Source organism: Nocardia wallacei (assembly GCF_029869545.1).
Lineage (GTDB): Bacteria > Actinomycetota > Actinomycetes > Mycobacteriales > Mycobacteriaceae > Nocardia > Nocardia wallacei_A.
The window spans coordinates 1-49160 of sequence record NZ_JARWQD010000311.1 but is presented as its reverse complement, the minus strand read 5'-3'; the positions used below and the strand labels follow the sequence as shown (position 1 = coordinate 49160).

Below are 49160 nucleotides of genomic sequence, written 5' to 3'. Positions count from 1 at the left end.
CCCCCCCCCGCGGCCCCCCTTGTTCCGCGCCCCCCCCCCCCCCCCGTCGCTCCACCGGCACCCCCCCCAACGTTTTTCCGCCCTCTCCTCCCCCCCGGCCCCGGGTGTCCTCCCCCCCGGGGCCACGCTCAGCGCCGAGCGGGGAACTCCACCCGCTACGCTCGCGGTCATGCCCTGCTCATCGATCGGACTCGACCGGCTCGCCCGCTCGGCCTAGGGCGTCGCCTTGCTGAACCGATCCGATGAGATCGCGCGGGCAGCTCTGCAGGCCGCCCGCAGGTTGAGCAGCCGCATCGCGCGACTGACCAGAGCCGACGCCGAACACGGCATCAGGCCCTTCGCTCGCCTGACCGAGAATGCGGTCGAAGAGTTCCGCAACGCCGACAAGGGGTTTCGTGGCCCCACCTTCGACACCGGTGACCCGTCGTTCCCGCGCCCGCTGCCGGAATCCGGGTTCGCGCAACCGGATCGGTTCTACAACGGAGCACGCCTGTGGCAGGTCGATCAGGTGTTTCCCAAGGCCTATCGCGGAGAGGAAGCCGCCGCGGAAGGCTACATCCGCACGGCGTCGCACAGTTCCGCGGGAGAGGTCGTCTACCTGACCGACGGCGAGGACATCGCGGGCGTGTACGGAACGATCACGAGCTGGACCGATGTCCGCGACGCCACGATGCGGTTCCATCCCGCGGGCATGGTCCTGGGTATCGACGCCAGCCGTATCCGCGTGCACCCCATGGCCGCCGACGGGCACTCGGCGGCCGCCTTCGTCGAAGGGGTCAGCGACCGTGTCTACACCACCCCGGGCCGCGTCGACACCTCCAAGATCCTCAGCGTGGAATTCCAGACCTACGACAACATCATCGCCAACCCGGACGCGATATTGGTGGCCGACGGCTTCCCCGGCTTCCAGGGCTTGGGGCAGCAGTCGCTGCGCGACCCCGCCGTCGTGGCCGACCGGCTCTCCGATATCGCCGACGCCGTCCGCAGAAACTACCCGGCGATCGACGTCAGCGTCGGCACCAATCACCTCACCTGCGACGACGCCATCCAGACCTTCCTGGCGACCTGAGCGACGCGGTGCCTAGCGCAGCTTGCGGAAGAACTCGCGCAGGTCGGTGACGAGCAGGTCCGGGGCCTCCATCGCGGCGAAGTGGCCGCCGCGGTCGAATTCGGACCAGTGCACGACGGTGTGCTGCTTCTCGGCGACGCCGCGGATGGTGTCGCCGCCGGGGAATATCGCGACCCCGGTGGGCACGCCGGAGTTCGGCAGGTCGGCGCCCCACTGCCGAGATTCCTTGTACAGCAACATCGATGAGCCGATCGTGCCGGTGAACCACAGCACGCTCAGGTCGGTGAGCAGCATGTCGCGGTCGATCGCGTCGTCGGGCAGTTCCTTGTCCGGGTTCATGTAGGTGTGCACGACGTCGAGCACCCATGCCAGCAGGCCCGCGGGGGAATCGTTCACCGCGGGCGCCAGTGTCTGGGGCCGGGTGGCGTGGATGCCCGCATATCCCGAGGTGTCCTGGCTGCTCCAGTCCTGCAGCCGCGCCAGCTTGTCCTGGTCGGCCGCGCTGTATCCGGAGCCGTCGTCGTCCCAGGCCGGGATCGTGATCGGGTCGTTGAGATGGACGCCCGCGACGTGGTCGCCGTCGATGCGGCCGAGCTGGGGCGCGACGAACGATCCCGCGTCGCCGCCCTGCGCCCCGTAGCGCTCGTAGCCCAGCCGCGCCATGAGCTTGGCGATCAGCTCGGCCGACCGCTCGGTGGCGGCCTGGCCCGGCGCGCGGGTCGGACCGGAGAATCCGAATCCGGCAGGGTCGGTATCACGAGATCGAACGCGTCGGCCGCCTCGCCGCCGTGCGCGACCGGGTCGGTCAGCGGGCCGATCACCTCCCGGAAGTCCTCGAACGGCCAGCCGTGCACCAGCACCAGCGGCAGGGCGCCGGACTCGGCCGAGCGCACGTGGGTGAAGTGCAGCCGCTGCCCGTCGATGTCGGCGAGGTACTGCGGCAGCGCGTTCAGCGCCGCCTCGTGCCGCCGCCAGTCGTAGCCGGTGCGCCAGTAGTCGGCGAGTTCGCGCACGTAGGAGGTCGGGATGCCGTAGTCCCAGCCGACGCCCGGCACTTCGGCGGGCCAGCGGGCGGCGGCCAGGCGCGCGGCGAGATCGTCGATATCGCGCTGCGCGATGTCGATCCGGAAGGGTTCGAAGTTCGTCATGCCCCGAACCTACGAACCGGTTAGGTCAGCTCCGGTCCTAATCGGATGGCATGCTGGCGGACATGTTGGAAACCTCCGCTCGCCTGCTGCGCATCCTGTCGCTGCTGCAGGAACATCGCGACTGGCCGGGCGCCGACCTCGCCGACCGGCTGGGCGTGACCGTCCGCACGGTGCGGCGCGATATCGATCGGCTGCGCGAACTCGGCTATCCGGTGCACGCCGTGCGCGGCGTCGCCGGATATCGGCTCGGCGCCGGATCGGCGTTGCCGCCGCTGCTGCTCGACGACGAGGAGGCGCTCGCGGTGGCCGTCGGGCTGCGCACGGTCGCGGGCGGCACGGTGGCCGGGATCGAACAGGCCTCGCTCCGATCGCTGGCGAAGCTCGAGCAGGTGCTGCCGTCGCGGCTGCGGCATCGGCTCACCACCCTGCAGCGATCGATGGTGCGGGTGGGCGGGACCGCCCCGCGCGTCGACCCCGAGGTGCTGATCGCCATCTCCGAGGCCTGCGACCGGCGCGAGCGGCTGCGGTTCGACTACACCGATCACGGTGGGCGGCAATCGGTTCGCGATACCGAGCCGATGGCGGTGGTGAACTTCAGCAGGCACTGGTATCTGGTCGCCTGGGATGTCGCCCGCGAGGATTGGCGGTCGTTCCGGGTCGACCGGCTCCGCCCGAAGATCCCGACCGGCCCGCGTTTCACCCCGCGCGAGCTCCCCGGCGGCGATGTCGTCGACTACCTGTCGAACCGGCTGTCGGACGAGGCATGGTCGTGGCGGGCGACGGTGACGCTGCACCGCCCCGCCGCGGAACTCGCCGAGACCATCTGGCCGGGCATGGGCGTCCTCGAGGCGGTCGACGACAGTCACTGCCTGCTGCACATCGGGGCGGATTCGCCGTGGGCGCTGAGCTGGATGATCACCTCGCTGGATGTCGATTTCACCGTCACCGGACCACCCGAGCTGGTCGAAGCCGTTCGCGCCCTGGGCAATCGGTGTCTCGCCGCGACCGAGTGACAGCTTGTGCACATGATCAACGGTGCGCGGACCATCTGACCATACTTCCGACGGCCCGCTTGACTCCTAACCAAGTTAGGTTTTAACCTAATCGGCATAGGAAGGAGGTGGGCATGTCGCCCCGTGCCGGATTGACCGCGGACCGGATCGCCCGGGCCGCCGCCGAACTCGCCGACGACATCGGATTCGACAACCTCACGCTGTCGGCCGTCGCCCGCAGATTCGGCGTGAAGGACCCCAGCCTGTACTCGCACGTGCGCAACCTGCACGATCTGCGGGTGCGCGTGGCCCTGCTGGCCGGTGCCGAACTCAACGAACGCATCGGTGCCGCCGTCGCGGGCCGCGCCGGCAAGGACGCGCTGATCGCCTTCGCCGACGCCTACCGCGCCTACGCGCTCGAACATCCGGGCCGCTACGCGGCGACCCAGATCCGGATGGATCCGGCCGAGGTCGGCGACGAGCCCGCGCTGCTGCGCAGTGTCGAACTCACCGGCGCCATGCTGCGGGCCTACGGCCTCGCCGAACCCGAGCTGACCGATGCGGGCCGCCTGCTGCGCAGCACCTTTCACGGTTTCGCCACCCTCGAGGGGTCCGGCGGATTCGCGCATTCGCGCCCGACCGACACCAGTTGGCGAAACATTCTCGACGCCCTGCACCTGACGCTGTCGCAGTGGCCGTCACACGCGACGAAGAAGGGCGGCTCCCGATGAGATCCGAGACGACTCCGCGATCGGCGACCCTGCGAGTGCCCGGGGCGCGGCTGTACTACGAAACGCGCGGCGCCGGACCGCTGCTGCTGCTGATTCCCGGCGGCGGTGGCGACGCCGGTGTCTTCGACGGCATGGCCGAGCCGCTCGCGCGGCATTTCACCGTGGTCGCCGTGGATCCGCGCGGCTACTCACGCAGCACACTCGACGGCGGCGTGCCCGAGGACCAGCACGTCGCGGTCCAGAGCGACGACGCCTACCGGCTGCTCACCCACCTCAGCGACGCACCGGCCGTCGTCGTCGGCAGCAGCAGCGGCGCCATCGTGGGCCTGGACCTGCTGGCGCGCCACCCCGACCGCGTGCGCACCCTGGTGGCGCACGAACCGCCCTGCTTCGCCGTGCTTCCCGATGCCGCCGAGCAGCGCGCCATGATCGAGGAGGTGTACGCGCTGTTCCGGACCGAGGGTGTGGCGGCGGCCTCGGCCCGGTTCCTGGCGGCGATCGGCGGCGCCATGAAGGCCGCACCCGAGCCCGCCGAACCGGCGCCGCGCACCGCCGAGATGTGGGCCCGGCTGGCCGCCAACGGGCCGATCATGATGGCGCACGAGCTGCGCGAGTTCACCTCGTACACACCGGATTACAGGGCACTGGAAGCGGTCCGGGATCGCCTGGTCCTCGCGGCGGGGATCGAATCACGGGGGCATCTGCCCTACCGCCCGGCGGCCGTGATCGCCGATCGGCTGGGGCTGCGGCTCACCGAATTCCCCGGCGCCCACAACGGAATGCGCACCGAGGCAGCCGAATTCGCACAGCAGCTGATCGATATGGTGCCGATCGGTGGCGCTTTTTCGGAAATGCCGAGGTAGCCCAGTACTGTCTGTGGGCATGGCACGGGACGAGCGCGGTGTGACCGCCCAGAGTGAGGACTTCGCTGCCTGGTACAACGAGGTGGTCTTCAAGGCCGGCCTCGTCGACCGAGGCCCGGCCAAGGGCACGATGGTCATCCGACCGTACGGGTACCGGCTGTGGGAGCAGTTGCAGTCCGAGCTCGACCGCCGCATCAAGGACACCGGCCACGAGAACGCCTACTTCCCGCTGCTGATCCCGGAGAGCTATCTGGGCCGTGAGGCCGAACACGTCGAGGGGTTCTCGCCGGAGCTGGCGGTCGTCACGCACGCCGGTGGTAAGGAACTCGAAGAGTCGCTGGTGGTGCGGCCGACGTCGGAGACGGTGATCGGCGAGATGATGAGCAAGTGGATCAGCTCGCACCGGGACCTGCCGCTGCTGCTCAATCAGTGGTCGAATGTGGTGCGGTGGGAGCTGCGGCCGCGAATGTTCCTGCGCACCACCGAATTCCTGTGGCAGGAGGGCCACACCGCGCACGCGGACGAGGCCGACGCCCGCCGCGAAACCATGCTCGGGCTCGAGATCTATCACGAGGTGGCGCGGGATCTGGCCGCGATGCCGGTGGTGCCGGGTGAGAAGACACCGGGCGAGCGCTTCGCCGGAGCGGTCGCCACCTTCACCATCGAGGGCATGATGCGCGACGGCCGCGCGCTGCAGGCGGGCACGTCGCACTATATGGGCACCAATTTCGCCGCCGCCTTCGGCATCCGCTACACCGGCGAGTCCGGCCGGGACGAGCTGTGCCACACCACATCCTGGGGCATGAGCACCCGGATGATCGGCGGCATCGTGATGACCCACGGCGACGACAAGGGGCTGGTGTTCCCGCCGCGCCTCGCGCCGTATCAGGTGGTGATCGTGTCGATCACGCGCGGCGGCAACGCGGCGGTCGAGCAGGCCGCCGACGACCTGGCGCGGCGGCTGCGGGCGGCCGGGGTGCGCACCCACGTCGACAACCGCCCCCAGCTCAGCCCCGGATTCAAATACAACGAGTGGGAGATGCGCGGTGTCCCGATCCGGCTCGAGCTCGGCCCCCGGGACCTCGAGGCGGGCACCGCGATGATGGTCAGGCGCCTGGGCGGCGACGGCAAGCAATCCGTGCCGCTGGACTCCCTGCCCGAGACGATGCAGGGCATCCTGGACGATTTCCAGTCCTTCCTGCTCGCGCGCGCCACCGAATTCCGCGATACCCACACCCGAACCGTCGACGACTGGCCGGATTTCGCCGACGCGGTCGCCACCGGCTGGGCCTCGGCCCTGCACTGCGGGCAACCGCCCTGCGAGGACGACATCAAATCCGTCACCGCCGCCACCCCGCGCTGCATCCCCCTGGCGGGCGCACCGGCGACCGGCACCTGCGTACGCTGCGGCGCCGCATCGGCCTACGGCAAACGCGTGATCTTCGGCCGGGCCTACTGACGCGGGATCGGCTGCCTCGCTTCACGCGCTGGGAATGGCGCCCGGACAGCCCGATACGCCGCGATCACTTAGGCTGCGTCGAGTCGTGTTTCGAAGATCAAGGGAGTTGTACGCGATGGCCCAACCGTTCCAGCCCGGACCGCCGAACCAGCCAGGACCGGGATGGGCGCCGGGCGCTCCCGTCGGGCAACCGGTTGCGGGCTATCAGGTGCCGCCGCGCACCGGCGGCGGCGCCGCCGGTCCGCTGGCGGCCGCCATGCTGGTGCTGTCGGCGGTGCTGTACCTCGCCCGCCGGATCTGGTTCTACGCCGAGTACAGCAAACTGTTCTGGGGCGACCTGGACATCGCGGTGACGGTCCTGCTCGCGGTCGTCGGCGCGATCCTGCTGCTCACCGGCGGCAAGCCCGTCGGCCGCCTGCTCGCCGCACTCGCCGCGGGCATGCTCCTGCTCGGCAATCTGAGCTACGTCCTCAACGCCATCGATCAGAGTTCCCGCAGCAGCAGCATCAGCCCCTGGGGCGACGGCGGCTGGCTGTCGATTCCCGCCCTGCTGTTCGTGCTGCTGGCCGTCGTCGCGCTGCTGATGACGGCATCGGGCCAGAGCGGGCAGCCGGGGGCCGCGGGCGGCAGGCCGCAGCCTCCGGCCGCCGGATGGCCGCAACCGCCGATGGCCCCCGGGCAGCCGCCCGCCGGATACCCGGGTCAGCAGCCGCCACCCCAGTGGCCGCAGCAGTAGCATCGCATCCGCCGGTTCACGGCAGCTCGACCGAAAGCCGGTGGTGGAAGACATCATTCGGGTCCCAGTCGGCCTTCACCCGCTGCAGCCTCGGATAGCTCGCACCGTAGTAGAAGGCGTGCCAGGGCAGCCCGGACGTATTCCATTGCGGGTCGGCGAGATCCGGATCCGGATAGTTGATGTAGCTGCCGCCGTTGCGTGCGTCGGGCACCGGCACGCCGCCGGTGGACGCGTACAGATCGCGGTACATCCGCCGGGCCCACGCCACGTGGCGGGCGTCGTCCTCGGGCGTGCGCCACGCCGCGTGAATGAGCATCTTCATGAACGAGTCGCGCGCGGGCATGGCGGTGGCGTCGGGGGCGACGGCGTTGACGGCGCCGCCGAACGGCAGGAATTCGAGCACCGATTCATCGTCGGGCCGCAATTCGGCCATGCGGCGGTAGCACAGGCGCAGTTGTTCGGGCGAGTACGGCTGGCGCAGGTACGCGGCCTTGATCTGTACGCGCGGCGGCATCGGCGCCTTCGCGTAATACACGTGTGCCACGGTGCCCGCGTACGAGTCGCGGCCGGGCGGCATCAGCAACGGCGCGGGAACGACACCGGCGCCGAGATGGGCGACGAATTCGTCGAGCCGCGCCTGCGCGCCGGGCTCGGTGGCATCGATCAGGATGAGCACCTCGGTGGACCCGTCGGCGATCGGGTGCACGCTCAGCGGGGCATACAGTCCGGCGAACCGGTTGCCCGGTTCCCGGTGGCGCGCAAAGAAATCCAGGTAGTTGCCGAGGAACCGCACGAAGGTTTCCTCGGTGGTGAGCGGGAGGATCAGCCGCGCCGACAGCATCTGTTCCGGCGGCCGCGGCCGCGCCGGGCCCGGGTCGCCCCCGGCGGCGGGGGCCCCCCCGGCCGGGGAGCCCCGCCGTCGGCGTCGGGTGAGCGCAGCAGAAAGCGCGTCACGACACCGAAATTGCCGCCGCCCCCGCCGGTGTGGGCCCACCACAGGTCCCGATGCGGGCCGTCTCTGGTCGCGACCACCACCGATGCCTCACCGCGCGCATCGACGGCGACCATCTCCACCCCGTACAGGTGGTCGGCGACGAGTCCGTGCCGCCGCGACAGCGGCCCGTAGCCGCCGCCGCTGATATGCCCGCCCGCGCCGACGCCCTTGCAGATGCCGCCCGGAATGGTCACTCCCCACCGGCCCAGCCGGTCGTACACGGTGCTCAGCTCGGCCCCGGCGGCCACGGAGAATGCGCGATACCGCTGGTCCCAGCCGACCTCGGTCAGCCGCTCCAGATCGATCAGGGCCCGGGTGTTCGCATTGTCGACGAAGTCGTCGAAGCAGTGCCCGCCCGAGCGCACCCCGACCGGCAGCCGCTCCCGCACGGCCCGCGCCACCGCCTCGCGCACCTCGGCGGTCGTGCCCGGCAGGTGAATCCGCCGGGGCTGCGCCACGAATCGCCGGTTGTATCCGCGCAGGGTCAGCCGCGCGTAGTCGGCCTCACCCGGCGCCACCACCGCCGGTTCGGCCGCTCGCGCCACCGGTCTGCCGAGCGCACCCGCGGCACCACCGGCGACCACGCAAGCCAGCAATCCTCGACGCGACAACGGCACCCTGCTGCACCCCCGACCGGACGGTTTCGGCACATGTACACCACCCTCGACGGTAGCTCTCGAGTAGCGAGATCTCGTGCAGCGCACGCCGCCGGGACGATCGCCTACTGCCCCACGTGTTCCCACCCGCGCGGCGGTTCGTGCGTGCCCAGCGACTCGTCGCGGCTGCGATACACGATGTAGGGCCGGGTCAGATATCCGACCGGCGCGGACCACACGTGCACGAGGCGGCTGAAGGGCCAGAAGGCGAACAGCGCGCACGCGGCGAGCGCGTGCAGCTGGAAGCCCAGCGGCGCGTGCACCATCAGCTCGGGCTCGGGGTGGAAGTAGAAGATCGAGCGGAACCACGGCGAGACGTCCTGCCGGTAGTCGTGCTCGCGCCCGGACAGCGTGTAGAACAGGGTGGTGCCGAGCCCCAGGGCGAGGGTGAGGCCGAGCAGCACGTACATGATCTTGTCGTTGCGGGTGGTCGCGGAGAACACCGGCCCGACCGTGCGCCGCCGATAGATCAGGATCGCCAACCCCGCGACGGCGGCGATCCCCGCGACGGTGCCGAGCGCGAACGACACCGCGTGATAGGTGCTTTCGCCGATCCCGATCGCCTCGGTCCACGACTCCGGGATCACCAGCCCCAGCACGTGCCCGAGGAAGACGAACACGATCCCGTAGTGGAACAGCGGACTTCCCAGCCGCAGCAGCCGGTTCTCATACAGCTGCGAGGAGCGAGTGGTCCAGCCGAACTTGTCGTAGCGGTAGCGCCAGACGTGCCCGACCAGGCAGATCCCCAGCGCCGCGTACGGCACGACGCTCCACAGCAGAATGTCCTTGGCGCTCAGCGTCATCGACGGCCTCCGATCGGTTCCCCCGGATAGGACGGCGGTGCGAACGGTTCCTGCCCGACCTCCTCGCCGGGCGGTCCCTCGGCGATCAGGCGGGCCAGCGCGTCGCGGTCGGTGCCGTGCAGCGGCGGCAGGGTGGCGCTCACCGAATCCAGGACGCCCGCCCAGGGTGAACCCGCCTCGCGCAGCCCGAGCCGCATGAGTTCCACGCCCACCCGATATTCGACCAGCAGCCGGTGTCCCGCTTCGGTATTCGCGGCGGCGAACTCCAGCGCGACGGCGAGGTGGTCGGGCAGTTCCGCGTCGTCGAGCACCAGCCCCGCCGCCTTGTAGACCTGCTTGAACCGCAGCAGCGCCATCCCGCGCTTGCGGGTGTCGCCGTAGAGGAAGTAGGTCAGGTAGGGGCTGAACCGTTTGCGGTGGTCGAAGGTGTCGACGTAGTCGGTGGCGAGCGTGAGCGGTTCGGTGCCGTCGAGGTAATCCAGCACCGGCCGCAGGGGTGTCCCGACCGCGGCGGGCAGGGCCGCGGCCGCCCGTCGCAGCAGCGGGCGCCTGCCGAGCAGGACCTCGTCCGGGTAGCCGAGCAGCAGCGACTGCACCTGCCACGCCGCCGCCCGCTCCCCGGCACTCGGGCTCATTTGCGGTGTCTCCCTTCGGTCTTGGGCGGCAGCAGTCCCTCGGGATGTCCGCGCCCATCCCAATTGAGCAGGTTGATACGCGACGATCTGCCCACGGGGGCGGCGGCGGTGTCGCTGGTCTGCCGATCGCGCAGCATCCGGAAGTTCTCCACCGCGACGGGTGTCACGTGACCGGAGCTCTCGCCGAACGGGCCCCAGCCGTCCATGCCCGGACCGCCGTCGTAGTCGAGGCTGCAGCCGGTGGCCGACTCCTCCAGTCCCCGAGCCTGTTCGGCGTGCGCGGCCGGAATGACGTAGCGCTGCTCGTATTTCGCGAGCGCCAGCAGCCGGTACATGTCGTAGAGCTGTTGCTCGGTCATGCCGACCTTCGCGGCGATCTCCGGGCGGGTGTCGCGCCCGAGGTTGATATCGCGCATATAGCTGCGCATTCCGGCGAGCTTGCGCAGCACCGCCCGCACCGGCTCCACGTCCCCGGCGGTGAACAGCTCCGCCAGATATTCGACGGGGATGCGCAGCGCCTCGATGGCGGCGAACAGGTTGCCGTGCTCCTCGGCGTCGTGGCCGGTCTCGCGCAGCACGTCGACCACCGGCGACAGCGGCGGGATGTACCAGACCATGGGCACCGTCCGGTATTCCGGATGCAGCGGCAGCGCCACGCGGTAGGTGTTGATCAGCGCGTAGACCGGGGAGCGCTGCGCGGCCTCGATCCAGTCGCGCGGAATACCGGCTCGTTCGCATGCGGCGACGACGCCGGGATCGTTCGGGTCGAGGAACGCATCGCGCTGCGCGGCATACAGATCCCGCTCATCGGGCGTCGCGGCGATATCGAGCACCCTGTCCGCGTCGTAGAGCATCAGCCCGATGTAGCGCAGCCGCCCCACGCACGTTTCCGCGCACACCGTCGGCAGCCCCACCTCGACACGCGGGAAGCAGAAGGTGCATTTCTCGGCCTTGCCGGTGCGGTGGTTGAAGAACACCTTCTTGTACGGGCACCCGGAGACGCACATCCGCCACCCGCGGCACCTGTCCTGATCGACGAGCACGATCCCGTCCTCGCTGCGCTTGTAGATCGCGCCGGACGGGCACGACGCCATGCACGACGGGTTGAGGCAGTGTTCGCAGATGCGCGGCAGGTAGAACATGAAGGTGTGCTCGAACTCGAAGCGCACCTTCTCGTTCAGGCTCGCCAGCAGCGGATCCTTGCGGGCGAGTTCCGGTGCGCCGCCGAGGTCGTCGTCCCAGTTGGCCGACCAGGTGACCTTGGTGTCGCGGCCGGTGATCAGCGACTTGGGCCGGGCCACCGGTGTGTGCTGCTGCACCGGCGCGCTGGTGAGGGTGTCGTAGTCGTAGGTCCACGGCTCGTAGTAGTCCGACAGCTCCGGCAGGATCGGATTGTCGAAGATCGTGAACAGCTTGCGCCAGCGCCCGCCGCCGCGCAGCGTCAACCGGCCGCGCCGATCCAGGGTCCATCCGCCGCGCCAGCGCTTCTGATCCTCGTAGGTGCGCGGATATCCTTGCCCCGGACGGGTTTCCACGTTGTTGAACCACACGTACTCGACCCCGGCGCGGTTGGTCCAGGTCTGCTTGCAGGTCACCGAGCAGGTGTGGCAGCCGATGCACTTGTCGAGGTTCATCACCATCGCCATCTGCGCCATGGGTTTCATCGGTACCGCACCTCCTGGCCGCGGCGGCGGATCACGGTGATCTCGTCGCGCTGGTTGCCGGTCGGGCCGAGATAGTTGAACGCGAACGACAATTGGGCGTATCCGCCGATCAGGTGGGTGGGCTTGATCAGCAGCCGGGTCAGCGAATTGTGGATGCCGCCGCGCTGCCCGGAGGTTTCGGCGATCGGCACGTCGATCACGCGGTCCTGCGCGTGATGCATGTAGACGGTGCCCTGCGGCATGCGGTGCGACACGATCGCCCGGGCCACCACGACACCGTTGCGGTTCACCGCCTCGATCCAATCATTGTCCGCGACACCGATTTTCGCGGCATCCAGGTTCGACATCCAGATCGTGGGGCCGCCGCGCGACAGGCTCAGCATGAACAGGTTGTCCTGGTACTCGGAGTGGATCGACCATTTCGAGTGCGGGGTCAGGTAGCGCAGCGTGAGCCCGTGCTCGCCGGTCGAACCGAGCGCGGGCTCGGCGAACAGCGCCGCCATGTTCAGCGGCGGCCGGAACACCGGAAGCTGTTCGCCCACTTCGGCCATCCAGTCGTGGTCGAGGTAGAAGTGCTGGCGCCCGGTGAGGGTGTGCCAGGGTTTGTGCCGCTCCACGTTCAGGGTGAACGGGGAGTATCGCCGCCCGCCCGATTCCGAGCCCGACCACTCGGGCGAGGTGATCACCGGAACCGGTGCGGCCTGGGTGTCGGTGAAGGCGATCTGCTTGCCCTCGTGTTCGGCGGCGAGGTCGGCCAGCCGGGTTCCGGTGCGCTCCTCCAGTTTCCGGAAGCCCTGCGTGGCGAGACGGCCGTTGGTGGTGCCCGACAGCGCCAGGATCGCCTCGCAGGCATCGATATCGCGCAGCAGCGACGGGCGGCCGTCGGCGGGTCCGCCGCGCACGGTGCCGTTCTTCTCGGCCAGGTACTCGATTTCGCGCCCTACGTCGAAGGTGACGCCCTTGGTGGTCGCGCCGAGGGTGTCCAGCAGCGGTCCCAGCGCCGCCATCTTCGCCGCCACCGCGGGATAGTCGCGGTCCACGGCGATCAGCTTCGGCATGGTCTTGCCCGGAATCGGTTCGCACTCACCGGCTTTCCAGTCCCGCACGACGCCGTGCGGGGTGGCCAGCTCGTCGGGGGTGTCGTGCAGCAGCGGCGCGGCAACCACGTCGGCGCGCTTACCGAGATGCTCGAATGCCAAGCGGCTGAACGCCTTCGCGATGCTGTGGAAGGCATCCCAGTCGGTGCGGGCCTGCCAGGGCGGGGCGATGGCGGGCGAGAACGAGTGCACGAACGGATGCATATCGGTGGTCGACAGGTCGTACTTCTCGTACCAGGTCGCCGCGGGCAGCACCACATCCGAGAACAGGGTGGTGCTGGTCATCCGGAAGTCCAGGGTCAGCAGCAGATCCAGCTTTCCGGACGGTGCCCGGTCGTGCCATCGCACGTCCCTGGGCCGCGCGTTGGGCGGCGCCTCCTCCGCGCGCAGCGCCGAGTTCGCGCCCAGTACGTGCTTCAGGAAGTACTCGTCGCCCTTCGCCGAGGACCCCAGCAGGTTCGATCGCCACACGCTGAGCACGCGCGGAAAGTTCTGCGGCGCATCGGGATCCTCGCAGGCGAACCGCAGCCGCCCCAGCTTCAGCTCCGACACCACGTAGTCGGCGACCGGCAGGCCCGCCTGCTCCGCCTCGTCGGCCAGGTCCAGCGGATTGCGGTCGAAGCTCGGATACGACGGCATCCAGCCCAGCCGCGCCGACAGCGCGATCAGATCCGCGGTGGTGCGGCCCGCGAGCTTCCCGCCCGCGCCCACACCGGCGAGCGTGTCGGCGGTGAACGGGTCGTAGCGGAACTGGTCGGAATGCAGGTACCAGTAGGCGGTCTGGATCATCTGCCGCGGCGGCCGCGACCAGTCCAGCGCGTTCGCGACCTGCGCCCACCCGGTGACCGGGCGGCATTTCTCCTGGCCGACGTAGTGCGCCCAGCCGCCGCCGTTCACGCCCTGGCAGCCGGTCAGCGTGGTCAGCGCGAGGAAGGTGCGGTAGATGGCGTCGGAGTGGAACCAGTGGTTGGTGCCCGCGCCCAGGATGATCATCGACCGGCCCCGGGATTCGGCCGCGTTGGCGGCGAATTCGCGGCCGATCCGGGCGGCGGCCGCGGCGGGTACCCCGGTGATCGTCTCCTGCCAGGCCGGTGTGCCGGGCTGGGCGGCATCGTCGTAGCCGGTGGGCCACTCGCCCGGCAGGCCCGGCCGGTGCACACCGTACTGGGCCAGCATCAGGTCGTAGACGGTGGTGACCAGGTGCCCGCCCACGGTGCGCACGGGCACCCCGCGCCACAGCGGGTGGGCGGCGCCGTCCGGGGCGTCGAACCGCGACAGCTGGACGGCGACCGCATCCCCGCCGTACACGGTCAGCAGCGGATTGGCCTGTCCGAGTTCGAGATTCCACTTGCCCGCGCCCTCGTCGCCGTAGCGGAAGCCGAGAGAACCGTTGGGCACCACCGGTTCTCCGTCGTCGTCGAGCACCACCGTCTTGAACTCCGCGTGCGGCTGCCCGGCATGATCGGCGAGATCGGCTGCGGTGAGGAACTTTCCGGGACGATAGCCCTCGCCCTCGGCGTCCAGCCGCACCAGGAAGGGCAGGTCGGTGCAGCGCTTGACGTAGTCGCGGAAGTACGGCTCGGCGCGGTCGACGAAGAACTCCCGCAGGATCACGTGCCCCATCGCCAGCGCCAGCGCACCGTCGGTGCCCGGATGCGGCGCCAGCCACTCGTCGGCGAACTTCACGTTGTCGGCGTAGTCGGGCGCGACCGCCACCACCTTCTGGCCGCGGTAGCGCGCCTCCGCCATCCAGTGCGCGTCGGGCGTGCGGGTGACCGGCACGTTGGACCCCCACATGACGAGATAGCCTGCGTCCCACCAGTCCCCGGACTCCGGTACGTCGGTCTGGTCGCCGAACACCTGCGGCGACGCCACAGGCAGATCGGCGTACCAGTCGTAGAACGACAGCATCACCCCGCCCAGCAGCGACACGAACCGGGATCCGGCCGCGAACGACACCATCGACATCGCCGGGATCGGTGAGAAGCCCGCGATCCGGTCCGGACCGTAGGTCTTGATCGTGTGCACGTGCGCGGCGGCGATCAGCTCCACCGCCTCGTCCCAGGTCGCGCGGACCAGTCCGCCGCGGCCGCGCAGGCTCTTGTAGCGCCTCGCCGTGTCCGGATCCTCGACGATCGACGCCCACGCCGCCACCGGATCCCCGGTGCGCGCCTTGGCGTGCCGGTACAGCTCGAGCAGCATGCCGCGGATGTAGGGATAGCGCACCCGGGTCGGCGAATACGTGTACCAGGAGAACGCCGCGCCGCGCGGGCAGCCGCGCGGCTCGTATTCGGGACGGTCGGGGCCGACCGAGGGGTAGTCGGTCTGCTGGGTCTCCCAGGTGATGATGCCGTCCTTGACATACACCTTCCACGAACACGATCCGGTGCAGTTCACGCCGTGGGTCGAGCGCACCACCTTGTCGTGTGACCAGCGGTCCCGGTAGAACTCGTCGGCCTGGCGCCCGCCGATCCGGTACAGCGTCCGCATATCCGGTGAGACATCCGCGTGGGTGAAGTACCGCCGCGTGCGGATCAGCGCATCGGTCAGTTCGCCATCCAGTTGCACCATGCGCATGCCTCCCTCGACAACAGCCAACCGGCGTCCCCGGGAGGGCGCGCGATCGACTCGCCAATCGCACGAACCCCCAGCACGTTACCCGCGATCAGCCGCGCGGGACGGTATTTGTCGGACGAATCCGCGGCGGATGCCGCACGTTAGCCGATTCTCGGTTCAGAGCGCAGCAGCCCGTGCACACCGACCGTTTCCCCCTGCGCCGCGGACCGCGCCACACGCACCGAGCCGTGAATCTCGATGGCGCCCAACCCGATCAGGCCCACACCCACCAGCCCCGACAGCGCGCTCACCGTCTCGATCGGCCAGACCACCACGACGGCGCCCGCCAACAGCGTGAGCACCCCGTACAGTTCCCGGCGCCCGCCGTGCGGCAGGTCGTCGCACCACACCGCCACGATGGCCTGCACGATGCCGTGGATCGCCCACCCCATGCCCACCCACAGCGCCAGCATGGCCGCCCAGTCGCCGCTCTGCAGGCACCAGACCGCCAGCAGCAGCGTCAGCAGCGCGGTGACGAATTCCAGGATCCGCAGCCCGGTGGTGATGCGGGCCCGCAACGCCATCGTCAGCTGCCACAGCGCCGTCAGCAGCAGGCACAGACCGAACAGCAGACCCGCCACCCGCACCGATTTATCGGGCCACAGCAGGATCACGATCCCCAAAGTCACCGACGCACACCCGATCGCCAGCGCCGCCAGCCACGCGTCACCGGCGAAAACGTCGGTGCGCCCCGCTACTCGGAGAGTAGGCATAGCGCAATGATATGGCCCGTGCCCGCGATTAACCATGGATTTGCGACAGAACGGCCGAGTCGGGCGGAAATCGGGCATTCGAATCCGGGGCGAATTGGGGGTTCTGCCGGATGTGGCGGCGCGGTGGTCGGCCTAGGGTCGGCCCATGCGCTCGCCCCTGCTGCTGATCGGATGTGTCGTGCTGGCCGTCGCCGCCTGCTCGGGAGATACCGGCGATCCCGCGCCCGCGCCCGCCACCCGGGCCGAGATCGTGCGCGGCGACCTCGACGACCTGCTGGGGATCGGGGCGGTCGGGGCGCTGGCGACCCTCACCGAGGACGGGCGGACCACGACCCTGGCCGCCGGAACCGCCGATCTCCGTACCGGACAGCCCGTTTCGGCCGATCGACCCCAGCACGTCCGCGTCGGCAGCGTGGCCAAGACCTTCGTCGCGGCGATCGTGCTGCAGGTGGTCGACGAGGGCAGGATCCGGCTCGACGAGCCGATCGATACCTACCTGCCCGGGCTGCTCACCGGCGACGGCGTGGACGGGCGCGCGATCACGGTGCGCCAGCTGCTGCAGCATCGCAGCGGACTGCCGGAGGTGTCCGAGGATCCGGAGATCGAGGAATACCGGGCCGGAAGATCGGGGCGCACCTTCACCCCGGACGAAGAGGTTGCCATCGCATTGCGGCGGCCCGTGAAATTCGCTCCGGGCAGCCGGTACGAGTACACCAATACCAATTTCATCGTCGCCGCGATCCTCGTCGAGCGAATAACCGGGCGCCCCTATGCCGAGGAACTACGCACCCGGATTCTCACGCCGCTCGAGCTCACCGGCACCTACCTGCCCGCCACCGGCGAACTCGACCTCCGCGATCCGCACCCGAGGGGATATTCCGATATCGACGGCTACCGCACCGACGTCACCCGGATCGAGCCGTCGGTGCCCTGGGCGGCCGGTGCCCTGGTGTCCACCGGCGCGGACCTCAATCGGTTCTATACCGCGCTGGATCGCGGCGAGGTGGTGCCCGCCGACCGGCTGCGCGAGATGCTGGACGGGGTGCCGATGGGCTCGGACCTGTTCGCTCGCGGACGGTACTACGGGCTCGGCCTCATGTACGGCCAACTTCCTTGCGGAATAAGGTATCTCGGCCACGACGGCGGGATCGACGGCTTCATCGCGATCTCCGGGGCGACCTCCGGCGGCCGCGCGGTGACCATCTCGGCGACCGGCAGCGTGGCCGAGCAGCGGATCGATCCCCTGCGCATGCTCGGGCACGCGCTGTGCCCATGACCGCGACTGCGGGTTACCGTGGTAGGCACAGCGTTTCGCGCGCTGTGCCGCACGGCTGGAAGGATCTCCTCGTGACCAGTGTCTATCCGCCCGGACCACGGTTGCCCAGAGCCGTCCAGACGGTGCTGTTCGCCCGTCGGCGCGGCCCCTTCCTCACCGCGCTCGCCCGCCGCTACGGCGATGTGTTCACCTTGCGGATGGTGCCACCCTACGCCGAGCACCAGGTGGTGTTCTCCCGGCCGGAGCACATTCGCGAGATCTTCGCCGGTGATCCCGCGGACATGCATGCGGGAGAAGGCAACCGGGTGCTCGGGGCGATCCTGGGCGAGCATTCGCTGCTGCTCACCGACGAGGCCGAGCACGCCCGCGCCCGGCGCCTGCTCATGCCCGCCTTCACCGGCTCCGCGCTGCGCGGCTATCGCGCACTGGTCGAGGCGATCGCCAAGGCGCAGGTGGACGGCTGGGTCTCCGGATCCACGCTCACCGCCCTGGACCGGATGAACGATCTCACCCTCGAGGTCATCATGCAGGTGGTGTTCGGGGTGACCGACCAGCGCCGCCGCGACGAACTCGCGCCCCGGCTGCGCGGCGTCCTCGAGATCAGCCCGATCGTGTTCTTCGCCTGGCGGTATCCGCGGCTGCAGCGGATCGGCCCGTGGAAACGGTTCCGCGACAACCAGATCGCCATCGACGAACTGCTCTACGACGAAATCGCCCGCCGCCGTGCGCATCCCGACCTGGACCGGCGATCCGATGTGCTGTCGCGGCTGCTGGCGGTCGGCTCCGGCGAGGATCCGGCCGACACCCCGCTCACCGATGCGGAGCTGCGCGATCAACTGGTCACGCTGCTGCTCGCCGGGCACGAGACCACCGCCTCGGCCCTGTCGTGGGCATGCCACGAACTCGCCGCCAACCCCGCGGTGCAGGATACGGCCCGCCGAGCGGCCACCGACGGCGACGACAAGTACCTGGAGGCGGTGCTGAAGGAGGCGATGCGGCGGCGCCCGGTGATCGGTGGCGCGGTCCGCCGCCTCACCCGCGACCGCACCGTCTGCGGCCTCGACCTGCCCGCCGGCACCGTCGTGGCGACCTCGATCGTGCTGGCCCACCAGCGCCCCGACAGCTACCCCGACGCCGACCGCTTCCGCCCCGAGCGCTTCCTCGACGGCAGCGTCGCCGCCCACACCTGGCTCCCCTTCGGCGGCGGCGTCCGCCGCTGCATCGGCGCCGGATTCTCCCTCATGGAAGGCACCGTCGTCCTGCGCGAGATCCTCACCCGCTACACCCTCTCGCTCCCACCGGGCGTCACCACCGAACGCGGCCGCATCCGCAACATCACCAACGTCCCCGCCGAAGGCGCCCGAGTAACCCTGACCGCCAACACCCTCCACCCCTGACCCGCGACTGACGAGTTGCGGTCCGCCACGGTCGAATCGGCTCGCCGAGCAGCGGACAGCCGACCGAACCGCCGGTCTCGACCGGGGTTCGGGTCAGGGGACGGGGGGTGGGGCGACGGAGCGGATCGCCTCGGTGACCGCGGCCAGGGCCATCAGGCGGACCACGTCGACGTGGGTGTCGATCCGGCCCGTGGCGGCGGCGATGAATCCGTCGCCGTCGAAGCGCGTATGCGGCGGGGTGAGGGCCCGCGACAGGCCGTCGTGGGCGCCCTGCGCGACGATCCGGCAGGACGCCTTGTCGAGACGGGCGTTGGTGACGACCGCGCCGATCGTCGTGTGCGTGCGCGATTCGGCGAAGTCGAAGGGCTGATTCAGCATGGCGACCGCATCCAGGGATACCGCGCCGGTGCCGTCGTCGATATCGCCGAAGGCGTTCACGACGCAGACCGCGCCGACCACCAGATCGCCCAGGCGCCGCTGCGCGTACGCCAGCCCGCCCGGCCGCCGCGCGTCCGGGCCGCGCCAATGCGAGACGAACGCGCCCGTGCCCGCCCCGATCCGGCCCCGCACCACCTGCTCCCCCGAAATCGCCTGCGCCGCGGCGTATCCCGCGTCGGCGGTGGGCCGCGCGGCACGATCCCCCGCGCTCAGGTCGAACAGGGCCAGGGTCGGCACGATCGGCACCTTCCCCGCCGGTGTCGGGACGCCGCGATCGTGTTCCTCGAGATAGCGCAGCACACCGTCGGCGGCGGCCAGACCGAACGCCGAACCACCCGTCAGCAGGATGGCGTCGACGGCGACGACGGACTTGTCCGGGGCCAGCGCGTCCAGCTCGCGCGACGCCGGTGCGCCGCCACGCACCTCACACGACGCCGTCGTCCCCTCGGGCAGCACCAGAACCGTACAGCCGGTCTGCCCCGCGGTATCGGTCCAATGCCCGATCCGCACACCCTCTACTTCGATACCCACTCGAACTCCGTTCCCGCCCTTGATGATCCGGGCACCGTCCCGGCAGGTGACAGCTCGCCGGTCCCATGCCGGTATCAGGCGTCCGCACCGCTGCTCCGCCCGATCATCCCACCGGCCACCGACAGCCCCGGCCCCGGCTCAGCGACCACCGAACACCAGCGCCCGTGCCCGATCCAGCAGCCGGACCAGTTCGTCCCCGGACTTGTCGTCCAGCACCGCGAAGGCGGGCGCGATCAGCCTGTCGGTCAACGCCTCCGCCGCCTCCCACCGCTGCCGGTGCCCGGGCGTGATCTCCTCGAACGGCTCCGGCCAGCCGAACAACCGCGCCTGATCGGGACCACTGTTGCGCGGCGAACCACTGATGAGCACGGCCTGCCGCGGGGTCAGGTCACCGGCCCGCACGGCCAGCAGATGCAGCCCGCCCCGCAACTCCCGCAGCACGTGCACCAGCTGCAGCGCCCGCGCCGGCGCGTCATCGGCCAGCGGCAGCGCGCGCCAGCCCGCGAACAGCGGCACCCCGGCCACATCCGCCGCGTCGGCCACCGCCCGCAGCAACTCGGCCAGGCGCCCCGCCTCCTCGAACTCCCCCAGCTTGCGGCGGCCGAAATCCTGGCAGGCCGCGAGATACCCCGCTGCCGCCTCGGCCGCGGGCATCGTGACCGAATCCCATGCGGCACGGACGGTTTCGGGATGGAAGAAGCCGAACGCGGCGGTCACCACATCGGCGTCCACATCCCCCAGCACACCGCCGCGGCCCCGCGTATAAGGCCCGAGGAATCCGTCCGTCCCGGTCGCGGCCCCGAACTTCTTCGTCTCCCGCGAGAACATGAACCCCGCGCCGACCTGCTGAATCTGATCCTTCACCGCGGCAGCCACCGTCACGGGCCAACCCCTTTCGCCGAGAACCGAACTCGCCGGAGCATATCTCGCTATCGTCGGCTAAGGCCAGCAGAACAAACGGCTTGCACCGCGCCCACGATTCGCCGGATGATGGCGGTGAATATGACGACCTCGAGTAACGGTATCGGCGAAGTGTCGATTACTCGCACGAGGGATCGAATATTCTCGGGGCCGGGCCCGGGAACAACCAAGTTCGAAGCGAGCGACGATGGATGACGACCTCGGCGCGACCGCACCCGACCCCGGTGCCGACCGCGCGACCGCGACGCAGACCGCGTTGACGAGCCTTGTCGCGCACTTCGCCGAGCAATGGCACTCCGACGACAAACCCCCCGACCTGTCCGCGCACCTACCCGCCGAACCCACCCTGCGCCGAACCGCCCTCATCGAACTGATCAAGGTCGACCTGCACGAACGCTGGCAACGCAGCGACGACGCCCTGCGCCTGGCCGACTACAGCGCCCAATTCCCCGAACTCGGCGCCGCACCACTGCCCCCCGACCTCATCTACGAGGAGATCAGCGCCCGCTCCCGCCGCAGCGACATCGACCTGAGCGAATACGAGCAGGACTTCCCCACCCAGATGGCCCGCATCACCGAGGGCTTCGACGTCGACGGCCTGCGCACCACCATGCTCGCCGACCCCACCGCCCTCGACGCCCTCGACACCATCAACCCCGGCGCCACCATCGACGACTTCGACCTGCTGCTCCCCCTCGGCCAGGGCGCCTTCGCCCGGGTATTCCTCGCCCGGCAGCGATCCATGGGACGACTCGTCGCGGTCAAGATCTCCCACGACCGCGGCACCGAACCACAGACCCTCGCCCAACTCGACCACGACCACATCGTCCGCGTCTTCGACCAGCGCCAGATCACCGACCAGCACCTCAAGCTGATGTACATGCAGTACATCCCCGGCGGCACCCTGCTGGGCGTGCTGCGCATGCTGCGCCGCACCCCACCCGAACGCCGCAGCGGCCGCCTGCTGCTCGAGGCCATCGACGCCGCGGCCACCACCGGCGGCATGCTCGAACCGCAACCGTCGGCCACCCGCGCCGAACTCCAGCGCCTGTCGTGGCCGGAGACCGTCGCCTGGCTCGGCGCCCGCCTCGCCACCGCCCTCGATTACGCCAACCACCGCGGCGTCCTGCACCGAGACATCAAGCCCGCCAACGTCCTGCTCACCGCCGACGGCCAACCCAAACTGGCCGATTTCAACATCAGCTTCAGCCGCCACCTACCCGGCGCCAACCCCGTCGCCTACTTCGGCGGCTCACTGCCCTACATGGCACCCGAACAACTCGAGGCCTGCCATCCGCAACGCGCCACCACAGCCGCCGACCTCGACACCCGCAGCGACCTGTACGCGCTGGCGGTGGTGCTGTGGGAACTACTCACCGGCCGCATCCCGTTCGACGACGGACCCGGCGCCGGAGAATCCGAACAATCCCTGCACGCCATGATCGAGCGCCGCCGCCGGCCCGTCGACCCCGCCGCCGCGGCCGCCCTGCCACCCGACTGCCCCGCCGTGCTGCGCCACGCACTGCTCACCTGCCTGGCCCCCGATCCCGCCGACCGCTACCCCAGCGGCCGCGACCTCGCCCACCAGCTCGAACTCAGCCAGGACCGCGCCGCCCGCGACCTCGTCGACCCGCCCGAGCACAGCCTGCGCGCCCGGATGAAGATGCGCCCGATGCCGGTGGTCACCCTGTCCAGCCTGCTCGGACAGCTGCTGGCCGGGCTGTACCTGGCCGTGCACAACATCCGCCTGATCCGCGACGAACTCGGCGCCGACGCCGCCACGCAGCTCATCCAGCTCGGCTTCCTCGTCATCCTCGTCGCCTACCCGCTCGCCATCGCGGTCCTGCTGTACTGGTGCCGCCTGGTCCTGCTGGTACCCAACGGGTTACGCCGCGGCCACCACTTCGACGAGCAGACCCTCGCCAAGGCCCGCAACGACACCCTCGCCTGCGGCGACCGCATCGCCGTGGTGACCTTCGCGGGCTGGATCTCCGCCGGCGCCCTCTTCCTCGCGAAGCTGTACTCCCTGGGCACCCTCCCACCCGGGCTCACCGCACACCTCGTCGCCTCCAACCTCGTCGCCGCCGCGGTCGCCGTGGTCTACACCTACTTCCCCGTCACCTTCTTCATGCTGCGCTGGTACTACCCCGGCCTGGTCGCCGCCGGGCACACCACCGACGCCGACGTCACACACCTGCACCGGCTCATCCGGCGCAGCCGCGTGTATCTCGGTGTGGCGGCATCGGTTCCGCTCATCGGCGTCCCCGCCGGACTGGTATTCCTCACACCGCCACAGCAGCAGATGGTGATCGGCACCATCGTAGCCCTGTGTGTCGGTGGGCTTTTCGCGTTCGTCATCGCACTGCGCACCTTCTACGCACTCGAATCCGACCTCAACGCCCTGGACCGCATCGTCGACCCACACCCGCACACCTGAGGGTTTGCGGGAGCGACGACCAAGATCAGCTAGTCTTCCCCCGGTGCTAGGACATTCACATGCGACCAGCGGCGCCCTCGCCTGGGCGGGAGCCGCTGCCGTACTACCACTTTCGGTTCTGACCTACCCCGTGCTCCAATACGGTGATCTCGACACCGTCGACCTGCTGATGGGCACCTTCCTCACCGCGGGCGCGGCACTGCTGCCCGACGCCGATCACCCCAACGGAACCATTTCGCATGTGCTGGGACCGATCACGCACACCGCCTGCCGCATCATCTCCGCCGTCTCCGGCGGGCACCGCCACGCCACCCACTCCCTGGCCTTCGTCGTCGCGGCCGCCGTCGGCACCTGGGCCGGCGAACACTGGATCGGCCGCTGGTTCACCCTCGGCCTCGTCTTCTTCCTGCTCGCCCTCGCCCTGCGCGCCCTGAACCTGTGCCCGCCCGGCGAGGGATTCCGCTCCTACTTCAGCGTCACCGTGCTCGCGGTCGCGGGCACCTTCGCCATGGACCACTGGATCTCCGACAAACCCTCCTGGCTGCCCTTCTCCGTCGGACTCGGCGCCCTCGCCCACCTGATCGGCGACTGCCTCACCGACCGCGGCTGCCGCCTGCTGTGGCCACTGAAACTGCGCACCAGCGTCCCCATCATCGACCGCACCGGCAACCGATTCGAAACCTGGGTCCTGTCACCGCTTTTCGTGCTCGGCACCCTCGCCGTCCTGTGGTACATCGTCACCCACAAGCCCTAACAGGGTGACCGCGTCGCGATCCGGGCCGTGCGCATCGGCCTGGAACGCGACGAACCGCTGACCGTCCGGCGCCGTCAGAATCTCCGACGTCAGCTCGAACCTGCCGACCGCGGGGTGCCGGAACACCCGCCGCGATCCCCGCTTGGTACGCACATCGTAGTGCGCCCACAGATCCTCGAATTCGGCACTGGCCGAGCACAATTCCGCCGTCAGCGCCGCCAGCTCCGCAGCATCGGGATCAGCACCCTGCACGGTCCGCAGATGCGCGACACAATCCCGCGCCATCCCCCACCAGTCCTCGAACACCGACCGCGCCACCGGATGCGTGAACACGTAGCGAATCAGGTTGCGCCGCTCCGGCTCCCAGCCACCGATCCCCGACAACAGCCGCAACCCTTCGGGATTGGCCGCCAGCAGGTTACTCACCTGATCCAGCACGAACGCCGGTGTGGGACGCACCGATTCCAGCAGCAGCACCATCCCCGGCCGCGCCCCCGCGGGTGCCGCACGAGCCACCGTGCTCCGCCGAGCGACCGCCCGCGCCAGGTTGTACAGATGGGTGCGCTCATCGTCGCCCAGCCGCAGCGCCGCCGCCAGCGCATCCAGCACCGCCAGACTCGGATTCGTATCCCGGCCCTGCTCCAGGCGCACGTAATAATCGACGCTCAACCCCGCCAACGTCGCGACCTCCTCGCGCCGCAGACCCGGCGTCTGCCGCCGCCCGGCACCCGGCGGCAGGCCCACCTGCTGCGGCCGGAGGCGGGCCCGGCGGGCCCGCAGGAAGTCTCCCAGCACACGGCGCTCACTCACCCGTCCAGTCTGCCTCGCCGCACATCCCGCGGGGTGGTCCCGCCAGGACCAGGCCACGCACGGCCTCCCCCGCCGCCCGCGCAAGACCGACAGTCGTCACCATGACCGAAACCTCGACACTCGTCATCGGCGGCAGCTCCGGCATGGGACTCGCACTCGCCGCCCGCCTGCTCGCCCACGGCCACCGGGTCATCATCGCGGGGCGCTCCGCCGACCGGCTCGACGCCGCGGCAGCGGCGCTGGCCGCCGGGGACCGCCTGCACCGGCGCCGCGTCGACATCGCCGACGAAACCTCCGTCGAGCGGCTCTTCGGCGAATTCCCCACGCTCGACCACGTCGTCGTCACCGCCGCCGACATGCGTGCCGGATACGGGCCGCTCGGCGAGTTCCCGCTCGCCGACGCGCGCACCGTCGTCGACACCAAGATCCTCGGGCCGTGGCTCGTGGCCAAACACGCCGCACCCCGGCTCACCGGCTCGCTGACCGTCACCTCCGGCATCGCCGCCTACCGCCCCGCCACCGGCGCATCGATGGTCGCCACCGCCAACGCCGCCCTCGAAGGGCTCGTGCGCGCCCTCGCCCTCGAACTCGCACCGATCCGCGTCAACGCCGTCTCCCCCGGCTGGGTCGACACCCCCATCTGGGACCAATTCGCCGGTGCGGCGAAACAGGAACGCCTGTCCGCCATGTCCGCCAGGCTCCCCGTCGCGCGAATCGGCGGACCCGACGACATCGCCGCCGCGTTCCACGCCGTGCTGTCCAACGAATTCATGACCGGCAGCGTCATTCACGTCGACGGCGGCCACCGACTGGTCTAAGGCCCGGCCTGCCGTCGATGGCAAGGGGCCGCGACGGCCCGGACCCGCGGTGGTCTAGGTTCTTTCCATCCACGTCGGAAGGGGCCGCGCATGTCGGATCGCGAAGAACTCACCTGGGAACTGTTCGGCACGGCGAGCCGGGAACTGGCCGAACAGGTCGCGGGCGACGGATTCGAGCCCGACCTGATCCTGTCCATCGCGCGCGGCGGCCTGTTCGTCGCGGGTGCCCTCGGCTACGCGCTCGACGTCAAGAACCTGCACGTGATGAACGTCGAGTTCTACACCGGCGTCGACCAGCGACTCGACATGCCCGTCATGCTGCCGCCCGTCCCCCAGGCCGTCGACCTCGCCGGGGCGCGCGTCCTCGTCGCCGACGACGTCGCCGACACCGGCGCCACCCTCAAACTCGTCCGCGACTTCTGCGCGCACAAGGTAGCCGAGGTGCGCTGCGCGGTCATCTACCAGAAGCCGCGCTCGGAGGTCGACTGCGAATACGTCTGGAAGCCCACCGACCGCTGGATCAACTTCCCGTGGTCGGTGCTGCCGCCCGTGGTCTCCCGTGAACCCCACGTACTCGACGCCTAGGGCCGCGGCCCGACATGCGACGAAGGCGGCGGTCCCATCCTATGGGTCCGCCGCCTCCCGGCAACCGCTCAGGCCAGCTGCGCGGACAGAATCGTGATCGGCTCCACCGGCACGTCCTGGTGGCCCGCACGCGAACCGGTGCGCACACCGTCCATCGCATCCACGACGGCCGTACCGTCGACGACCTTCCCGAACACCGCGTACCCCCAGCCGTCCTGGCCGGGGTAGTTCAGGAAGTCGTTGTCCGAGGTGTTGATGAAGAACTGGGCGCTGGCCGAATGCGGATCCGAGGTGCGGGCCATGGCCACCGTGTACTTGTCGTTGCGCAGGCCGTTGTTCGCCTCGTTCTCCACCCGGTTCGGCGCCGGCTTCTGCTGCATGTCCGCGGTCATACCGCCGCCCTGCACCATGAAGCGCGAGATCACCCGGTGGAAGATGGTCCCGTCGTAATGACCGGCCTTGACGTAGTCCACGAAGTTCGCGACCGTCTTCGGCGCCTTGGTCTCGTCCAGCTCGAGCGTGATGTCCCCGGCTGAGGTGTTCAGCAGCACTTTGGTCATCCGGCCATCGTATGGGAGCCGTCACAGCCGCGTGCGACCGCACCGGACTCGGAAAACCGGTTGCGGTCACACGCCACCGACCGGGCACGATCGAGGCATGTCACGCACCTTCGACGACCTCGTTGCCGAGGCCGCGGCCGCGCCGGTCGACGGCTGGGACTTCTCGTGGCTCGACGGCCGCGCCACCGAGGAGCGCCCCACCTGGGGCTATCAGCGCCTGATCAGCCGCCGGCTCACGACGGTGGCCTCCGGGCTCGACATCCAGACCGGCGGCGGCGAGGTCCTCGCCGGCGCCGAGACCTTCCCGCCGACCATGGCCGCCACCGAATCCTGGCCACCCAACCTCGCCAAGGCGACCGCCCTGCTGCACCCGCGCGGCGTGGTCGTCGTCGCCGACCCCGACGAACCACCGCTGCCCTTCGCCGACAACGCCTTCGAGCTCGTCACCAGCCGCCACCCGGCGACCGTCTGGTGGAGCGAGATCCACCGCGTCCTCGCGCCCGGCGGCACCTACCTCGCCCAGCACGTCGGCCCGGCAAGCGTATTCGAGCTGGTCGAATACTTCCTCGGCCCACAGCCCGACGCGCGCCGCCGCCGCGCCCCCGAGGCCGAACGGGCCGACGCCGAAGCCGCCGGTCTACACATCACGGACCTGCGAACCGAACGACTCCCCATGCGGTTCAACGACATCGGTGCCGTCGTCTACTTCCTCCGCAAGGTCATCTGGATGGTTCCCGGATTCACCGTCGACCGCTACCGCGCCCGCCTGCGCGACCTGCACGACCGGATCCAGACCGACGGACCCTTCCTCGCCCACTCCACCCGCACCCTCATCGAGGCCCGCAAACCCCCGCTGTAGCTGCGATGCCCGCCCTCACCTCGTGGCCGATGGTGAGGCGTGGTCAACGTGAGTTACGAGTGGAAGTCTCGGCTCGGCACGGGCAACCGGGATTTGAATGCATAGATACGCATGTCCACATTTTTCTATCTTTTTCCGGGGCCGATCACGCTTCGTACAGCTCCAGCGGCAGATCATCGGGATCGAAGAAGAAGGCGAACCGCCGCCCCGTGTATTCGTCGACGCGCACCTCCTCCGTCCGCACTCCCCTACCCCGCAGCTCCGCGAGCGTCGCCGCCACATCCCCCACCGCGAAGGCCAGGTGCCGCAGCCCGCACGCCTCCGGCCGCGACGGACGCGCGGGCGGGTCCGGGAACGAGAACAACTCCAGTTGCGCCCCGTCCGGCAACGCGAGATCCAGTTTGTACGAGCGTCGTTCGGCCCGATAGTTCTCCGCCACCACTCGCAGCCCCAGCACGTCCGTATAGAACGCCTTCGACCTTTCGTAATCCGACGCGATGATCGCCGCGTGGTGGATCCGCCGCAGTTCCATTGCCCAGACGTTAGACCACCGCGGTCGGCACGCCCGTGCGCTCCCCTCCCCCGATCTGGGCTTTTCGGTAGTGACGAGCGCCTTCCGGCGGCCGCTGCGACATGACTGCGCATACATGTTTAGATGCGCATATTTCAGTATCGGTATCGTAATAACGATCACAGAGCCGCCCCGCGATGTCCAGCTATCCGCGCAGTGCCGATTCGGCCGCGTCGATCGTCATCGACCGGTACGAGCCGCCGAACAGTACTACATGCACGAGCAGCGGATACAACTGGTGCAGCGGAATGCGGTGCCGCCAACCGGAACTCAACGGATACGCCTCGCGGTAGGCCGCCGTCACGCGATCGAGGTGGGGCGCTCCGAACAGCGCCAGCATGGCCAGATCGGATTCGCGATGGCCACCGTGCGCGGCCGGGTCGATGACCTTCACCCCCGCCGCGGTCCACACCAGATTGCCCGACCACAGGTCGCCGTGAATGCGGCTCGGCGGCTCGGAAGGGCCTGCGAGGGAATCGATCTCGCTCATCACCCGCTCGACCAGGCCGACGCCCCGGGTGCCGAGCCGCGGTGCCGCGGCGGGCAGCAGGGGCGCCAGGCGCCGCTGGGCGTACCACGGCCCCCACTCCCCTGCCGTCGGCGAATTGTCCTGCGGCAGTGTGGCTATGAAGCCCGGCCAGGGCGCGCCGTACTCGGCGGGGCCGGTCGCGTGCAGCGCCGCCAGCGCGCGACCGAACTCCTCGGCCGCCGCTGCCGTGGGCGCGGTCGGCCGCAGCCACGGCAGGACGAGCGTCCGTTCGTCGGACCCCAGGACCGCGGGCACCAGCCCGGCCCGATCCCCCTCCCCCAGCCAGCGCAACCCGGCGGCCTCCGCGTGCAGGGCCGATCCGGACCCCGAATCGAGCTCGCCGTCGGCCGCTTTCACGAAGACGTCCCGTCCGTCGGCCAGGCGGGCACGGTGCAGCGTCCACGCGTGGCTGCGCCCGAGGTCCGACATCGTCGAGACCGGGATACCGAGCAGATCGCTGACGGATGCGGCGGCTTCGCTCATGATCTCGATTCGGCACGGCGAGCCCGGCACGCCGTTACGTTCCGTGTGGTCCGCTGCGGAGGAATTCCGCCGTGGCGGGGTCGGCGGGGAAGAACGATTCGATGGCCAGTTCGGCGACGGTGACGTTCATCGGTGTCCCGAAGACCGTCATGGCGCTGATGAACGCGAGTTCGGTTCCGTTGTGGCGCAGGCGAAGTGGGACCACGGCCTGTTCGGGTTCCGGCAGGCCGGGCGCGTGTTCGCCGCCGGGATAGTCGCGCAGCTCGGCCAGCAGCGCCCCCAGCGGCGCGGAGCCTGTGATCTCGATCTGGCGTTGCAGTCGTTCGAACAGGTGCCCGCGCCATTCGGCGAGGTTGACGATGCGGGGCGCCAGGCCCTGCGGATGCAGGCTCAGCCGCAGCGCGTTCACGGGCGGGGTCAGGAGGTCGGCCGGAATGCCCTGCAGGAACAGCCCGGCGCTGGCGTTGGCGTCGACCATGGTCCAGTGCATGTCGACCGCGAGGGCCGGAAACGGTTCGTGCCCGGCCAGGATCTGGCGCATGGCGGTGCGGACGGGTTGCATCTGCGGGCTGTCCAATCCGGGTTCGGCGTAGACGGGTGCGTATCCCGCGGCCAGCAGCACCCGATTGCGTTCGCGGAGCGGGATTTCCAGCTCCTCGGACAGGTGCAGGATCATCTGGCGGCTCGGGGTGGCGCGGCCGGTCTCGATGAAGCTGAGGTGGCGGGCGGAGGTCTCGGCGCGCCCGGCCAGTTCCAGCTGGCTGAGGCGGCGGGTGACCCGCCAGTGCCGGAGCAGATCACCTGCGGTCTGGGTTTGCACGTGCTCGATCGTACGAACCGGCGTGCGGCGAGACGATTACCCGGCGGGTAATGTGCGCGGGTCCGGGCCGAGCAGGTCCCAGCGATTGCCGGAGATATCGGCGAAGACGGCGACGCGGCCGTAGGGTTCGTCGCGCGGGGCCGTGTGGAATCGGACGCCCGCGGCGGTCATGCGCCGGTATGCCGCGTCGAAATCGTCGACACGCAGGAAGAATCCGACCCGGCCGCCGGTCTGCTGCCCGATCGCGGCGGTTTGTGCCGGGCCGTCGGCGCGGGCGAGCAGGAGGCCGGTGTGCGCGCCGGGTGGGCGGACCACCACCCAGCGTTTGGGGCGGCCGTCGTTGGTGTGTGCCGCGGTGTCCTCCATCAGGTCGAAGCCGAGCAGGTCGACGAAGAAGGCGAGCGCGGGGTCGTAGTCCGCGACGACGAGCGTGACCAGGTCGAGCTGCATGGCCTCGACCCTACGTCGCCGCTATCGGGATCGGTGGGCGGCAAAGTGCGCGAGCGAGGTGGGCGGGTGGCCGCCGTACTTCTCGATATCGGGGGTGACCTGGTACAGGCCGGTGCCCTCGCCGAGCAGGCGGAAGATCTCCCAGAGTTTGGAGAGGTGCTCGGCGGCGTGGCCGGAACCGTAGAACTCCAGGGCCCAGCGATGCCACTGCGGCGGTGCGATATCGGTGTAGGTGCGGCCGAGCAGCCGGGCGGCCTCGCCGATGGGCAGGACGTCGCCGGTGAGCAGCAGCACCGGATCGGCGGGGCGGTCGGCCTCGGCGAGCAGACCGGCGGCGACGCGGGCGACATCGACGGCCGCGATCAGGGGCAGCACCGTGGTCTCCGGGCCCATCGGCAGCGGCAGCCGGGTGCCGTCGCCGGTATCGGCGATCAGGGCGAGATTTTCGTGGAACACGGCGGCGCGCAGATGCACGGCTCCGATACCGGCCCAGTCCAGGACCTGCTCGGCCACCCAGTGCTGGCGCATGCGCGGGGTGAGCGCCTGCGGTCCGGCGGCCAGTTGCGAGACGGCGACGACGCGCTGCAGCTCGGCGTCGCGGGCCGCGACGGCGAAAGCGCCTGCGGCGTCGACGAGTCCGTCGATGACGGGGTAGGTGAAGTAGGCGCGGCGGACGCCGTCGAGGGCGGCGCGGGTGACGGCGATATCGCGCAGGTCGCCGACGACGACCTCCGCGCCGAGGGCGCGCAGCGGGGCGACGCGGTCGTCGTCGGTGTGGACGAAGGCGCGGACCGGGATGCCGCGGCCCAACAGCAGGGCGGCGAGGTGGCGGCCGGTCGAGCCCTGCAGTCCCCCGGCGGCGCCTGTCACGAGTACCGGCTCCATCCGTTCACGGTACCGGTTGACGATTGGCACCAAAGGTGTTTCGCGGTGGTAGGGGTGGTCTCGGTGTGGCAGGACAGGGGCGGGCGGATCTGGCATGGTGGTGGGGTATGAGGACGATCCTGATTACGGGGGCGACATCAGGCATCGGGCTGGCGGCCGCACGGCAGATCGCCGCAGGGGGCGATCGGCTGGTGCTGGTGGGACGCAATCCGGACAAGCTCGCGGCGGCGGCCGATGCGGTGCGCGCGGCGGGGGCGGGCGCGGTGGACACCGTGGAATGCGATGTGGCGTCGCAGGATTCGGTGCGGCGGCTGGCTGGCACGGTGCGCGAGGACTACCCCCGGCTCGATGTGCTGGCCAATAATGCGGGCGGATTCTTCTTCTCCCGCGGCGAGACGGCGGACGGGCTGGAGTCCACCTTCGCGACCAATCACCTGGGCGGATTCCTGCTCACCGAGCTGCTGCTGGATCGGCTGGTGCACAGCGCGCCGTCGCGGATCGTGTTCACCTCGTCGGTGATGCATTACGGCGCGACGGTGGATCTGGACGATCTCGGTTGTGCGCGTGGCTATTCCGGGCAGAAGGCGTACAGCCGGTCCAAGCTGGCGAATGTGCTGTACGCGCGGGAGTTGTCGCGGCGGCTGGCGGGTACGGGGGTGACGGCCAACGCCTTTCATCCCGGTGCGGTGTCGACCGGGATCTGGGATTTCCTGCCGTGGTTCACCAAGCCGGTGATGGGGGCGGTGAAGCGGATCTTCATGGTGCCCGCAGAGGAGGGTGGGCGGCGGCTGGCCTCGCTGGCGACCGATGCCGATCTGGCGGCGGTGACCGGATGCTATTTCCAGAAGGATCGTGTCAAGGCTCCTTCCCGGGTCGCCCAGGACGACGCGCTGGGTGATCGGTTGACGCGGGTGTGCGCGGATCTGGTGGGGCTACCGGCGCCGTCGCGGCCGCAGTAGCAGCGCGCCCTGCCTGCGCGAATCCGCGCAGCGCATGCCGCCGACGGCGGGCCCGGTTATGGTGGGTGCCGTGTCGCTGGTGCAACCCGTCCTCGATCGGCTGCCGGAAACCTATCGCGCCAAACTCGTTCAGCATCAGGAGCTGATGAAGTTCGCGGTGGTCGGCGCGATCACCTGGTTCGTCGATACCGGCGTCGTGTACGCCCTGAAACTGACCGTGCTGCAGGACAAGCCGCTCACCGCGCGTGCGTTCGGCGTGCTGATCGCCACCATCGTGTCCTACATCCTGAATCGGGAGTGGTCGTTCAACACCCGCGGTGGCCGCCAGCGCCACCACGAGGCCGCGCTGTTCTTCGCGGTGAGCGCGCTGTCCATCGGCGTCACCCTGATCCCGCAGGCGATCTCGCTGTACCTGTTCGACATCCGGGTGCCGCACGTCAGCGCGCCGACCCAGGCGGTGGCCAACTTCGTCACCGGGCAGATCCTCGGCGTGGTGCTGGCGATGGGATTCCGGTTCTGGGCGTTGCGCCGCTTCGTATTTCCCGACGATCTGCGCGCGGCCGAATACGAGCTGCTCTGATCCGGGCATCGTCAGGGAGATGGGCGCGATGCTCGAGCACGGCGGGGCGGCGGGGCTGGATCGGTGGCGCGGCCGCGGCTATGTGGCACTGGGCAGTTCGTACGCGTCGGGGCCGGGGATCGCGCCGCGGGTGCGGCAGTCGCCGCGGCTGGCGGGGCGCTCGCACAACAACTATCCGCATCGGGTCGCGAGCGCGGCCGGGCTGCGGCTCACCGATGTCACCAGCAGCGGCGCCACCTGCGAGCACATTCTGCGGGAACGCCAGTTCGGGCAGCCGCCGCAGCTCGAGGCCGTCGATGCGGACACGGATCTGGTCACGGTCACGATCGGGGGCAACGATATCGGTCTCACCCCCTATCTGATCGCGCGCCGGCTGCCGCGGCCGCTGCGGCTGCTGCCGAAATTGGCCGAACTGGGCGACGAGACGGCGGTCAACCATCGCCTGCACACCGTGGAGCGGCGGATCACCGAGGTGCTCGAGGGTGTCGGCGAGCGGGCGCCGCACGCGCGGGTGCTGGTGGTGAACTATCTGTCGGTGCTCGGCCCCGCGACGACGGCCGATACCGCCGTCGACCGCAACTACCGGCACTTCGCCGAGGCGCTCGCCACCCACACCGCGGCGGCGGCCGCCCGCGCCGGGGCCGACCTCGTCGACGTGCGCACGCCCAGCCTCGCGCATGCCGCCGGTACGCCCGATGCGTGGACCGTCGACTTCTATGTCCCGGCCCCCGGCCGTCACTATCCCGGGGCGCCCTGTCATCCCACCGCCGCCGGGATGGCCGCGGTCGCCGACCTCGTCCTCGCCCACCTCGCCACCGCCGCGCCACGGCGCTGAATACCGCGCCGACTCGCGCCGTGCCGGACCGGCTCCCCACCGGCGGCAGCGGCCCGCTTCCGCGCGACGCGACGGTGTGTCATGCTGCATTCGACCCTGGTCGGCACGACGATGTGTAAGGCCCCCGATGGACGACATCGACCGGCGCATTCGGCTCTCCGCGATTCGCGTGCAGTGGTCCGCGCCCGATCGCATCTTCATCGCGTCCACCGACCAGTTTCCGGGGATCACCTATCGCGACGAATCCTCACTGGTGGCGATGAGCGGCCTCGTCGAGACCCTCCACGACCACATCGACCCGCACGGCCCCGGTTCCGCCTGACGCGCGGGAACACGAGCGGGGGAATACCGCCGACTGCTGTTTCCGGGCCGTTTTCCACCGCGACGTACCATGTGCTCTCCGCAGTGGCTCCGTGGAGGTGCAGGTGACAACGGACAACGCAGCAGGGCGGCCGATCTCGCGGTACGTCGCGCTCGGTGACAGCCAGACCGAGGGTGTCGGCGACCCCGACGGCCGGGGCGGTCATCGCGGCTGGGCCGATCGCCTGGCCGATCACCTGGCACGGGCCTATCCCCGGTCGGCGTATGCCAATCTGGCGGTGCGCGGACGGCGGGCGGCCGCCATTCGCGCCGAGCAACTCGGGCCCGCGCTCGCGCTCGAGCCCGACCTCGCCTCCGTGGTGGCGGGAATGAACGACCTGATCCGCCCCCGCTTCGACCAGGACGCGGTACTCGCGGACATCGATGCCATGTTCGCCGCGCTCACCGCCGCCGGTGCCCGCGTGGTGACGTTCACCTATCCCGATATCGGCGGCGTGGCCCCGATCGTGCGGCCGCTGTCGGCGCGCGTGCGGGCGATGAATGCCCGGGTGCGGGAGCTGGCCCGGCGGCCCGGCGTCATCCTCGTCGATTTCGAGCCGGTCGCGGCCACCACCGACCCGCGGGTGTGGGCCGAGGATCGCCTGCATCTCAATCCGCTCGGCCACGATCTGGTCGCCCGCGCGGTCGCCGATACCCTGCGCCTTCCGGGTGCCGACGGCAGCTGGCGGCAGCCGCTGCCGCCGCTGCGGCGCGGCCTGACCGAACTGGTCGCGGCCGAATTGCGGTGGGCCGCACTGCATATGGCTCCCTGGATCGGGCGGCGCCTGCGCGGGGTGTCCTCCGGCGCGGGCGTGACCGCCAAACGCCCGCAGCTGCTGCCGATCGCCGACTGATCCGGGTTGTGGCGGGCGCCACCCGGACTGAACGCCGCGGCCGGTCCCGCGGACCGTACGATGTCCGGGTGCGGTCATCGGCGGATCCTGCGGCGCGGTTGCGTGGCGCGTGCGTCGGCGCGGCGTCGGGGGCCGTGAGTATTGCCGCTCATGCGCTCGGTGGTGGCGCGATCGCGGTCGGATCCACCGCTCTCACCCTGCTCGTCACCGCGTGCACGCTCACCGGAGTCCTGGTTTCCGCGATCGGTAGCGGGCTGCCGCGGCTGATGCTCATGCTCGCGGCGGGGCAGGCGATCGGGCATGCCGCGCTGTCGATGTCGCCGGAGCACTGTCATCCGGCGATGTTCAGCTCCGCGATGCTCATCGCGCACCTGGTGGCGATTCCGGTGGGCGCCTTGCTCATTCGCGGCGCCGAGGTCGCGCTCGGCCGCGCCCTGTCGAGTGTGCGGCGGGCCGTGGTCGCGCTCGCGGCTTCCGTGCCCGCGCCGCCGGGGTCCCCTCTCCTCCCCCGCCACACCGGGGGCGCGGCGCCGCGGCGCCTGCTGATCAGTTCGGGTATCGGGCGGCGCGGGCCACCACGGGACCCGGCCTTCTTCCTCCACCGTTCGGTAGGTCTCGCGATCGCGTGACCTGACCCGCCCGGATCGCGAGGCCGTCCCGGCACCCCGCCGTGAGTCCGGCCGACAGATCCGCGCGGACGCAGGTCCGCGCCGACAGGGAAACCGGCACAGCCGAGCCCGGCACCGTCCGCAACCAGCCGTCGCCGATCCGGACCGCACTCGGGGGTCGATGTAGCACCCGGAATCGGCGGTCCATGCCGCACACGGCGCACCGTGCTCGGAAGGGCTCGTCGGACACGACGGCGGCGAACCGGGCACTGCGGCTGCGGTGCGCCCTCGGATGGCCTGGCTCCGCGTGGGTCTCGCGTGCCGCGGGCACGGACAGCGTGAGCGTCCGCTGCTCACGGTTGCGTGCCGCGCGATTGCGTGCGCGCTCGACGGCCACGGCGTACCGGACGGTGGTGTCCCCTACCTCTCAGAAACGGAGTTCTCCATGTCCACATACACTTTCGCCCGCTTCGGCGGCCTGGCCGTCGCGGTCCTCGCCGTCCCGGTCGTACTCACCGGCTGCTCGTCCGGGAACGACACCGCTGCGGCCTCCCAGGCCGATTCGGTGCGGGTTGCCGAGCAGTGGATCAAGGCCGCCGACCACGGCATGTCCGCGGCCTTCGCCGAATTCGACAACACCTCCGACCGCGAGGCCCGCATCGTCGACGCCACCAGCCCCGCCTCGGGCCGGATGGAGATCCACGAGACCGTCGACACCAACGGCTCGAAGACGATGCGCCCCAAGGCCGGTGGCATGCCCGTCCCGGCGCACGGGAGCGCGACGCTGCAACCGGGCTCGGACCACCTGATGTTCATGGATCTGAAGGCGCCGCTGCGCACCGGCTCGGAGGTGCCGATCACGCTGAAGTTCGCCGACGGCTCCAGCACCACCTTCACCGCTCAGGTGCGCGACTTCCCCGGCAACAAGGAGAACTACGCACCCACCGGCGACTCCCCCGCCGCGCACGGTGGCTGAGCCGCGGCTGTCGCGACGGCGCCTGCTCGGCGGGGGCGCCGCCGCGGCCGGAATCGCCGGTGCCGCCGGAATCGCTTGGAGCGCCGAGAGATTCGCGCACTCCGAGTCCGAACCGGATCCGGCGCAGGCGACCGAACCGTGCTACGGACCCCACCAGGGCGGCATCGCGACCGCGCCGCAGCGACACGCGGCCTTCGTCGCGCTGGACCTGCGGCCCGGGACCGGCCGCGACGATATCGCCGGGCTGCTGAAGCTGTGGACCGGTGACGCCGCCCGGCTCACCCGGGGCCGCCCGGCGCTCGCCGACACCGAACCCGAACTGGCCGCGCGACCGGCGCGGCTCACCGTCACCATCGGGTTCGGGCCGCGGCTGTTCACCGTCGCGGGGCTGGAGTCGGCACGCCCGCGCTGGCTGCGGCCGCTGCCGCGGTTCCCGATCGACCGGCTCGACCCCGCCTACGGCGACGGGGACCTGCTGCTGCAGGTCTGCGCGGACGAGGCGACGACGGTCTCGCACGCGGTGCGGGCGCTGTGCAAGAGCGTGACCTCGCTGGTGTCGGTGCGGTGGGTGCAGCGCGGCTTCCGCAACGCGGCGCGGGGCCAGACGATGCGGAATCTGATGGGTCAGGTCGACGGCACCGTCAACGTCGAACCGGGCGAGTTCGATCGGCTCGTCTGGGACGACGGCGCCACCCACCCCTGGCTGGCCGGGGGCACCTCGCTGGTGCTGCGCCGGATCGAGATGAACCTCGACACCTGGGACGAACTCGACGCCGACGGCCGCGAGCTCACGGTGGGGCGGCGCATCGCCACCGGTGCGCCGCTGACGGGGACCCGCGAATTCGACGAACCGGATTTCGCGGCCGTGGACCGCAACGGCATTCCGGTCATTCCGCCCTCGTCGCATATCGCCCGCGCCCACCACACCACCGACGGCGAACGGTTCCTGCGGCGCGGCTACAACTACGACGACGCCCCCGCACCGGGCGCCACCTCGAATTCGGGCCTGCTGTTCGCGTCCTACCAGCGCGATATCGACACCCAGTTCCTGCCGGTGCAGGCCCGGCTGGCCGAATTCGACGCGCTCAACACCTGGACGACGCCCGTCGGATCCGCGGTCTTCGCGATCGCGCCCGGCGCGTCCGGGCCGGGCGACTACGTCGGGCGGCCGCTGTTCGAGGGGTGAGTGAATCCGCCGCCGTCGCCTGCCACAGCGCAACCGGCCGACCGGTTCTGCGCACAAAACCCTGCCAGCAGCAGTTACTACGCGCGTAGTATGAGGTCATGGGTTTCGAGTGGCCGGATTGGGCGCTCGCTCACCTGATCGGCATCGAGACCTCCGAGGTTCGGCAGATCCTCGAGAGCAGGCGGCGGTGGCCGCGGCTCGCCCACGACGGCAACGTCGCGGTGCTCACCCTGTGGGCCCGCACCGACGCCGGGCGGCCGCTCATCGTCGCCGCCCGCCGGCAGGACAGCTGGACGTGGCTGATCATCGGCGCCCGCGAGATGCGCGGCGACGAACTGACGGTGTTCGAACAGTGGGAACAGGAGAACCGGCGATGAGCGACAAGGACTTCCCGTCCACCCCGCAGGAGGTGACGGCATTCCTGGACCGGCTGACCTTCAGCGACGACCCGGTATCCCCGGAACAGGTACCGCCGCCGCTGCCGCCGGACGAGGACATCATGATCACCAGCTCCATCCGGCTGCCGCTGCGCCTGCACACCCGGCTCAAACAGCTCGCGGCCGAACGCGGGATCGGCCTGTCCACGCTGGTCCGTGAGTGGCTCGAGGCCGCCATCGCCGAACTCGACGACGACCAGCTCATCTCCCGCGCCGAGGCCCGCATGGCCCTGTCCCGCCTGCATCCGGCACGGCGAGCGGGCTGAGCATCGCGCACCGCTGCGGCTTCGTCCGATCGATCAGCGGACCGGCGCGGGGGCACCGGTGCCGACGGCAACCAGAGGAGTGGCGCAGTGAGTGTCGATCACGCGAAACAGGTGGTGCGGGAACGCATCTGGTCGTTGCTGGCCCACGAGCGCGCGGTGCCCGACGGCGCGCCCTGCAACATTCCCGAATTCGTCGGCGCCGCGGCCGCCGCCGACCGGCTCGCCGAGTTGCCCGAGTGGCGCGCCGCGCGCGTGATCACCACGGTGCCCGATACCGCCCAGCTACCGGTGCGGCGGCACGCGCTGGCCGCGGGGAAGCTGATCTACATGGCCTGCCCGCGCCTCGCCGCGGCCAAGCCGTTCTACCTGCTCGATCCCGCGTATCTCCCGGTCCCGGCGGCCGAGGCCGCCCGCAAGGACATCGCCGTGCGGATCGCCCGCAATGTGGAGGTCGACGAGATGCTGCCGATCGACCTGATCGTGCTCGGCAGCGTCGCGGTCAATCGCCGGGGTGTGCGGCTGGGCAAGGGCGCGGGGTACTCCGATATCGAGATCGCGCTGCTGCAGGAGGTCGGGCTGATCGATGAGCGCACCCTCATCGCCACCACCGTGCACCGGCTGCAGGTCGTCGACGACGAACTGCCCGAGGCCGACCACGATTGCCGCGTCGACCTGATCGTCACCCCCGACGCGGTGATCCGCTGCGACGAGCCGCACCGCCCGCCCGGCCTGCGCTGGGACTCGCTGCCCGCCGACAAGATCGCCGCCATTCCCGCCCTCGCCGCACGCTACGCGTTGCGCTGAGGTAAACCTCGAGTCCCCCGGTACCGCCGCGCGGGTCAGCGGGCCGTGGTGCGGAAGCGGGCTCGGTAGGCCGACGGGGTGATGCCCAGGTGCCGGAGGAAGGCGCGGCGCAGCGATTCGTCGCTGCCCAGTCCCGAGCGGCGGGCCGCCGCCGTCACCGATTCGCCGGATTCGAGCATGGCCTGCGCGGCCTCCACCCGCGCCGACTCCACGAAAGCGGCTGGCGTGGTGGCCAATTCGTCGCCGAACAGGCGGGTCAGATGCCGGGTGCTGACGGCGGCGCGGGCGGCCATGGCGGTCAGGGAATGATCTCCGGCCGGGTCGGCGAGCACCGCGTCCAGGACCGCGCGCAGGCCGTCGCGGCGCGGGCGCGGGGTGCGGGCGGCCACCGAGAACTGGGACTGTCCGCCGGGACGCTGCAGGAAGATCACCAGATCGCGGGCCACGTCGCGGGCCAGCGCGGGACCCTCGTCCTCCTCCACCAGCGCCAGCGCCAGATCCAGCCCGGCGCTCACCCCGGCCGAGGTCAGCACGGCGCCGTCGCGGACGTAGATGGCGTCCGGTTCGACGGTGATCCCCGGATACGCGCGGGCCAGGCGCCCGGCATGCCGCCAGTGTGTGGTCGCGCGGCGGCCGGTCAGCAGCCCGGCCTGTGCCAAGGCGAACGCGCCCGTGCACACCGAGGCCACCCGCCGCGCCGGGCCCGACAACTCGCCGAGCGCGGCCACGAGTTCGGGCGGAACCGGTGCGTGCGGCAGCGCCGGACCGCCCGGCACCAGCACGGTATGTGGTTGCGCGAGAGCCGAATACGCGGCGTCCACCAGCAGCCGGGTGCCCGACGCGGTGGTCACCGGCTCCCCGGCCGGGGAGCACAGCGTGATCTCGTACCGCCCGCCCAGGGCGTTCGCCGTGCTGAACACCTCCAGCACCGCCGTGGTATCCAGCAGCCGCACCCCCTCGAACGCCAGCACGGCCACCTGTCTGCCCATGCCGCGACACTAGCAACCCGCGATGTCTGCATGTGTGGGGTTCGTGTCCTGAAGGACACGGCGGTGGCTGGGATACCCAGGCGATCCTGAAGTCCGCGCGACGCCGTGCCGACGACGGTCCCGCCGTCGCCGACATCGTGACCTCCGACCGGAAGGACCTACCGTGACCCGACCGCCCCTGCCGCCGTTCACCGATGAAGCCGCCGCCCGCGAGAAGGTGCAGCTGGCCGAGGACGCCTGGAACACCCGGGATCCGCAGCGGGTGGCGCTCGCCTATACGCCGGATTCGGTGTGGCGCAACCGCGGCGAGTTCGTCACCGGCCGCGACGAGATCGTCGCGTTCCTCACCCGCAAGTGGGAGCGCGAACTCGACTACGCACTGCGCAAGCAGCTGTGGGGATTCCGCGGTCACCGCATGGCCGTGCGCTTCCAGTACGAATGGCACGACGCGGCGGGCCTGTGGTGGCGCAGCTACGGCAACGAACTGTGGGAGTTCGACGACTCGGGCCTGATGCGCCGCCGCGAGGCCAGCATCAACGACACCCGGATCGCCGAGTCCGAGCGTCGCATCTTCGGCCCCCGTCCCGCCGAGGAGCGCGGGATCGAGCTGCCGCTGCGCTGAGAATGCCGCGCCGAGAATGTCGTCGCGCCGCAGAGCCCGGCGGCCCGCTCGTCGACCGCTCGCGCGGTGGCATGCGCCCCGTTGCCGGACCGCGTTGTCATTCGGCCCGGTGGCCGGGGCCGTCCCGCTCCCCGCCCGTCCCCCGAGTGGACGGCGGCAGCGCCCGCTCCGGCACGGCCCGTAGCTCGCTCGCGCGGGCGGACCGGCGGTGGACGCGGTGCCATGCCGTCCGGCCGCACCGGACGACCGGACCGTAGCGGCCGGTCGTTCCGGCCGCCGGGAGGCCCGGACCGATCCCGGCCGTGCGGTACACCTCCGGATGGTTCACCACCGCGTGCGCCGCGGCCAGCGCCGCCGCCAGGGACCATCGACGCAGTGCCGTCGCCAGCGGCGCCCGCGACCCCACGGCACCGATCAGGTCCTCGCGGGCCCGCTCCAGATGCAGCACCCCGGTCAGCAGGCGCAGCCGCGCGGCCCGGCGCACCTGCGTCTGCCGCCCCGGATCGTCGGCCAGCGAGCCCGCCAGCTGCGCCGCCAGCTGCTCGATCAACCCGGCGAGCCCCCGATCGACCGGAACCGGCGGCAGCCACGGCGCCAGTCGCGCCGCCACCCGCACCCGCAGCGGCGGCCGGTACGGCACCAGCCCGGTCGCGGCGACCAGACGCACGAACATCGTCGAATTGCGGTCGGAACCCTCGAGCAGCACCACCGTCAGCCCCGTCAGGTCCTCGCCGTGGCCGCCCGCCTCCGGGGCCCGCAGCAGCGACAGCACCGCCTGTGCGCACATGCCCGCATCCAGCAGCCGCGCCAGCTCCCGCCGGCCGAGCTCCCGGCGCTGCGTCTGGTCCAGCCGCCACCACAGCCACCGCGCGTGCAGCGAAATCCGATGCCGCGGAAAACGATCCAGCTCGGCGGCCGGACCGGGAGGAGAATCGTAGCCACCGCCGGACATCGTTGTCCCTCACGAACTTTCGCCGAATCACCGCGAACCGGCGGGTATCCAGTACCGCCGGTTCCGAGTATAGTGACGAGTGTGAGCGCCGTCTCACCCGATGTCAACGCCGCACATCCGCGATCACCACACCGGTCACCCCGGTCTCGACCGCCCCCGGAAATCGTTGCCGCGACCGATATTTGCGGCGCCGTCCCCGATTCCGGCTTGTAGCATCACCGAAGTGGTAGCAGGCAGCAGGCAGATGCACTCCGCGAACGGCACCCGGGTCGACGCCCGCAGCGAACGCTGGCGCGACCACCGGCGGCGCGTCCGCGCCGAGTTCGTCGACGCCGCGCTGCGCGCCCTCGACGAGCACGGCCCCGAGGTGAGCATGGGCGATATCGCCCGGACCGCCGGCGCCGCCAAACCCAAGCTCTACCGCCACTTCGCCGACAAGATCGACCTCTACGACGCCGTCACCGACCGCATGGCCGAGATCCTGTGGGAGCGCATCACCGCCAGCATCGACCTCACCCACGATCCGGCGGCCGAACTGGTGCGGCGCGCGGCCACCGAGTACGCGCTGGTGGTGACCGAGCATCCCAACGTGTTCCGGTTTCTCATGCACGGCCACTTCACCCAGCGCTCCGACGACTCCGAGCGCGCGCTGCAGTCGGCGAGGCAGTCCGCCCGGCGGGCCGCCCACCTGCTCGCGGCGGCGGTCGGCGCGGAGCCGGACGCCGAATCCCGCACCGCCGCAACCCGTGACATCGATCTCGACGGCACCGAGATGATCGTCTACTCGACCTTCGGCGCGGTCGCCTCCGCCACCGACTGGTGGATCGGCGCGGACCGGCTACCCGAGCGCCCGATGCCGATCGAGGAGTTCGTCGGCTACCTGGCGTCGATCATCGCGGCGCTCGCCCAGAGTTCCGCGCGTCGCAACGGCATCGACCTGGATCCGCGGCGACCGCTGCACGCCGCGTTCTCCCGCCGCTGAGCGCGTCCCCGGCGCTCACGTCCACAGCACGGCGACCAGCACGTTGACGATCGCCAGCCCGCCCGCCGCATCGGCCATCCACGCAACCGCCTTGCCGCGCTTGGCATCCGCGTGCGCGACCTCGGCGAACCCCGCCACCGCGACCGCGATCACCAGCTTCACGATCACCTTGGCCATGACCAGATTCTTGTCGAGGGAGTCGATCCCCTCGGCCATCCCGACCAGCACCACCCCGGTAACGATCTGCGCCCGCGCGCCCCAGACCATCACCTCGTTCACCCGCGGCCGACCGGAGGCGTAGCCGCCGATGACCGCGGCGAGGCCGAGCAGATGCGCCGCGATCATCAGGTTGTAGACGAATGTCATGACTACACAGAGTAGTTGATCTACCCCGCAGTCAACGACATTCGGTAGTAGAAATCGCCACGATTGCGAGTTTCGGCCCCGGATACCCCGGGTAGTCCTCTCCAAGTGGCTCTCTCAGTCCATGCCGTGCCGTCCGGCGCGGGGGGCGCAGTGGGTCGGGTTGTCGTGGGTCGCATGGTGGATGGCTAGGAGAAGAGGGTGGCGGTTGTACTCGTGCTGCGCGCACGTGGGCTGGGTGATCTCCTCACCGCAGTCCCGGCTCTTCGCGCGCTGCGCCGGGCCAGGCCACATGATCACATCGCGCTGGCCGCCCCGCATCGGCTCAAACCGATCGTGGACATGATCGCGTCGATCGATGAGATGGTGCCGACCCCGGACCCGGAAAGCCTGCGCTACGACGGGGAACCGCCCGCGCTGGCGGTCAACCTGCACGGCGCGGGGACCGAGGGCATCGTGGAGCTGGGCAAGACCAATCCCGCCCGCATCCTCACCTACCGCAATCCCGCCTTCCCCGACCTCGACGGGCCGGTCTGGCAGCAGGACATGCACGACGTCGACCGGTGGTGCCATCTGCTGGAATCCGACGGGATCGCCGCCGACCGCCGCAATCTCGGGCTGGTGCCGCCCGTGGCCACCACCAGTCACCGCGACTGCGTGGTCGTGCACATCGGCGCGGGCTCGCCCGCCCGGCGCTGGCCCCCGGAGCGCTTCGCCGCCGTGGTGCGGCACCTGCTCGTGCAGGGGCGCGAGGTGGTGCTCACCGGCGACGAGTTCGAACGCGAGATCGCGCTCAACATCGCCGCGCGCGCGGGGTTGCCGCATCGGCACGTGCTGGCCGGACAGCAGAACCTCGTCGAACTGTCGGCCACCGTCGCCGAGGCCGCCCTGGTGGTGTGCGGCGATACCGGGGTCGCGCACCTGGCCACCGCCTTCGGCACCCGCACGGTCCTGCTCTTCGGGCCCACCTCCCCCAACCACAGCGGACCGCCGCCGCACCTGCTCGGCCGGCACGTGGTGCTGTGGGCGGGCCGCACCGGCGACCACCACGCCGACACCCCCGACCCGGGACTGCTCGAGATCAGCGTCGCCGAGGTGATCGACGCCCTCGACAAACAGCTGCGCAAGCGCCCGTGGCCCGGCGCCGAGGTAGACCGCCGCCGCCAGGCCGCCTACCGCCGCGTCGGCTGACTTCCGAGGCACGACACCCGCGCGGCGGCGAGCGCTCACCGGCCACCGCCGCATCGCGCTCCGGCCTGCCTCGACCCTGGCGAGCCGTCGCCTCGGCCTCACACCTGCCCGGCTCCGGCGTCGGAGATGGCCGCCGCGTATGCCGCCAGAGCGCTCGGCCAGAACTGCTCGAGGTAGTCGCGGGCGTCGGCCAGGCCGCGTGGGTCCAGGGCGTACAGGCGGCGGTTGCCGTGGGGGCGGACCATGACCAGCCGGGCCTCGCGCAGCACCCGAAGATGCTGCGATACCGCCGAACTGCTCACCCCGACCGTCGCGGCCAGCTCCCCGACGGCCCGGGGCGCCTGCGGTAGCGCCTCGAAAATCGCGCGCCGAGTCGGATCCGCAAGGGCAACCAAGGCCCTGACTCCGTTAGTCGCCACTAAAACAGACTGCCCGTTCACCGACACGCCGGTCAAGGTCCGAGCCTCCGGAGTCGCTCCCGGTCGAGAGCGTTTTACCTGCGTGTCGTTATCCGGCCGTGATCGCTCAGCTGGTACTTTGCCGCGCTGTGATGGTCACAACACGATTGCGGAACCACGCGGTATCTGTCGTAGGTTCGCAGCCATGCCCGTGATCGTTCCGTTACCTTCGCGCCGGGCCCGGCGGGCCGCCGCCCAGGCCGTGGCGATCACCGCGGTCATCGGCGCCTCGGTGGGTGCCCTGTCCGCCGCCGACCGCCACGGCGACGGCTCCGCCCCCGGACTCGCCGCCCTGCAGCACACCCTTCCCCCCGCGGCACCACCCGCCGCCGACGAGCCGCGCACGCTGAACGCGGTGGCCGCCCACGAGCCGCCCGAACTACCGCCCCCGCCGATGAACAAGGCCGCCAAGGAAATCCGCCCGTCCGCGGTGCGGCCGGTCGCCGGGGTGCTCAGCTCGCTGTTCGGCATGCGCTGGGGTGCCCTGCACGCCGGGATCGACTTCGCCGAGCCGCTCGGCAGTCCGATCGCCTCGGTCACCGACGGCACGATCATCGAGGCCGGGCCCGCGTCCGGATTCGGCATGTGGGTCCGGGTGCAGCAGGACGACGGCACCGTCGGCGTCTACGGCCACGTCAACGACATCCTCGTCACGGTCGGCCAGCACGTGCGCGCCGGCGACATCATCGCCACGGTCGGCGATCGCGGCTTCTCCACCGGGCCGCATCTGCACTACGAGGTGTGGTCGCACGACAACGGCGACAAGATCGACCCGATTCCGTGGCTCGCCGCGCGCGGTATCGACGTGGGGCCGATGCAGGACTGAGTTCCGGCCGCCGGAAGCTGCCGGGGTGGGCTTGGGCGTGCACGCCGGTCGGCCCGCCGCGCGGTCGGTCACCGGCCGGTCATTCGGGGTCGAAAGTGCACGCCCAGGCCCTTCCCGGCAGCCTCCCGCCCGGGACGCGAAACTCGTTGCCGCAGCATGCCGTTCATCGTCTGATACCGGAGTATCGGGTGCGGATACCACCTGCGGGGGACGTGCGGGGTGGTGCGCCGATCCTAGCGTCGGGCCATGACCATCACCGCTGTTCCCGCCACCGCCCTGCGGCGACCGCATCGGCCGCTGCTGGCCTGCACCGCCGCGATGGGTGTGCTCGCCGTCTTCTGCCTGGGCGCCATGGTCGTCGACCATCGACAACTGCTGGGCGAATCGGTCTGGCTCAAGCCGTTCAAGTTCGGGCTGGCGTTCCTGCTGTACGCCGGGACGCTGGCGTGGCTGTTGTCGTTGCCGCACAGGGGATCCCGGGCCACCTGGTGGCTGGGCACCGTCTTCGCGGTCACCGGGTTCGTCGATGTGGGATTCGTCGTCGTGCAGGCCGCCCGCGGCACCTTCAGCCATTTCAACGCCGACAGCACCGACCGGGTGAACGAGATCGGGCAGATGGTCTTCGCCTCCGGCGTGCCCGGCCTGTTCGTCGCGAATCTGCTGATCGTGCTGACCCTGTCGTGGCAGCGGCTGCTGGACCGGCCGACCTCCCGCGCCATCCACGCCGGGCTCGCCCTGGCCGTGGCGGGGATGGCGCTCGGCTACCTGATGGGCTTCACCGGCGAGCAGACCGTCCGCGACACCGACGGACGCGCGCTGCAGCTGTCGGCCGGGCATACGGTCATGCGGTCCGCACCCCCGGTCCGCGACGGAGTGGACACCATGCCGATCACACACTGGAGCACCGGGGGCGGCGACCTGCGGGTTCCGCATTTCGCCGGGCTGCACGGCATCCAGGTGCTGCTCGCGGCCGTGGTCGCGCTGGCCTGGCTCGCGCGGCGCCATCCGTGGCTGACCGAGCGCGCCCGTGCCCACCTGATCGGCGTGCTCGCCATCGGCTACGCGGGAATGCTCGCCTTGCTGCTGCGCCAGGCCCTGCGGGCCCAGCCGCTCCTGCGCCCGGACGCTGCGACCGTACTGACGGCTGCTGCCCTCGGCGCACTCACCCTCGCCGCCGCAGCAGGCGTCGTGCTGCGAGCCCGCCGCGCTGCGGGGTCACCTGAATGTGGTGTGCCAGCGCGGTTCTCGGCCCTCGCGGAGGGCGGCGAGGCCCTCCACCGGGTCGCGGTGGGGTATGAGGTTGTCGAGCAGGTCGGCGGGGCGGCCGATCGGGCCGTCGGGGGCGGTGGCGGGGTCGGTGCGGGCCATGAAGGACAGGGCCGCGCGGATGGCGACGGGTGAGCGGGCGGCGACGTCGGCGGCCATCTCCCGGGCGACGGCGACGGCCTTGCCGGTCGGGGCCAGCCGTGCGACCAGGCCCGCCGCCACGGCCTCGCCCGCGTCGATCCGCCGCCCGGTGATGATCATGTCGTGTGCCAGGGCGCGGCCCACGGTCCGGGGCAGTCGCACCAGCACCCCGGGCCCGGGCGACTGCCCGATCGCGGTGTCGGGCAACGCGAACGACGCCGCGTCGTCGGCGACGACCAGATGACAGGCCAGGACGAGTTCGAGCCCACCACCGTCGGCGCGGCCGTTGACCGCCGCGATCACCGGCTTGGTCAGCTCGCGGGCCACCAGGCCGCCGAATCCGCTGCGCGGCTGCCCCAGCAGCTGCATCGGTGAGGCCATCTCGGCGAGATCGTGCCCGACGCAGAACGCCTCCTCGCCCGCACCGCACAGCACCGCGACCCACAGATCGTCGTCGTGCTGGAAGGCGGTGAAGATCTCGTCGAGTTCGCGCTGCGCCGCGGCATTCAGCGCGTTGCCGGACTCGGGCCGATCGATCGTCACCTCCAGGATGTGCCCCGACCGCGTGACGAGCACGTGGGAGTAGTCGTCGCGGAATCCGGGCACCGTGTGTCCCAGCAGTTCGTCCATCCGCTCGCGATCGACGGCGACCCGGTTGCCCGCATCGGTGGACCGCACGAATACGCGCTCCCCGATCGGCTGCCCGTCCCCGGTGAGCGCGTCCATCAGGTCGCCGTCGCCCGCGAGGGTGTTGGCGAGGAACCGGCGGCCGTCGTCGAGCCTGCCGACCACGATGCCGACGCGGGACCCGTCGCGATCGAACCGCACGACGAAACTCTCGATGACGCCCCAGCCGTCGGCGTGGACGGCCACCGGCACCCCGGTCACCGCGTCCAGCTCGGCCTGCACCGTCGCCGCGCGCGACCGGCGCCAGACGGCGGGCGCGGTGGTGTAGATGCCCACCGAATGTTTGCTGAGCACGCCGCCGTTGGCGACCACCATGCCGTGGCTGCCCGGCCGATCACGCACGCGCGCAACGATTTCCGCGATCGCATGGGTGGAGTAGTTGTTGCCGGGACCGCCGAAGTACGGCAGGCCCCCGGTGGCCGTCAGGCCGCGCGGATCGTCCGGGTCCAAGCCGAGGCCGTCACAGATATTGAACACGGCGATCGGAAAGCAGCTGTAGAGATCCATCGCCGACAGCCGGTCGGCGCTGACCCCGGCCATGTCGAGCGCGGACCGGACCGCCGCGACGGCCGCCGGGCTGCGGCTCAGGTCCGGACGCGCGAGCAGTTCGCGTTCGGTCAGATCGGCGTGGCCCGCGAGGAACACCATGCGCTCGCCGGGGACCCCGAGCCGCCGCGCGGTCGCCAGCGACATGACCAGGACCGCGGCACCCTGATTGACCTGTTCGCGGGCGATCAGCAGGCGCGTGTAGACGTCGGTGACCCGCCGGTTGCGCTCGTTCTCCTCGATCAGTTCCGCGGCGTCGCGCGCCACCGGCGCCGCCGCGTGCGGATTGCCCGCGGCGACCGCGCTGAACCGGCTGAACAGCGCGCCCATGGCCCGCGCGTACTCCGCCCGTGAGGCGCCCACGCGGGCCCGGCGGGCGTTCTCCAGCACCGAGTACGACACCAGCGGCTCCACCATCTGATGCAGCACGGCCTGCGCCGGGGTCATCCCCTCGATGCCGTAGCCGCGGTCCTCCAGCGAGCCCTCGGCATGCTCGCCGAAATCGGGCCGCTCGGCGGCGGGGCGGCCCGCCAGGTCGCGGACGGTGGAGATCGCCTCCGCGCCGAAAAGCACCGCGGCATCGCATTTTTCGTCCGCGATATCCCCGCACAGTTCGGTGAGGAGCTGCTGCGGTCCCTGTCCGCCGGTCGGCCCCAGGATCGCCCGGCGCGGGTCGGCACCGACGCGCCCGGCCACGGCCCGCGCCACATTGTCCGGCGCGCCCAGCGCGGGCCGGGCGAAGGCGCTCGAATCGTCGAACGCGCGAACGGCGACGACCGTGTCGAGCGCGGCGATCACGGCCTCGGCGTCACCGCCGGAATCGGCCGCCGCGGCCCGCACCGCGGCGGGGGGGCGGGGGGGGGGCGGGCGGAGGCGGAGGCCCCGGGGGGGGGGGGGCGGGGGGGGCCGGGGGCCCCCCCCCCCCCCCCCCGGGGGGGGGGGGGCGCCCGCCCCCCCCCCCCCGGCCCGCCG

At 70.8% G+C, this 49160-nt stretch carries 51 protein-coding genes and 1 pseudogene; 29 read left to right on the top strand and 23 right to left on the bottom strand.

Annotated features, from left to right (window positions below):
* Positions 1 to 226 precede the first annotated feature (226 nt).
* Entirely contained in the window at positions 227 to 1069 is an 843-nt protein-coding gene (locus QH290_RS28050; protein WP_280386165.1) for a hypothetical protein, read from the top strand.
* 12 nt (positions 1070 to 1081) lie between these two features.
* Here the strand turns inward: QH290_RS28050 and QH290_RS37995 are convergent, their stop codons facing one another.
* A complete protein-coding gene (locus QH290_RS37995) occupies positions 1082 to 1732 on the bottom strand; it encodes a hypothetical protein (protein ID WP_342213773.1) in 651 nt (216 codons plus the stop codon).
* A gap of 11 nt (positions 1733 to 1743) precedes the next feature.
* Positions 1744 to 2217, bottom strand: a complete 474-nt coding sequence (locus QH290_RS37990; RefSeq protein ID WP_342213772.1) for an epoxide hydrolase family protein — start codon at positions 2215 to 2217, stop codon at positions 1744 to 1746.
* 62 nt (positions 2218 to 2279) lie between these two features.
* Between QH290_RS37990 and QH290_RS28040 the strand changes: the two genes are divergently transcribed.
* From QH290_RS28040 to QH290_RS28020, 5 genes are all read left to right on the top strand, one after another.
* Positions 2280 to 3230: a helix-turn-helix transcriptional regulator gene (locus tag QH290_RS28040; protein ID WP_280386164.1), complete on the top strand. Its 951-nt coding sequence runs from the start codon at positions 2280 to 2282 to the stop codon at positions 3228 to 3230.
* A gap of 113 nt (positions 3231 to 3343) precedes the next feature.
* Positions 3344 to 3940 (top strand): TetR/AcrR family transcriptional regulator, encoded by a 597-nt coding sequence (locus QH290_RS28035; protein WP_280266673.1) that lies wholly within the window; start codon positions 3344 to 3346, stop codon positions 3938 to 3940.
* The gene (locus QH290_RS28030) at positions 3937 to 4803 is read left to right on the top strand and encodes an alpha/beta fold hydrolase (RefSeq protein WP_280386161.1); all 867 of its coding nucleotides are present in this window, start codon (positions 3937 to 3939) and stop codon (positions 4801 to 4803) included. The genes QH290_RS28035 and QH290_RS28030 overlap by 4 nt, the downstream gene beginning before the upstream one ends.
* Positions 4804 to 4822: 19 nt before the next feature.
* The gene (gene proS / locus QH290_RS28025) at positions 4823 to 6262 is read left to right on the top strand and encodes a proline--tRNA ligase (protein ID WP_280386159.1); all 1440 of its coding nucleotides are present in this window, start codon (positions 4823 to 4825) and stop codon (positions 6260 to 6262) included.
* Between the two features lie 115 nt (positions 6263 to 6377).
* A complete protein-coding gene (locus QH290_RS28020) occupies positions 6378 to 6998 on the top strand; it encodes a hypothetical protein (RefSeq protein ID WP_280386157.1) in 621 nt (206 codons plus the stop codon).
* A 16-nt stretch (positions 6999 to 7014) separates the two neighbouring features.
* Here the strand turns inward: QH290_RS28020 and QH290_RS28015 are convergent, their stop codons facing one another.
* The 7 genes from QH290_RS28015 to QH290_RS27985 all read right to left on the bottom strand — a co-directional run bounded on the left by QH290_RS28015 (position 7015) and on the right by QH290_RS27985 (position 16176).
* The gene (locus QH290_RS28015) at positions 7015 to 7839 is read right to left on the bottom strand and encodes a BBE domain-containing protein (RefSeq protein ID WP_280386155.1); all 825 of its coding nucleotides are present in this window, start codon (positions 7837 to 7839) and stop codon (positions 7015 to 7017) included.
* Positions 7821 to 8576, bottom strand: coding sequence for an FAD-binding oxidoreductase (locus QH290_RS28010; RefSeq protein ID WP_280386153.1), 756 nt, complete (start codon positions 8574 to 8576; stop codon positions 7821 to 7823). The genes QH290_RS28015 and QH290_RS28010 overlap by 19 nt, the downstream gene beginning before the upstream one ends.
* Positions 8577 to 8713: 137 nt before the next feature.
* Positions 8714 to 9445, bottom strand: coding sequence for a respiratory nitrate reductase subunit gamma (narI, locus tag QH290_RS28005; protein ID WP_280386168.1), 732 nt, complete (start codon positions 9443 to 9445; stop codon positions 8714 to 8716).
* Positions 9446 to 9447: 2 nt separating this feature from the next.
* Positions 9448 to 10086: a nitrate reductase molybdenum cofactor assembly chaperone gene (gene narJ, locus QH290_RS28000; RefSeq protein WP_280386151.1), complete on the bottom strand. Its 639-nt coding sequence runs from the start codon at positions 10084 to 10086 to the stop codon at positions 9448 to 9450.
* Entirely contained in the window at positions 10083 to 11750 is a 1668-nt protein-coding gene (gene narH, locus QH290_RS27995; RefSeq protein ID WP_280386150.1) for a nitrate reductase subunit beta, read from the bottom strand. Before narH ends, narJ begins: the two co-directional genes overlap by 4 nt.
* Positions 11747 to 15418 (bottom strand): nitrate reductase subunit alpha, encoded by a 3672-nt coding sequence (locus QH290_RS27990; protein ID WP_280386148.1) that lies wholly within the window; start codon positions 15416 to 15418, stop codon positions 11747 to 11749. Before QH290_RS27990 ends, narH begins: the two co-directional genes overlap by 4 nt.
* A gap of 146 nt (positions 15419 to 15564) precedes the next feature.
* On the bottom strand, positions 15565 to 16176 hold the full coding sequence (locus tag QH290_RS27985) for a DUF308 domain-containing protein (RefSeq protein WP_280263339.1): 612 nt from the start codon (positions 16174 to 16176) through the stop codon (positions 15565 to 15567).
* A gap of 145 nt (positions 16177 to 16321) precedes the next feature.
* Here QH290_RS27985 and QH290_RS27980 point away from each other — a divergent pair, with 145 nt between their 5' ends.
* On the top strand, positions 16322 to 17452 hold the full coding sequence (locus tag QH290_RS27980) for a serine hydrolase domain-containing protein (protein WP_280386146.1): 1131 nt from the start codon (positions 16322 to 16324) through the stop codon (positions 17450 to 17452).
* 71 nt (positions 17453 to 17523) lie between these two features.
* Entirely contained in the window at positions 17524 to 18849 is a 1326-nt protein-coding gene (locus tag QH290_RS27975; RefSeq protein ID WP_280386144.1) for a cytochrome P450, read from the top strand.
* A gap of 93 nt (positions 18850 to 18942) precedes the next feature.
* On the opposite strand, the gene QH290_RS27970 is transcribed toward QH290_RS27975, so the two are convergent.
* Entirely contained in the window at positions 18943 to 19818 is an 876-nt protein-coding gene (locus QH290_RS27970) for a P1 family peptidase (protein WP_280263333.1), read from the bottom strand.
* Between the two features lie 138 nt (positions 19819 to 19956).
* Positions 19957 to 20700 carry an SCO6745 family protein gene (locus QH290_RS27965; RefSeq protein ID WP_280263331.1) on the bottom strand — a complete coding sequence of 248 codons (744 nt, stop codon included), beginning with the start codon at positions 20698 to 20700 and terminating at the stop codon, positions 19957 to 19959.
* 226 nt (positions 20701 to 20926) lie between these two features.
* Here QH290_RS27965 and QH290_RS27960 point away from each other — a divergent pair, with 226 nt between their 5' ends.
* Together QH290_RS27960 and QH290_RS27955 are read left to right on the top strand one after the other, a co-directional pair.
* Positions 20927 to 23176, top strand: a complete 2250-nt coding sequence (locus tag QH290_RS27960; RefSeq protein WP_280263329.1) for a serine/threonine-protein kinase — start codon at positions 20927 to 20929, stop codon at positions 23174 to 23176.
* Positions 23177 to 23219: 43 nt separating this feature from the next.
* Complete coding sequence (locus tag QH290_RS27955; protein ID WP_280263327.1) at positions 23220 to 23930, top strand: metal-dependent hydrolase; 711 nt, start codon at positions 23220 to 23222, stop codon at positions 23928 to 23930.
* Here the strand turns inward: QH290_RS27955 and QH290_RS27950 are convergent.
* On the bottom strand, positions 23868 to 24740 hold the full coding sequence (locus tag QH290_RS27950) for a helix-turn-helix domain-containing protein (protein ID WP_280263325.1): 873 nt from the start codon (positions 24738 to 24740) through the stop codon (positions 23868 to 23870). The two genes, QH290_RS27955 and QH290_RS27950, sit on opposite strands and share 63 nt — an antisense overlap.
* 101 nt (positions 24741 to 24841) lie before the next feature.
* On the opposite strand from QH290_RS27950, the gene QH290_RS27945 reads away from it, so the two are divergent.
* Together QH290_RS27945 and QH290_RS27940 are read left to right on the top strand one after the other, a co-directional pair.
* A complete protein-coding gene (locus QH290_RS27945) occupies positions 24842 to 25558 on the top strand; it encodes an SDR family oxidoreductase (protein WP_280386142.1) in 717 nt (238 codons plus the stop codon).
* Between the two features lie 90 nt (positions 25559 to 25648).
* Positions 25649 to 26143: a phosphoribosyltransferase gene (locus QH290_RS27940; RefSeq protein ID WP_280263321.1), complete on the top strand. Its 495-nt coding sequence runs from the start codon at positions 25649 to 25651 to the stop codon at positions 26141 to 26143.
* Between the two features lie 68 nt (positions 26144 to 26211).
* Here QH290_RS27940 and QH290_RS27935 read toward each other — a convergent pair whose 3' ends face one another.
* Positions 26212 to 26703 carry a peptidylprolyl isomerase gene (locus QH290_RS27935; RefSeq protein WP_280266053.1) on the bottom strand — a complete coding sequence of 164 codons (492 nt, stop codon included), beginning with the start codon at positions 26701 to 26703 and terminating at the stop codon, positions 26212 to 26214.
* A gap of 97 nt (positions 26704 to 26800) precedes the next feature.
* Here QH290_RS27935 and QH290_RS27930 point away from each other — a divergent pair, with 97 nt between their 5' ends.
* Positions 26801 to 27562, top strand: a complete 762-nt coding sequence (locus tag QH290_RS27930; RefSeq protein WP_280386139.1) for a class I SAM-dependent methyltransferase — start codon at positions 26801 to 26803, stop codon at positions 27560 to 27562.
* A 145-nt stretch (positions 27563 to 27707) separates the two neighbouring features.
* Here QH290_RS27930 and gloA2 read toward each other — a convergent pair whose 3' ends face one another.
* The 5 genes from gloA2 to QH290_RS27905 form a co-directional block, all read right to left on the bottom strand.
* Positions 27708 to 28094 (bottom strand): SMU1112c/YaeR family gloxylase I-like metalloprotein, encoded by a 387-nt coding sequence (gene gloA2 / locus QH290_RS27925; protein ID WP_280386137.1) that lies wholly within the window; start codon positions 28092 to 28094, stop codon positions 27708 to 27710.
* Positions 28095 to 28278: 184 nt separating this feature from the next.
* Positions 28279 to 29145 carry a fructosamine kinase family protein gene (locus QH290_RS27920; protein WP_280386136.1) on the bottom strand — a complete coding sequence of 289 codons (867 nt, stop codon included), beginning with the start codon at positions 29143 to 29145 and terminating at the stop codon, positions 28279 to 28281.
* Between the two features lie 34 nt (positions 29146 to 29179).
* Entirely contained in the window at positions 29180 to 29965 is a 786-nt protein-coding gene (locus tag QH290_RS27915) for a helix-turn-helix domain-containing protein (RefSeq protein WP_280386135.1), read from the bottom strand.
* Positions 29966 to 30001: 36 nt separating this feature from the next.
* Positions 30002 to 30415, bottom strand: coding sequence for a VOC family protein (locus tag QH290_RS27910; protein ID WP_280386134.1), 414 nt, complete (start codon positions 30413 to 30415; stop codon positions 30002 to 30004).
* 21 nt (positions 30416 to 30436) lie between these two features.
* Complete coding sequence (locus QH290_RS27905) at positions 30437 to 31300, bottom strand: NmrA family NAD(P)-binding protein (protein ID WP_280386132.1); 864 nt, start codon at positions 31298 to 31300, stop codon at positions 30437 to 30439.
* Between the two features lie 107 nt (positions 31301 to 31407).
* Here QH290_RS27905 and QH290_RS27900 point away from each other — a divergent pair, with 107 nt between their 5' ends.
* The 11 genes from QH290_RS27900 to QH290_RS27850 all read left to right on the top strand — a co-directional run bounded on the left by QH290_RS27900 (position 31408) and on the right by QH290_RS27850 (position 39165).
* Complete coding sequence (locus QH290_RS27900; protein WP_280386130.1) at positions 31408 to 32259, top strand: SDR family NAD(P)-dependent oxidoreductase; 852 nt, start codon at positions 31408 to 31410, stop codon at positions 32257 to 32259.
* Between the two features lie 70 nt (positions 32260 to 32329).
* Positions 32330 to 32839: a GtrA family protein gene (locus QH290_RS27895; protein WP_280266061.1), complete on the top strand. Its 510-nt coding sequence runs from the start codon at positions 32330 to 32332 to the stop codon at positions 32837 to 32839.
* 19 nt (positions 32840 to 32858) lie between these two features.
* The gene (locus QH290_RS27890) at positions 32859 to 33674 is read left to right on the top strand and encodes an SGNH/GDSL hydrolase family protein (protein ID WP_280266062.1); all 816 of its coding nucleotides are present in this window, start codon (positions 32859 to 32861) and stop codon (positions 33672 to 33674) included.
* 127 nt (positions 33675 to 33801) lie between these two features.
* Entirely contained in the window at positions 33802 to 33996 is a 195-nt protein-coding gene (locus QH290_RS27885; RefSeq protein WP_280266063.1) for a hypothetical protein, read from the top strand.
* Positions 33997 to 34099: 103 nt separating this feature from the next.
* The gene (locus tag QH290_RS27880) at positions 34100 to 34888 is read left to right on the top strand and encodes an SGNH/GDSL hydrolase family protein (RefSeq protein ID WP_280266064.1); all 789 of its coding nucleotides are present in this window, start codon (positions 34100 to 34102) and stop codon (positions 34886 to 34888) included.
* A 68-nt stretch (positions 34889 to 34956) separates the two neighbouring features.
* Entirely contained in the window at positions 34957 to 35517 is a 561-nt protein-coding gene (locus QH290_RS27875; RefSeq protein ID WP_280386128.1) for a hypothetical protein, read from the top strand.
* Positions 35518 to 35941: 424 nt separating this feature from the next.
* Positions 35942 to 36472 (top strand): copper chaperone PCu(A)C, encoded by a 531-nt coding sequence (locus QH290_RS27870; RefSeq protein ID WP_280386125.1) that lies wholly within the window; start codon positions 35942 to 35944, stop codon positions 36470 to 36472.
* On the top strand, positions 36465 to 37658 hold the full coding sequence (locus QH290_RS27865; protein ID WP_280386123.1) for a Dyp-type peroxidase: 1194 nt from the start codon (positions 36465 to 36467) through the stop codon (positions 37656 to 37658). Before QH290_RS27870 ends, QH290_RS27865 begins: the two co-directional genes overlap by 8 nt.
* Before the next feature lie 98 nt (positions 37659 to 37756).
* Entirely contained in the window at positions 37757 to 38035 is a 279-nt protein-coding gene (locus tag QH290_RS27860; RefSeq protein WP_280266068.1) for a hypothetical protein, read from the top strand.
* The gene (locus QH290_RS27855; RefSeq protein ID WP_280266069.1) at positions 38032 to 38361 is read left to right on the top strand and encodes a hypothetical protein; all 330 of its coding nucleotides are present in this window, start codon (positions 38032 to 38034) and stop codon (positions 38359 to 38361) included. The genes QH290_RS27860 and QH290_RS27855 overlap by 4 nt, the downstream gene beginning before the upstream one ends.
* Before the next feature lie 87 nt (positions 38362 to 38448).
* Complete coding sequence (locus tag QH290_RS27850; protein WP_280266070.1) at positions 38449 to 39165, top strand: 5-formyltetrahydrofolate cyclo-ligase; 717 nt, start codon at positions 38449 to 38451, stop codon at positions 39163 to 39165.
* A gap of 35 nt (positions 39166 to 39200) precedes the next feature.
* Here the strand turns inward: QH290_RS27850 and QH290_RS27845 are convergent, their stop codons facing one another.
* Positions 39201 to 40154 carry a GlxA family transcriptional regulator gene (locus QH290_RS27845; RefSeq protein ID WP_280266071.1) on the bottom strand — a complete coding sequence of 318 codons (954 nt, stop codon included), beginning with the start codon at positions 40152 to 40154 and terminating at the stop codon, positions 39201 to 39203.
* 163 nt (positions 40155 to 40317) lie between these two features.
* On the opposite strand from QH290_RS27845, the gene QH290_RS27840 reads away from it, so the two are divergent.
* On the top strand, positions 40318 to 40776 hold the full coding sequence (locus QH290_RS27840) for an SgcJ/EcaC family oxidoreductase (RefSeq protein ID WP_280266072.1): 459 nt from the start codon (positions 40318 to 40320) through the stop codon (positions 40774 to 40776).
* Positions 40777 to 40873: 97 nt separating this feature from the next.
* Here QH290_RS27840 and QH290_RS27835 read toward each other — a convergent pair whose 3' ends face one another.
* Complete coding sequence (locus tag QH290_RS27835) at positions 40874 to 41728, bottom strand: diiron oxygenase (protein WP_280266073.1); 855 nt, start codon at positions 41726 to 41728, stop codon at positions 40874 to 40876.
* A gap of 223 nt (positions 41729 to 41951) precedes the next feature.
* Between QH290_RS27835 and QH290_RS27830 the strand changes: the two genes are divergently transcribed.
* Entirely contained in the window at positions 41952 to 42710 is a 759-nt protein-coding gene (locus QH290_RS27830) for a TetR/AcrR family transcriptional regulator (protein WP_280266074.1), read from the top strand.
* Between the two features lie 15 nt (positions 42711 to 42725).
* Here QH290_RS27830 and QH290_RS27825 read toward each other — a convergent pair whose 3' ends face one another.
* Entirely contained in the window at positions 42726 to 43076 is a 351-nt protein-coding gene (locus QH290_RS27825) for a hypothetical protein (protein WP_280266075.1), read from the bottom strand.
* Between the two features lie 198 nt (positions 43077 to 43274).
* On the opposite strand from QH290_RS27825, the gene QH290_RS27820 reads away from it, so the two are divergent.
* A complete protein-coding gene (locus QH290_RS27820) occupies positions 43275 to 44264 on the top strand; it encodes a glycosyltransferase family 9 protein (protein ID WP_280266076.1) in 990 nt (329 codons plus the stop codon).
* 98 nt (positions 44265 to 44362) lie between these two features.
* Here QH290_RS27820 and QH290_RS27815 read toward each other — a convergent pair whose 3' ends face one another.
* The gene (locus tag QH290_RS27815) at positions 44363 to 44683 is read right to left on the bottom strand and encodes an ArsR/SmtB family transcription factor (protein ID WP_280266077.1); all 321 of its coding nucleotides are present in this window, start codon (positions 44681 to 44683) and stop codon (positions 44363 to 44365) included.
* A gap of 184 nt (positions 44684 to 44867) precedes the next feature.
* Between QH290_RS27815 and QH290_RS27810 the strand changes: the two genes are divergently transcribed.
* Both QH290_RS27810 and QH290_RS27805 read left to right on the top strand, forming a co-directional pair.
* On the top strand, positions 44868 to 45548 hold the full coding sequence (locus QH290_RS27810) for a M23 family metallopeptidase (RefSeq protein ID WP_280266078.1): 681 nt from the start codon (positions 44868 to 44870) through the stop codon (positions 45546 to 45548).
* Between the two features lie 246 nt (positions 45549 to 45794).
* Positions 45795 to 46949, top strand: coding sequence for a hypothetical protein (locus QH290_RS27805; RefSeq protein WP_280386121.1), 1155 nt, complete (start codon positions 45795 to 45797; stop codon positions 46947 to 46949).
* Here QH290_RS27805 and QH290_RS27800 read toward each other — a convergent pair.
* Positions 46839 to 47957: pseudogene (locus tag QH290_RS27800) on the bottom strand (enoyl-CoA hydratase-related protein); the annotation flags it as partial. The gene QH290_RS27805 and the pseudogene QH290_RS27800 sit on opposite strands and share 111 nt — an antisense overlap.
* Between the last annotated feature and the right edge of the window lie 1203 nt (positions 47958 to 49160).

What these genes read in the sequence shown, in the direction of transcription:
- QH290_RS27870 (WP_280386125.1), top strand. Translation starts at nt 35,942, where the DNA reads ATGTCCACATACACTTTCGCCCGCTTCGGCGGCCTGGCCGTCGCGGTC.
- QH290_RS27835 (WP_280266073.1), bottom strand. Translation starts at nt 41,728, where the DNA reads ATGTCCGGCGGTGGCTACGATTCTCCTCCCGGTCCGGCCGCCGAGCTG.
- QH290_RS28015 (WP_280386155.1), bottom strand. Translation starts at nt 7,839, where the DNA reads ATGCTGTCGGCGCGGCTGATCCTCCCGCTCACCACCGAGGAAACCTTC.
- QH290_RS28030 (WP_280386161.1), top strand. Translation starts at nt 3,937, where the DNA reads ATGAGATCCGAGACGACTCCGCGATCGGCGACCCTGCGAGTGCCCGGG.
- QH290_RS27920 (WP_280386136.1), bottom strand. Translation starts at nt 29,145, where the DNA reads ATGAGCGAAGCCGCCGCATCCGTCAGCGATCTGCTCGGTATCCCGGTC.
- QH290_RS27890 (WP_280266062.1), top strand. Translation starts at nt 32,859, where the DNA reads ATGGGCGCGATGCTCGAGCACGGCGGGGCGGCGGGGCTGGATCGGTGG.
- narJ (WP_280386151.1), bottom strand. Translation starts at nt 10,086, where the DNA reads ATGAGCCCGAGTGCCGGGGAGCGGGCGGCGGCGTGGCAGGTGCAGTCG.
- QH290_RS27885 (WP_280266063.1), top strand. Translation starts at nt 33,802, where the DNA reads ATGGACGACATCGACCGGCGCATTCGGCTCTCCGCGATTCGCGTGCAG.
- QH290_RS37995 (WP_342213773.1), bottom strand. Translation starts at nt 1,732, where the DNA reads ATGGCGCGGCTGGGCTACGAGCGCTACGGGGCGCAGGGCGGCGACGCG.
- QH290_RS27845 (WP_280266071.1), bottom strand. Translation starts at nt 40,154, where the DNA reads ATGGGCAGACAGGTGGCCGTGCTGGCGTTCGAGGGGGTGCGGCTGCTG.
- QH290_RS28020 (WP_280386157.1), top strand. Translation starts at nt 6,378, where the DNA reads ATGGCCCAACCGTTCCAGCCCGGACCGCCGAACCAGCCAGGACCGGGA.
- QH290_RS27900 (WP_280386130.1), top strand. Translation starts at nt 31,408, where the DNA reads ATGAGGACGATCCTGATTACGGGGGCGACATCAGGCATCGGGCTGGCG.
- QH290_RS27905 (WP_280386132.1), bottom strand. Translation starts at nt 31,300, where the DNA reads ATGGAGCCGGTACTCGTGACAGGCGCCGCCGGGGGACTGCAGGGCTCG.
- QH290_RS27805 (WP_280386121.1), top strand. Translation starts at nt 45,795, where the DNA reads ATGACCATCACCGCTGTTCCCGCCACCGCCCTGCGGCGACCGCATCGG.
- QH290_RS27825 (WP_280266075.1), bottom strand. Translation starts at nt 43,076, where the DNA reads ATGACATTCGTCTACAACCTGATGATCGCGGCGCATCTGCTCGGCCTC.
- proS (WP_280386159.1), top strand. Translation starts at nt 4,823, where the DNA reads ATGGCACGGGACGAGCGCGGTGTGACCGCCCAGAGTGAGGACTTCGCT.
- QH290_RS28035 (WP_280266673.1), top strand. Translation starts at nt 3,344, where the DNA reads ATGTCGCCCCGTGCCGGATTGACCGCGGACCGGATCGCCCGGGCCGCC.
- QH290_RS27990 (WP_280386148.1), bottom strand. Translation starts at nt 15,418, where the DNA reads ATGGTGCAACTGGATGGCGAACTGACCGATGCGCTGATCCGCACGCGG.
- QH290_RS27855 (WP_280266069.1), top strand. Translation starts at nt 38,032, where the DNA reads ATGAGCGACAAGGACTTCCCGTCCACCCCGCAGGAGGTGACGGCATTC.
- QH290_RS28040 (WP_280386164.1), top strand. Translation starts at nt 2,280, where the DNA reads ATGTTGGAAACCTCCGCTCGCCTGCTGCGCATCCTGTCGCTGCTGCAG.
- QH290_RS27960 (WP_280263329.1), top strand. Translation starts at nt 20,927, where the DNA reads ATGGATGACGACCTCGGCGCGACCGCACCCGACCCCGGTGCCGACCGC.
- QH290_RS27940 (WP_280263321.1), top strand. Translation starts at nt 25,649, where the DNA reads ATGTCGGATCGCGAAGAACTCACCTGGGAACTGTTCGGCACGGCGAGC.
- QH290_RS27810 (WP_280266078.1), top strand. Translation starts at nt 44,868, where the DNA reads ATGCCCGTGATCGTTCCGTTACCTTCGCGCCGGGCCCGGCGGGCCGCC.
- QH290_RS27910 (WP_280386134.1), bottom strand. Translation starts at nt 30,415, where the DNA reads ATGCAGCTCGACCTGGTCACGCTCGTCGTCGCGGACTACGACCCCGCG.
- QH290_RS27945 (WP_280386142.1), top strand. Translation starts at nt 24,842, where the DNA reads ATGACCGAAACCTCGACACTCGTCATCGGCGGCAGCTCCGGCATGGGA.
- QH290_RS27985 (WP_280263339.1), bottom strand. Translation starts at nt 16,176, where the DNA reads ATGCCTACTCTCCGAGTAGCGGGGCGCACCGACGTTTTCGCCGGTGAC.
- QH290_RS37990 (WP_342213772.1), bottom strand. Translation starts at nt 2,217, where the DNA reads ATGACGAACTTCGAACCCTTCCGGATCGACATCGCGCAGCGCGATATC.
- gloA2 (WP_280386137.1), bottom strand. Translation starts at nt 28,094, where the DNA reads ATGGAACTGCGGCGGATCCACCACGCGGCGATCATCGCGTCGGATTAC.
- QH290_RS27930 (WP_280386139.1), top strand. Translation starts at nt 26,801, where the DNA reads ATGTCACGCACCTTCGACGACCTCGTTGCCGAGGCCGCGGCCGCGCCG.
- narH (WP_280386150.1), bottom strand. Translation starts at nt 11,750, where the DNA reads ATGAAACCCATGGCGCAGATGGCGATGGTGATGAACCTCGACAAGTGC.
- QH290_RS27860 (WP_280266068.1), top strand. Translation starts at nt 37,757, where the DNA reads ATGGGTTTCGAGTGGCCGGATTGGGCGCTCGCTCACCTGATCGGCATC.
- QH290_RS27935 (WP_280266053.1), bottom strand. Translation starts at nt 26,703, where the DNA reads ATGACCAAAGTGCTGCTGAACACCTCAGCCGGGGACATCACGCTCGAG.
- QH290_RS27980 (WP_280386146.1), top strand. Translation starts at nt 16,322, where the DNA reads ATGCGCTCGCCCCTGCTGCTGATCGGATGTGTCGTGCTGGCCGTCGCC.